This is a genomic window from Mesorhizobium carmichaelinearum, from assembly GCF_900199455.1.
In the GTDB taxonomy this organism is placed as follows: domain Bacteria; phylum Pseudomonadota; class Alphaproteobacteria; order Rhizobiales; family Rhizobiaceae; genus Mesorhizobium; species Mesorhizobium carmichaelinearum.
In genome coordinates, this window is record NZ_FZQR01000014.1 from 54,601 (window position 1) to 110,812 (window position 56,212).

Consider the following 56,212-nt stretch of genomic DNA (forward strand, 5'->3'; position numbering starts at 1 on the left):
GGCAAGGTGCCGCGTCGCGAACACGACCTGCTTAACCAATTCGCGCTCGGGCGCCTCGTCCGCCGCGACCTCGGCCTCGAACGTATCCGGCTCCGGCAGCGTGAGGGCGGCCTCGTCGCCTCCATCCGACCAGTTGTTGAAGTAACCAAGAGTCACAATCACAAGCGTCTGATATGTGAGCGGTAGGCCCGTGGCCTTGCTGGCCTCGAACAAAGAGACGCCGCGCCCGCGCCCGTATTCGATCAGTGCGTCGAAGCGGGCCAGCTGATCGCCGCCGATCTCGACGGCGGCGAGCGTCCTTATCAAGGCCAGAACAATGTTGACGTCGAAATGCATGGCCTGCCTGCAGTTTCTGCGTCTGTCGCCGTGGAACTCCCTTGCGGAGATTTAGCGCGCTCACGCGGCCAATTGCAAACGACCCCGCTCAAGCTACGGCCGCGTCCGTCCTGTCCGCTACCCGTATTCCGACGCTCTCGTACAGTCTCACATCGAGCACTAGCTTGTCGAATACGGCGTTCTCAAGCTCGTGCTGCTGATCGTTGCAACGTAGGTTATGGCAAGGTGGGTTGCGTCCGTGCCGAGCGGGATTGGCAACAATCGGGTTTCTTGCGGCGCGAGTTCCCGGGTTGCGTTGCCGATCGCGCACAGTGCAATTGCAGTGACACTGCATTTAGATCTTTCGTTTCGCCGTGGTAGCTGTGTCCTCCAATACGCGTCCCGCGTTCGCAGCGGCTCGCACGAGTAGTTCTGGCGCCGGGACTTAGGTCCCTAGTCGTGCGAACTCCGCCAGGAAAGCCAGGCTGTAAGTATCCATATAAAAATTAGGAAATAGAGTAAAAACAGCCGATAGACTGTCTTTGCAAACAGCCACCCGATCGTATCAGTTGTACGGTATGCTATCAACGCGCCACGACCGGTGGCGTGATCGTTGAAACCGTCGAAGAAAACAAAATAGATCGCCAAGAATATCGATCCGACGCCAAAAGCCAGTGCTTTTGACGGCGCCCGATACTTCATTGGTGGTGGGGGAAGGGCGGTGAGAGCCATGATGAGGATGGTCGCCCAGTAAAGCGAAGACAATGAATTGGCAGCAAAAAAGCACATTGCTCTTTTTCACTGAAATTTTCGACCATAAACTGACTGAAGAAAAAGAGGTCATGCGGCCAAAGCGCCCGCAGGATCCAAATATCTCGAAAATAGCAGGCGTCGTTGCTTGGCATCAAAGTCACAAAGAACCAGATCAAGGGCGTCACAACAATTAGGCTGCCGAAAGCAGTCTTTATAAAGCGGCGCCGAGAGGCAAGGTTCTCGACTGGATTTCGGCGAATTGCTCATACGGCTACTCGGTGGCTAGCATAGTCTGCGAAAGACGCGGACTCTGGGACACGTCGATCATCAATCAAGTTTCTTAGAAAAGCTAGAAAGGAAAACCTAGGCCGAAATTCGGTGAAGAGATGACGTTCGCCTTGTTGACGGGCCACCGCAACGTAGTGCGCCTGCGGCCAAGATCCTGCCGCCGAATGTCGACGTTTATCGGCGCGGCCAACTAGGACGGGTTATTGCTATCGAACTTTCAATTCGTCTAAAATGTTCCGGAACTATATCAGCGCTTGCTAACTGAAAAGCGGTTTTGCGAGTCAGTGCATGCGTCTGAAGTTCATCCCGCCCTTGATGCCGACCCTGGTGGAGAAACCGTCCGAAGGTGGAGACTGGATTCATGAGGTGAAGACAAATGCCGGGCGATTTCCTCGTTGTAGCCGACGACGGAAATGTCCTTCGCGATGTGCAGGCCGGCTTCCTTCAGCGCCTCGTAGCAGCCGATCGCGGTGCGGTCGTTCTGGCAGAAGATGGCGGTCTGGCGGTCCTACGGCGCCACCACCGCACCCCCTACGACGAAGGCACCCTCGGCTCCTCCACCAGGTAAAACCGATCCTTCGGCGAAAAATCCGTCACCAGGAACGAAAACGACGCACTCTCCAGCGGGTCGACCTTGCCTTTGCTGAACAGCAGCCGGTCATAGGGTTCGAAGTCGCGTTTGAAGTCGGCGAAGCTGTCGGACTTGATCATGTTGTCCACGCGCTGCGCCTGGTCGAAGGACAGCCCGTCGCCATAGTCGCTCGGCACGTTCAGGATCGACTGCAGCTCGAAGCCGAATTCGATCCAGGCGTCGCCGCTGTTGTTGCGGGCGACGATCTTCAGCGGCAAAAAGCCGGTCGCGTAGTTGCCCGACGATCCGAATGGCTGGATCGGCCTCGCCGCACGTATGGTCAGCGTCACCGGGTCGGCGGTGTCCAGTTCCTCGGTCACCACGATCGGGTCGGCGCGGGTCCCGGTGCCGGTGGCCGAAAGGATCCTGAAGCCGCCGCGTTCGTCGGAGAAGGAGTAGGCGCCGGCTTCGAAGATCCCGCCAGCTTCGGCGCGCGGGCAGCTCGCGGCCAGCAAGGCCGCGAACACCTGCACACAGCGCAAACCTGGACGCGTCATGGCTTGAGTATGAACGACAATTGCCCGGCCGCATACTGGCCGGAGACATAGTGGAATGACGATGACTTTGGCGGCCGGTGAAAGAATGCCACCGTTTCCGCGCAACAGATTGGCTCGGCCGCCTTGCCTCAGCCCGCACACTCCCCCGCTCCACCAATGCCCTATGAGCGAGAACTTGTCGCCCGGTTTTATTTGCGCAATCCATGCCGTTGGTGGATGAAAAATCGGACAGTGCTTTGCGGCATTCTTGTTGATCAATTCGTCGTTACGAAGACCACCTTCGCTCAAAGACGCCGAATAGATGAGTGACCAGCAATCTCTGGGTGATGTAGAGCGCTTGCGGCGCTCTTTAAGTTATAATAGCCTGCAATGGCAGCATAGTCTTTATGGAGGAGCAAATGGCATTCTCTAAGATTCTTTGGGTCGTCAACTACAACAACATCAACGACTTCGTGAAGGGTGCGGTTGACTGTGGCGCCACTGATGTCGCCATCCGGTCGGACAACGATGTTGAAACCGCGATCACCGAATTTACGAAGAAAGGTATCGGTGTTTACTCCTGGCGTTGGCCAAGTGCGAACAAAGACCCTGCCATGAAGGAGGCTAAAAAAATCGTCGGCCTGTTCGGTAAGGGTCTCAAAGGATATTATGTTGACCCTGAAGGAGATCACGGAAAGCCTTGGGATTGGGATCAGACCGGGCTCGCAACGCTGGCGAAAGACTTCTGCGCGGCAATCAAAAGCGCGCCAGGTGCCAAACTCGGAGTGACGTCGCACTATCGGGCGGACAAGGTATTTCCTCATTTGCCCTGGGAAGAATTTTTTGCGGCGGCCGATGTACTGCTGCCTCAATCATATTGGCGTGTGACTGGCGGCGTGGTTGGCCATGGCATTCCTGATGACAACTATAATCAGGGAATTGCATTCTGGAAGGCGGCTGGTGGCAATGTGAATCTCATTCACCCCATGGCTGGTGAAATCGACAAAGTTACAGCGGCCGAGATCAACAAGTATGCTGCCGCCGCCAAATCAAAGGGCATCGACGAGCTTCATTTTTACGCTTGGGTGCCGAGCGTAAAAGCGTCCGTGATGAATGCTATCAAGGCCTTGTAGCCGGCCTGTCCTGATTGGTTTGCATCCGTCCAGAACGTTGGCGCGTTTCGGACAGGCCCGTTCGTCAAGCTGATGGTTGGCGCATTGGCGCCGGCTCGCGAGCGGACGCTTTAACCCACTGAAGCTTCGCGAGTACTGGCGGACGAGCCCGCCACGGCGCGCACACTGTCCCGCTCCACCAGCGGGCATTCCAGTTTGGTGATGGGGTAGCGTCCCTGCCCAGGCGCCGCCGGCGCTTCGAGCTGTTCGATCGCCCATTGGCCCATCGCCATATGCGGCAGGATCGAGGTGGTCAGCGGCGGGAACAAATGCCGGGCGATTTCCTCGTCGTCATAGCCGACGACCGAAATGTCCTGCGGGATGTGCAGGCCGGCTTCCTTCAGCGCCTCGTAGCAGCCGATCGCGGTGCGGTCGTTCTGGCAGAAAATGGCGGTCGGGCGGTCTTTCAGCGCCAACAGCTTCACCGTCGCGGCATAGCCGGCACTGGCCGACCAGTCGCCCTCGACCACCAGCTCCGGGTCGAAGGGGATGTCGGCGGTGGCGAGCGCGCGCCGATAGCCTTTCAGCCGGTCCTGTGCGGCCTGCATCCACGGCTCGCCGGTGATGGTGGCGATGCGGCGGTGGCCGTGGCTGATCAGATGCCTTGTCGAGCTCTGGCCGCCGGCGATCTCGGAAGGCACCACGGCGGGGAAGGCGTAGTCGGCCGTGTAGCAATTGAGCAGGATCACCGGAATGTCGAGGCTGTAGAGGAAGTCGGGCGCCGTGATCTCGCGGGTGAAGATGGTCATGTAGATCAGCGCCGAAATGCCCCGCCGGGTCAGCGCCTGGATGGCGCGCGGCTCCATCACCGCGTCGCCCATGGTCTGCGCCACCAGCAGCACGTTGCCTGCATTCCACGAGGCCTGGCGCGCGCCTTCGATCGCCACCACCGCCTCCGGGCTGGTCGCCAGCTGGTCGACAGCAAAGCCGATCACTCCGTCCAGTCCGTCGAAGGCGGCAACAGGCTTGCGCAGCGCCGAGAAGGCGGGCGCGCTGTAGCCCAGCGCCCGCGCGGCCTCGATCACCCGCTCGCGGGTCTGCTGCGACAGCTTGATCCCTGGCGAATTGTTGAGCACGAAGGACACGGTCGCCTGCGAACAGCCGGCGGCCCGGGCGATATCGGTCATGGTGACCCGCCCCTTGGGCTTGGCCGGCGCCTTGCGGCGCCGCGCGGTCTCGCTGGCCGGATCCCTGGTCTCGCTCATGGCATTCGTGTCCCCAATCCCAGCCTGTCTAGCGGCAGCCTGCCTGCCCGACAAGATGGCGCAGCGGCGTCGATTTATAGAAACCGTCGTTACGTTTATACATATTAGTAGCTGCGAGGTCCATCGATCATCAGGCTCCGGATATCAAGGGAAAGCAGGCCCGCCAAGGCTTTGGCCGCCGTGCAGCCAAGGCATAGGCGCGTCGGCACATCGTCAGCGGAGTCGCCACGATGTGCTCGGATATCGGCTTAGAACTAATACTGTTTACTAATACAAAGATGCGCTGTAACCTCAATCCGTCGTGTCCGGCCCGTTGGGGGCCCGGGGCGGCGGGAGTGCTCGTGAATGGTCCGATGGTGAGCGGATATTGCCTCCGCGAGCCTTATAGCAGATATGTGATATGTCAGACAAATCGGACTATTTACGAACGAGGGATGAGTCTCTAAAGTCCGTGACCGTGGCTGGAACGACGCCAGTCTTCAGTGCCGGGAAACCCTGAGGAGGAGGGGGTATCCAAGCCGCAAACGGCAAATTCAGGTGAGCAGGCAATTTTAGTGAGCAAGACCGGTCAGCCCGACGGCTGAACCAAAAAGGGAGGTTGAACATGAAATCCTTGATACGTAGTGCATCCGTAGCCGCGACCGCGCTGCTGCTTGGCCTGTCGGCCACGGCAATCGCGCGCGCCGACGACAAGCCGACGCTGGCCTTCGTCGTCAATGGCGCTTCCGATTTCTGGAAAGCGGCCGAAGCCGGCGTCAAGAAGGCGCAGGGCGAACTGCCCGACTACACGCTTGAGCTCAAATATCCCGAGCAATCCTCGGTCGCCATCCAGCAGCGGCTGATGGACGATCTGGTGACGGCCGGCGTCAAGGGCATCATGGTGTCCGCCGTCGATCCGAAGACCTCGACCGATGGCCTGAACAAGATCGCCTCGGAAACCGCGCTGTTCACCACCGACAGCGACGCCCCGCAGACCAAGCGTGTCGCCTATATCGGCTCGTCCAATGTCGACGCCGGCAAGCAGGCGGCCGAAATCGCCAAGAAGGCGATGCCCAACGGCGGCAAGTGCCTCGGCTTCGTCGGCCTGCTCGGTGCCGACAATGCCAAGGAGCGCATCCAGGGCATGAAGGATGGCTTGGCCGGCACCAAGATCGAACTCGTCGACGTGCGCGGCGACGACATCGACCAGGCGCGCGCCAAGAAGAATGTCGAGGACGCGCTGGTCGCCAGCCCCGATGTCACCTGCATGGTCGGCTTCTATTCCTACAACACGCCGCGCATCTATGAAGCGCTGCGGGACGCCGGTAAGCTCGGCTCGATCACCGTCGTCGGTTTCGATGACGATCCGATCACGCTGGGCGGCGTCAAGGAAGGCACCATTGCCGCCACCGTCGTGCAGCAGCCCTTCGAATGGGCCTATCAGGGCATGAAGCTGATGGCGGCCTATCTCAAGGGCGACAAGTCGGGCATCCCGGCCGGCAACCTGATCATCATCCCGACCAAGATCATCGGCAAGGATGATGTCGACGCCTATGCCGCCAATCTGAAGGCGATGGCTGGAAAGTAAGACCACAGGCAGTTCAGCCGGCTCAACTCCGCTTGAGCCGGCTGCTCGCATTGACGAACCCTTCGAGGATCGTCAGTCTGCCGGAAGCCGTAAGCATGATCCCGAAAAGTGGGAACCGGTTTTCGGAAAAGATCATGCCTTGGGATTGGCCCGCTAACTGCTGTCAGGCATGATGAACTATTCCGACACATCCATCGCAGCAACGACACCGTTCCTCAGCCTCGAGAACGTGCGCAAGACCTATCCGGGTGTCGTCGCGCTGGATGGTTTTTCGATGGAGGTCAGGCCGGGCGAGGTCATCGGCCTCGTCGGCGAAAACGGCGCCGGCAAATCGACCTTGATGAAGATCCTCGGCGGCGTCACCACGCCGGATACCGGCACCATCACTGTCGACGGCACCGCCCACAACAGCTTGAGCGTCGAAGGCAGCCTGGGCTCGGGCATCGCCTTCGTCCACCAGGAACTCAACCTGTTCGAGAATCTCGATGTCGCCGCCAACATCTTTTTCGGCCGCGAACCGTTGCGCGCCGGGCCGCTGAAACTCGTCGACCGCACCAAGCTGCGGGAAATGGTGGCGCCGCTGTTGAAGCGCGTCGGCGCCAATTTCTCCGCCGACACGCAGGTCGCCGCCCTGTCGCTCGCCCAGCAGCAGATGGTCGAGATCGCCAAGGCGCTGTCGATCAAGGCCAGGCTGGTCATCCTCGACGAGCCGACATCGAGCCTGCCGATCGCCGAGACCGACAAATTGCTCGACGTCATCAAGGCGCTGAAGGCCGACGGCATCAGCGTCATCTTCATTTCGCACCGCCTGCACGAGGTCGAGCGTGTCGCCGACCGCGTCGTCGTGCTGCGCGACGGCATGCTGGCCGGCACGCTGGGCAAGCGCGACATCGGCCACGACCAGATGGTCAAGCTGATGATCGGCCGCATGCTGAAGGAACGCGAGAAGGCCTCCGAGGCCGCGCGGGCGCCTGGCGCCACGGCACTTGCGGCCAAGGCCATCCGCACCCCCACTTACCCCAGCCGGCCTGTCGATCTCGACGTCCGGCGCGGCGAAATCCTCGGCCTTGCCGGGCTGGTCGGTTCCGGCCGCACCGAACTGGCACGCGTCTTCTTCGGCATCGACGGCAGCCTTGGCGGCACGATCGAACTCGACGGCAAGACGCTTGTGCTGGGCTCGGCTGCCGATGCGGTCGCGCAGGGTATCTTTCTCGTCCCCGAGGACCGCAAGCTGACCGGCATCCTGCTCGACCTGTCGATCGCGCAGAACATTTCGCTGCCCAATCTGCCGGCGCATGCCAGGCGCTCGCTGGTCTCGGCGAGTGCTGAAACGGCAACCGCCGAGAAGCAGAAAAAAGATCTCGGCATCAAGGCGCCTTCGGTGCAGACGCGCACCGGCACGCTGTCGGGCGGCAACCAGCAGAAGGTGGTGCTCGGCAAGTGGCTGGCCATGAACCCCAAGGTGATGATCCTCGACGAGCCGACGCGCGGCATCGACATCGGCGCCAAGGCGGAAATCTATGGGCTGATGCGGGCGCTGGCCGATGCCGGCGTCGCCGTGCTGATGATTTCCAGCGACATGGAGGAGGTGATCGGCGTGTCCGACCGCATCGCCGTCATGCATGAGGGCCAAATCTCGGGCATTCTCGACAAGGACCGGTTCAGCCAGGAAAACGTGCTGCTGCTGGCGGTGGGCAAGCAGCCGAAATAGTTTTTGCGCCGAGGTCGCGAGACCGCGCAACCTGCTCAGGCAGGCATTGGGGAGAAGACAATGAGCAAGAAAGATCTTGGCCTGCTGATCCTGATCCTGGTGGTGGGCGCAATCGTCGCCATCATCAATCCGCGCTTCCTGCTGCCGATCAACCTTGCCAACACCTCGAACCTGATCGGCCTGTTCGGCATCCTGTCAATCGGCCAGGCCTTCGTCATCATCACCGGTGGCATCGAACTGTCGGTCGGCTCGGTGGTCGCGCTGCTGGGAACGCTGTTCATCGACTTCATCGCCGTGCGCGAGCTGGACTGGCCGCTGGCCTTCGTGCTGATCATCGCGCTCGGCGCCATCATCGGCCTGGTGCATGGCTGGCTGATCACCAGGCTGAAGCTGCAGCCCTTCGTGGTGACGTTGTGCGGCCTGCTGATCTACCGCGGCGTGGCGCGCTTCTACACCGCCGACGGCACCGCCGGCTTCGCCTTCGGCCAGAACTTTCCCGAGCTCGAATTCCTGACGGCCGGCCGGTCCTATGGCGTGCCGAACAGCTTCATTGCGCTGATCGTCATCGCCATCGTCATGTGGGTGGTGCTGCACCGCTCGGTGTTCGGCCGCTATCTCTACGCCATCGGCAAGAACGAGGAGGCGGCGAAATATTCCGGCATCCGCACCGGTCGTATCGTCATGGCCGCCTATGTCATCTGCGGCGTGCTGACGGCACTGTCGGCGATCTATTTCGCCATGTACACGCGCTCGATTTCACCTGCCAGCCACGGCCAGTTCTACGAGCTTTACGCCATCGCCGCGGCGGTGCTCGGCGGCTTCTCGCTGCGCGGCGGCGAGGGCTCGCTGATCGGCGTCATCCTCGGCACCGTGCTGCTGCAGGAGCTGCAGAACCTCGTCAATCTGCTCGGCATCCCGTCCTCCCTCAACTTCGCGGTGATGGGCGGCGTCATCCTCATCGGCGTGCTCGTCGACCAGCAATGGGGCGTGTTCCGCGCACGGCGGCTGATGATCGATGCGGCGCGCAAAAACGTTGCCGGCGCGCCGGCGGAATAACCGCGCGGGGCGACGCTGCCCTTGCCGGACTCCTATAGATATTATAATAGCATAACCCGGTATCGCTCGGGGGTGTACGGCACATGCGCTGCGATTTGCGAGGCAAGGTAGCGCTGGTCACCGGGGCCGCGGGCGCCATCGGCAGTTCCATCGCCAAACGCTTGTCCGACAATGGTGCCGCGGTCGTCGTCGCCGACATCAACGGCGAGGGCGCAAGCCAGGTGGCGGCTGGCTTCAGCAACGCCATGGCCTGCGCCACCGACATCCGTGATGCCGCCTCGGTCGACAGCGCCATCGCCGCGATCATGCAGCGCCACGGCCGCCTCGATATCCTCATCAACAATGCCGGCGTCAACACGCTGGCCCACCGCGTGACATTGGACGAATTCCCGGCCGAGGAATGGGACCGCATCACCGGCATCGATCTCGACGGCCTCTACATCATGAGCCGCGCGGCATTGAAGCCCATGCTTGCCGCCGGCAGAGGCGGGCGCATCGTCAACATCGCCTCGGTCGTCGGGCTCGCCGCCATGCGCCTGCAGAGCCCGTTCGTCGCTGCCAAGGCCGGCATCATCCATCTGACGCGGTCGATGGCGATCGAACTTGGCGCCCGGGGCATCCTGACCAATGCCGTCGCGCCGGGCTCGGTGATGACGGCGCTGACCGCCAAGCTGTTTTATGGCGACGACGGCAAGTTCGCCGGCCGCACGCAGGAATTCTTGGCCCATGTGCCGCTCGGCAGGCCTGCCGAGCCCCGGGAGATCGCCGAGGCGGTGCTGTTCCTGGCCTCGCCGGCCGCCAGCTATGTCAACGGCCAGGTGCTGGCCGTCGATGGCGGCTGGACGGCGGGATACATGATGTGAGCGACGCGATGGAAATCGATCTCAACGGCGCCACTGTGGCTCTCGATGGCGAGACCAACCCGATCGTCGACGCGGTTCTCGCCGCGCTGCGTGCCAATGGCGGCACGTTTGTCGAAGCAGCTGATACCGCCGATATCCTGCTGATGTCCAATCCGCTGCGGCCAGGAACGACGGCGCAGGATCCCCGCTGCCAGCATGCCGATGCGCGCAGGGCGGCCCTGGCCATGGCCGAGCGCGGCGGTGGACGCATCATCTTCCTGATCTCGGCCACCGCCGGCATGCCGATGCGCCGCCATCCGCGCTTTTCCATGGAAAATGCCGCGATCCTGGCCGGCATGCGCACGCTGGCCATGGAGTTCGGCCCGAAGGTGCTAGTCAATGCCGTCGGCTTTGGTGTGGTCGAGGATGGAACCTTGGTGTCGGGCGACAAGGCGATGCTCAGCCACACGCCGGTCGGCCGCGCCGGCTGCATCGAGGAAGCGGTTGCGGCCGTGCTGTTCTTCTGCGATCCGCTCAACACCTATACGACGGGCCAGATGCTGGGCGTCGACGGTGGATGGACGGCAGGCTATGGGCGCAATTTCTGAACCGTTGATGCCCGGCATCCCCGCCGGGTCCGTCGCTGGAAACCGTCCGCCACACCAGCTATGAATGGACGTTTACGGCGTGATCCGCGGGACATTGCCTTGCGGGATCGCGCTTTCTTGGAGCATGGTGATGACCGACAAGCCGCCGGCGGGCGAGAAGAAGCGGCAGCGCCTTGGCGTCCGCGAGATCGCCAAGCGTGTCGGCGTCGCGCCGATGACGGTGTCGCGCGCGCTCTCCAATCCCGACATGGTCTCGCCGGAGACCCGCGCCAAGGTGCTCGAGGCGATCGAACAAGCCGGCTTCGTACCCAACCGGCTGGCCTCCAGCATGCGCGGCAATGGCCGCATGATCGGCACGGTGGTGCCGCCGCTGATCAATTCGGGCATTGCCGAACAGGTGCAAGGTATGTCCGACGAATGCCACGAGAGCGGCTATTCGATGCTTCTGGTGCAAGGCGAGTTCACGCAGGAGGCCGAGGAGAAATCGATCCGCAACCTGCTTGGCTGGCGCCCGGTCGGCATGATCCTGCAAAGCTTCGTGCAAAGCGAGACGGCACGGGCGCTTCTGAAGAGCAGCGGCGCGCCGGTGGTCGAAATATCGGAAATCAAGGGCCGCAAGCCGATCGACATGGTGGTCGGCGTCTCCAATTTCGAGACCGCCTATGCCATGACCATGCATCTGGCCGCCAAGGGCTATAAGTACATCGGTTTCGTCTCGACGCCGATCCACGGCAATGACCGGCTGCAGCAGCGCCGCACCGGCTATCATGCGGCACTCACCGAACTCGGCATCAAGAACCATGCCGACATGGAGGTCGAGGTGCCGATCACCGCGCAGGGCGGCGCCGAGGCGCTGGTGACGCTGACCTCCCGGCATAGGGATATCGATGCCATCTTCTTCTCCAGCGACACGCTGGCCGTCGGTGCCGTGCAGGAGTGCCACCGCCGGCGCTGGGCGGTGCCGGGCAGGATCGCCATCGCCGGCTATGGCGACATGGATCTGGCAGCCCAACTCTATCCGCCGCTGACCACGGTCAAGGTCAACCGCTACGAGATGGGCCGCCGCGCCGTGCGGCAGTTGCTGGCAAGGCTCGGCGGCGACACCAAGGTGCCGACTATCACCAGCCTCGGCTTCGAGATCGTCGACCGCGAGAGTGCGTGATCAGGACGCGCTTGCAGGTTGCTCGCGTCGACCCAGCCGCTTTTCCCACCCCTCCGCGTGGACGTTGAGATAGGCGTTGGGATCATAGGGGTGATCCTTGATCACCTGGATGTTGAGATCGATGCCGAGCCCGGGCGCGTCCGGCAGCGACAGATGGCCATTGTCGGCATTGACGGTCGGATGCCAGGTCACCAGCTCGCGCGTCCACGGGTCGTTGAAGGCGTCGAAATGCTCCTGGATGAGGAAATTCGGCACCGCCGCAGCCAGTTGCAGGCAGACCGCCGTCGCCACCGGTCCGCCGCTCTGGTGCGGGGCGATATGGCTGCCATGCGCGAACGCCAGATTGGCCACCTGCATCGACGGCGCAATGCCGCCGAGCGACATTGGCTCGGGCTGGAAGATGTTGACGCCGCCGCCGGCTGCGAGCGTGTAGAATTGCCCGACCGTGTCGTACATCTCGCCGGTCGCCACCGGGATCGGCGAGCGATGCGCCACTTCGTGCACCGTCTCCTGCCGGTCCCGCGAGGTCGGCTCCTCCCACCAGTAGATATCAAGGTCAGCGAACTTCTGCGCCGCCTGCACGGCGGCGATCTCGGTGAAGCGGGCATGCACATCGATCAGGATCCGCGTGTCCTTGGGCAGGCGATCACGCAGCGTCCGGCAGATGGCGTAGGAAAGCTCCAGTTCCTCACGCGAGATAAAACCTTGCGCGGTGCCGAACGGATCGAGCTTGAACGCCCTAAAACCCTTGGCCAGAACCGCTTTGGCGGCTTCGAGAAAGGCCGCGGGCGTGCGCTCGGTGCGGTACCAGCCATTGGCGTAGCCGAGCACGCTGTCGCGCACCTGGCCGCCGAGAAGCTGATGGATCGGCACGCCCAGGCTCTTGCCCAGAATGTCCCAGCAGGCGACTTCGATCGCGGCGATCACCGTGCGGTGGATATGGCCGCCGTCGAGCGAAACACTGTCCAGCATGCGCTTGGCCAGCGCATTGATGCGGCGCGGATCCTGGCCGATGGCGAGGTGTTTGAGCTCGTGCACGCCGGCTTCGGTGGTCTTGATGAAGCCGTTCAGCGTGCCTTCGCCGATGCCGTGGATGCCCTTGTCGGTATGGACCTTGATGAAGAGCCAGTTCTTCCAGCCGGCACCGACGGCAAAGGTCTCGATTTCGGTGATCTTCATGCAATAGCCCTACTTCAGCGCGGCAATCGTTGCGATGACGGCCTCTGTCGTCAGGCCGTATTTCGCTTGCAAGGTCGGCACCGCGCCGCATTCGATATAGCGGTCGGGCAGGCCGACGCGGGTCACTTTCTTCGCAATGCCGGCGTCGAACAAGGTCTCGACGACAAGGCTCGCCAGTCCGCCGACGACAACATGGTTTTCCACCGTGACGACACGGCCGACGCTGGCTGCGAACTCGGCCACCGCTTCGGCATCGAACGGCTTTATGGTCGGAACATGCAACACGCCGACGGAGATGCCTTGTTTTCGCAAGGCGTCCGCCGCATCCAGCGCCCGTTCGGTCATGAAGCCGGTCGAAATGATGCCGACATCCGAGCCGCTGCGAAGGTGACGCGCCTTGCCGATCTCGAAGCGATAGCCAGGTTCGAACACGACAGGCACGCTGCCGCGCAGCAGCCGCATATAGACCGGTCCTCGATGCTCGGCGATCGCTTCGGTCGCTGCGTCGATCTCGGTGGCATCACAGGGATCGATGATGGTCAGTCCGGGGATCATGCGCATCAGCGCCAGATCCTCGATCGCCTGATGCGTGCCGCCATAGCCGGTCGTCAATCCAGGCAGACCGGCGACGATCTTGACGTCGAGGTTGGAATGGGCGAGCGCGATGGCGACGAAATCATAGGCGCGCCGCGTCGCGAACACGCCGTAGGTGGTGGCGAACGGCACCTTGCCGGTGCGCGCCAGCCCGGCGGCGACGGCGACCAGATTCTGCTCGGCCATGCCGACATTGAAGAAGCGGTCCGGGAAAGCGTCGCGGAACGGCAGGATGTCGGTGTATTTGCCGAGATCGGCGGTCAGCCCGACAATGTCGGGACGGCTCTGGCCGAGCCGCGCCAAAGCCTTGCCGAACGGTGCTTCCACGCTTTGCCGTCCGCCACCAATTGCTTCGTCCTGGCCCATGGCCAGCGTGCGCCCAGCCTCCATCGCCGCGCCGCTCATCGGGCTGCTCCCGCACTTTGTTCGAACTCGGCGATGATCCCGTCCCATTGGGCGATGTCGATGCGGAAGAAGTGTGATTTCTCAGAGGTTTCGATGCGCGGCACGCCCTTGCCGGGCAGTGTGCGCAGCACGATCGCTTTCGGCTTGCCGTTGCCTTCGCGCGCATCGGCCAGCGCACCGACCACCGCCTTCATGTCGTTGCCGTCGATCTCCGCTGTCTGCCAGCCGAAGGCGCGCCACTTGTCGGCCACCGGCTCCATGTCGAGCACCATGGGCCCATCGGCCTGGATGCCGTTGCAGTCGATCAGCGCCAACAGCCCGTCGAGCTTGAAATGGCTGGCCGACATCGCTGCCTCCCAGGTCGAGCCTTCCTGCATTTCGCCATCGGACAGCTCGACGAAAACGCGCGCGTCGGATTTGTCGATACGCAGGCCCAGCGCCTGGCCGACGCCTTGCCCCAGGCCATGGCCCAGCGAACCGCCGATGACCTCGACGCCGGGCGTGGTGTCGAGCGTCGACATTTCCAGCCGGCTGTTATCCGCGCCGTAGGTGGCAAGTTCCTCGACCGGGATGATGCCGGCTTCCGCCAGTGCTGACCAGAGCGCGATCGAATAGTGCCCGGTCGAGAGCAGCAAGCGGTCGCGGTCGGGCCAGGTGAGATTGTGCGGATCGTAACGCAGTTCGTGGAAGTAGAGCGCGGCCAGCGTATCGGCGATGCCGAGGCCCTGGCCAATATAGCCCTGGCCCTGGCCGCGCGCCATGGTCAGCATGTGCCGGCGCAATTGCGTTGCCTTGCGTTCGAGCGCGCCGATATCGGCTGTGCCGGGAGGGGAGTTTCGCAGCATGGGATCAGTCCTTGTCGAGCCCGCCCGACATGTTGAGCCGCTCGGCGGTCATGTATTTCGGTGCGTCGAGGCAGAGCCACACCACCGCTTCGGCGACTTCGGCGATCTCGGCGCGGCGGCCGAGCGGGATGCGGCGCGTGCGCTCGTCGAGGAAAGCCTGCAAATCGTTGCGGCCATTGGCGCGGGCAAGGTCGACCTCGGTCGAGCGTTGCATCTCGGTGTCCATCATGCCGGGCGCCAGGCTGTTGACCAGCACGCCATAGGGCGCCAGCGCGACCGCCGCCGCGCGGGTGATGGAATCGACGCCGGCCTTGCTCGCCGTGTAGGCGGTGTAGTCGGGAAGCGCCATGCGCGAACCCGGCGAGGTGATGTTGATGATGCGCCCCGAGCGCTGCTCGCGCATCACCCGGCCGGCCGCCTTGCAGGCCATGGCCAGCGCGGTGACATTGAGCGCCAGCGTGCGCGTCCAGGCCTTGTAGGTGGCGTAGAGGAACGGCTCGATCACGCCATAGCCGGCGTTGTTGACGAGGATGTCGATGCCGCCCCAGCGCGCGACCACTTTTTCCACCGCCGCCTCCGGCGCGCCTTCCCTGGTGAAATCGCTGACGATGCTCTCGCTCTCTGCGCCGGTCTCACCGATCTGCCTGACGGTCTCGGCCAGCCCCTCGCCATTGATGTCGGTGATCGCGACGACGCAGCCGCGCCGGGCCAACTGGATCGCCACCTCGCGGCCGAGGCCGCCTGCGGCACCGGTGACAAGGGCGCGCCGTGGTGTCTTGTTTTGATTTTCGGCTGGCAAGCGAACACCCTCCCGGTGGCCATCTTGACGAGATTGATACCGGTACCATAAATGGCTGTCAACGGCGATGTGCTATTGTCCTGTCGACCGCACGGTCCGCTGCAATGGGGAGAAAAAGATGAAAGTCGTCGCGCTCGAAACGCTGCAGCTGGCGGAATTTCCCTTCCTGTTCTGGCTGCGTGTCCACACCGATGCCGGCCTCATCGGCACCGGCGAAACGTTCTGGGCGCCGGGGCCGGTTGCCGCCTACATCCACGACAATGTCGCCGCCTATCTCCTGGGCAAGGATCCGCGCGACATCGAGCTGCACGACCGCACGCTGGGCAGCGTCTATGTCGGCGCGCGCGATTCCGGCGCCGAGATGCGTGGCAATTCCGCCGTCAACATCGCGCTGTGGGATATCTATGGCCAGGCGCTTGGCGAGCCGGTCTGGCGGCTGCTTGGCGGGCGCACCCACAGAAGCGTGCCGATCTACAACACTTGCGCCGGCTACAAACATGTCCGCGCCACCAAGAAGAACGCCCTGTTCGAGCGCACCGAGGACTGGTCGCTGAAGCAGGGTGACTCAAATGAAGGCCCCTACGAGGACCTGCTCGCCTGGCGCTACAATGCCGGCGATCTCGCCAAAAGCCTGAAGTCGGAAGGCATCGGCGCGATGAAGATCTGGCCCTTCGACATCGCCGCCGAGGCCTCGAACGGCACCCGCATTTCGCTCACCGATCTCGACAAGGCGCTGGGGCCCTTCCAGAAGATCCGCGAGGCCGTCGGCCGCGACATGGAGATCATGGTCGAGCTGCATGGGCTGTGGACCTTGCCGCCGGTGCTGCGCATCGCCGAGGCGTTGAAAGCCTACGACGTTGCCTGGCTGGAGGAGCCGATCCGCTACAACGAACTCGACGCCATGGCCGAGCTGGCCCGTCACACCTCCATCCCGATCGCCGCCAGCGAACGGCTAGCCTCGCGGCAGATGTTCAAGCAGCTGATCGACAAGCGCGCGGCTAGCGTCATCATGATCGACCTCGCCTGGTGTGGCGGACTCTCCGAGGCGCGTAAGATCGCCAACATGGCCGAGGCCAGCGAACTGCCTGTCACCTTGCACGATTGCACCGGGCCGATCGTCTATGCCGCCAGCTGCGCGCTGTCGACCACCTTGCCGAACGTCAACTACCAGGAAGCGGTGCGTGCCTATTTCACCGGCTGGTACACCGAAATCGTCGCCGACATTCCGCCGGTCAAGGATGGCCATGTCGCACCGCTCGAAGGGCCGGGGCTCGGCCTCAGCCTGCGGCCAGAGCTGTTTCAGCGGCCAGACGCCACGGTGCGCATCACCAAAATCTAGCTCCCCGCGCAGCGCTGCTCTGCGCCAGTAGACATTATGCTATTATAATCTATGATGCACCGAAGCGAGCGGCCAACAAGCTCGCCGCCGGCGCTTTGCCGCCCGGCGTCAGACGCATTCAGGGAGGCTTTGGTGGCAATGTCAGCGGCGCGCGCACGCGACGATTTCAAGGGCGCTCCAAACCTACCCGACAGGCAGGTTCTGCTCGACCTGTTCGAGCGCATGGTGCTGTTGCGCCGCTTCGAAAGCACTGCCCAGATCGCCTGCCGCAAGGGCGAAACACCAGGCTTCCTGCATCTCTACATCGGCGAGGAGGCGACGGGCGTCGGCGTCTGCGCGCATCTCAGTCCGACAGACTGGGTCACATCAACCCATCGCGGCCACGGCCACGCACTGGCCAAGGGCGCCCATCCCGGCCGGGTGATGGCCGAACTGTTCGGCAAAGTTGACGGCATTTGCGGCGGCCGTGGCGGCACCATGCATCTTTATGACCGCTCGGTCGGCCTATTCGGCACCAACGGCATCGTCGCTGCCGGCATCGGCCATGCCGTCGGCATCGGCATGAGCGCCCGCCAGCAGGGCCGTGACGATATCGGCGTCGCCTTCTTCGGCGATGGCGCCGCCAATCATGGCGGCTTCCACGAGGCGCTGAACTTCGCCGCCGTGCAGCGGGCGCCGGCGGTGTTCATCTGCGAGAACAACCTCTACGCCACCGCCACGCCGCTCAAGTCCATCACGCTCAATCCCGAGATCGCCACCAAGGCCGCGTCCTACGGCATGCCCGGGGTCGCGGTCGACGGCAATGACGTCTTCGCCGTCTGGCTGGCGATGAAGGAGGCCACCGAGCGCGCCCGCGCCGGCAAGGGACCGACGCTGATCGAGGCCAAGACGTACCGCACCGTCGGCCATCACGAAGGCGATCCGGTCATCGGCACCTACCGCACGCAGGAGGAACTCGACGCCTGGATCAAGCGCGATCCGATCGACATGTTCCGCAAGAAACTGATCGAAGAGTACGGCATCGCCGATGCCGAAGCGCTCGCGGCAATAGAGGCGCGGATCGAGAAGGTGGTCGAGGAGGCGCTGGCCTTCGCCCGCAATTCGCCCGAGCCCGACCCGGCGACGGTGCGCCTGCATGTCTTCGCCGATCCAATCAATCCGCCGGCGGCGTTACAGCCGCGCGCCATCGGCGAGACGCGCACGCAAGGCTGGCTCGAAGCGGTGCGCGACGGCATTGCCGAGGAGATGCGCGCCAATCCGGCGATCCTCTATTTCGGCGAGGGCACGGGCGAGCGCGGCGGCAGTTTCGCGCACACAAAAAATCTCTGGCAGGAATTCGGCGCCGAGCGCATGGTCGACACGCCGATCTCCGAACAGGGCTTTACCGCTGCCGCCGTTGGCGCCTCGGCCACCGGCGCCCGCACCGTCTCGGACCTGATGTTCGCCGACTTCGCTTTCGAAACCGCCGGGCAGATTTTCCTGCAGGCGGCCAAGCTGCGCTACATGACCAGTGGCCTGATGAGCGCGCCGATGGTTGTGCGCGTCGGCGCCGGCGCGCTGCGCAGCTCCGGGCCGCATCACAGTGGCATCTACCACCCGGTCTTTGCCCACATGCCGGGCCTCATCGTCTGCGTGCCTTCGACGCCGGCCGATGCCAAGGGCTTGATGAAGACGGCGCTGAGGGCCGGTGATCCCGTCATCATGCTCGAACCCAAGGCGCTGTTTGCCTCCAAGGGCGAGGTGCCGGTTGGCGAGCATTTCGTGCCGTTCGGCGTCGCACGCATTGCGCGGTCCGGCACCGACATCACCATCGTCGCCGCCGGCCAGATGGTGCAGCGCGCGCTCGAGGCTGCCGAGGCGCTGGCCACCGAAGGCGTCGAAGCCGAGGTGATCGATCCACGCACCATCATGCCGCTCGACATCGACACCATTGTCGCCAGCGTCAGGAAAACCCACCGCCTGCTCATCGTCGACGAAGCCTGGGCGATGTGTGGTCTGGGTGGCGAGATCGCGCAGGCTATCAACGAACTCGCCTTCGACGAACTCGACGCGCCGCCGGGAAGGCTGCACACCGCGCCGACCTCGCATCCCTTCGCGCCGGTGCTGGAGCGCGCCATGCTGGTGGATACGGCCCGGATCGCCCAGGGCGTGCGCGACGTCATATCGGGCAAGCCGCCGGTGCCGGATCACTGGTACACGGTCGGCCTGAAGAGTGCTGCGCCGGCTAAGTCGGTACCTGCTCCGGTGAGGCTGCAGCCCGCCGCGCCGGCAAGTGCGGCACACGCTACTGCCGGCGACGAGCCGATAACGATGCCGTTCGGCGACCTCACCGTTAGCGAAGGCACTGTCATCAAATGGTTGAAGGCCGTCGGCGATGCGGTGAAGGAAGGCGAGCTGATCGCCGAGATCGAGACCGATAAGGCCGTGGTCGAAATTGAGGCGCCGATCAGCGGCACGCTAAGCGCCATCGATCAGCCGGTCGGTGCCGTGGTGCCGATGGGCGGCCGCATCGGCGGCATCAAGAAATAACCACCATACTCACGGAATTCGAAGGGCCAGCATGAAGATCCTGTGCGCCAACTGGCAAGCCGCCAACGAGGCCGAACTCGAGCGCGAGCATTATCCCGACATCGAGTTCATCCTCGCCCGCTCGACCAACGACAAGGCCGCGACGCTGGATCCGGCAATCTGTGAATCGGTCGACGCCGTCATCAATTATTCGCCGACCCACAATGTCGCCGCCGCTCCGACCGCGTTCCCCAAGGCGCGGATCGCGGTGCGCTCCGGCGTCGGCTTCGACAACATCGACACATCAGGCTGGGGCGCGCGCAAGATACCGGCCTGCAATGTGCCGGACTACGGCACCACCGAAGTCGCCGACCATGCCATCGGCCTGATGCTGGCGCTGACGCGCGGCACCTCGGCCTATGGCGCCGAGCTTTCGGGCCATGGCGCCGAAGGCTGGCATTTTTCGAAAGCGCCGTTGGTGCGCAGGCACAAGGGCGCCACCTTCGGCATTATCGGGCTCGGCCGCATTGGGCTTGCCACCGCGCGTCGCGCCGCTGCCTTCGACATGAAGGTGGTGTTTTGTGACCCGCATCTTCTCTCCGGTGTCGACCTGTCGACCGGCTACGAACGCGTTCATTCGCTGGGTGAATTGATGGGGCGGGCGGATGTCGTCAGCGTCCACGTGCCGCTCAGCGAGGAGACCCGCAAGCTGCTCGGCGCCGCCGCCTTCGCCGCCGCGAAGCCTGGCCTTGTCCTGATCAACACCGCGCGCGGTCCGATCGTTGACCTCGACGCGCTGGAAGCCTCGATGCGCAAGGGCACAGTCGCCGGCGCCGGATTGGACGTGCTGCCGAACGAACCCGGCGATCTCGATCATCCGCTGCTGGCGGCATGGCGCGCCCGAGAACCTTGGATCGCCAATCGGCTGATCGTCACACCGCATGCGGCCTTCTACAGTCCGGCATCGATGCGCGACCTCAGGCTGAAATCAATCGAGGTGGTGCATGCCTATCTCGTCGAAGGACGGCTGACCAACTGCGTGAATTCCGAGTTCCTGAAATGAATGCAGTCGTTGCACAGACAAGGCGTCTTGCGGTTTCGCCCTATGCGCGTCGCCTGGCGCGAGAACGCGCGCTGCCGCTTGAAGCGCTTCGTGGTAGCGGTCCGGGTGGCCGCATCCTGGCCGCCGATGTGCGGGCCTTCGTTCCGGTTGCCGCGCCGGTCGTTTCGCCCGATGCCGTCGCCCCCGCTGCCCCGCTTTCCCTGGCCGCGTCCCGGATCGCCGCCTTTGCGACGTCCGTTGCTCTCGGTGCGCTGCAAGACCTGCTGGCGGCGCTTCAGAGTACGGGAAATGTGTACGCTATCGACGACGTGCTGCTGCGCGCTGCCGGTCGAGCACTTGCCGAGATACCGGAGGCCGCCAAGGTAGGCGCCGCTTCCGTGGCGCTGGAGCTGGCGGGCCGGCAAACCGTGTTCGCCATGATTCCCGAAATGTCCCTGACATCCCTGCGCGCCATGCGGCTTGCGGCATTGGTCGACAGTCGTGATGAAACCGAAACCCCGACGGACCTGTCGCTGCGGCTGCTGCCGGCGAGCGACGTCAGGCCGATGATGATGCCGCTCCTTGCCGGTCGCGCCATGCGCCTCACCGTCTCGCTCAACACGGCGGGCGATCATGCCGAATGCCTGCTCGTTGCGGATACGGCAAGCGTTGATGAAGCCACTGCTGCCGCGTGGCTGGCGACGCTGAAATCGGCGATCGAACAGCCGCTTCGGCTCTTTGTCTGAGACGGTTGATCGCCAACAGCCTTGCCTAGCCTCGGGCGAAGGAAGCTATTATAAAAGCTTCGACACAGGCACGACGAGGCACATGGACCACCCGACCATCGACAGTCTTCCCAGGCGCACGCTCGGCCGCGCCAACGGGCCGCTCTATCGCCAGCTGGCCGACATTCTGCGCGAACCGATCGGCAACGGCACCTTCCCCGTCGGCGGCGAACTGCCGAAGGAAGCGACCATTGCCGAGCATTTCGGCGTCAGCCTGATCACCGTGCGCCAGGCGCTGCGCGATCTCGAGGCAGACGGACTGATCAAGAAACGCTCGGCCAAGCCCGCCGTGGTCGCGGCGCGCAGCCCGTCGGTCAATCTGAGCTGGAAGTTCAAGAATTTCGCCGACATGGCGGCCTTCACCAAGGATGCCGAGCTGACGGTGAAATCCTACCGCAAGGAAGTTTCGCCCGTGCTCCAGCGCCATTTCGGCATGGGCAAGGACGAGGCGGGCTATTGCCTGCGCGGTATCCTGTCGGTGGGCGAGCAGAAGAAGGCTCAGATCACAAGCTACTTCCCTCCTTCTGTCGGAGCCAAGCTGAAGCGAGACGACTTTTCCGACGTGCTGATCTTTCGTTCGGTGCAACGGCATCTCGGCCTGCGGCTCGACGTGGCGCATATCACGGTGCGTGCCGAGATCGCCGACGAGGCTATCGCCGAAGACCTCGGCATCGCGCTTGGCAGTGCGATCCTGAGTGTGGAGATGCTCTATCAGTCGGCCGACCAGCAGAGCATCGAGTTCACCATCGCGCGTCATCCGGCCGACCTCTTCAGCATCACCTACGACGCGCCCAACGACCTGTCCTGAACCCGGTCGGCGGCATTGGCGTCCGCCGATTTCCCGGTCTCGGCCATGGACAACCTTATAAAATTATAATAGCATCATAGCTAGGATGAAGGCTGCGCGGAGGACCACGATCCAACGTGGATGCGAAGCATTTGCCTGGTGCACGTCACCCAGGATGCGCTGCGGTTCCGGGGCATGCACAGAAACAAAGTCTGTCGATAGGGGGTGTGCCTGGAAGGCACATGAAGGCGGCGGCGTTCGCGCGGCCGACACCAAACACGGGAGGAGGAAATCATGAGAGCAGGCGTATTATTCGCCGGGCTTGCGGCGGTCGCGGCGGCTTGGCTGTCGATCGATGCCGTGCCGGCCAACGCACAGGACAAGAAGCCCTACACCATCTATCTCTCAAACAATTTCGTCGGCAACGACTGGCGCCAGCAGATGCTGCGCAGCGCCGACATCGCGGTCAAGAAGCCGCCGCTTGCCGGTCGTGTCGACCTTAAGGTCGAGGTGGTCGAGACCACGGTCCAGGCGCAGATCAATTCCCTCAACAACATCATTCGCAACAAGCCCGACGCCATCGTCATCGACGCGGGCTCCGGCGAAGCCCTCAACCCGACGATCCAGAAGGCTTGCGATGCCGGCATCCTGATCATTGCCTTCGATCAGATCGTCAGCGCGCCCTGCGCCTACACGATGGAGTCTGACTGGGGCCGGGCGCCGCGTGTCGAGGCCGAGTGGCTGGTCAAGAAGCTCGGCGGCAAGGGCAAGATCCTCGTTGACCGCGGGCTTGCCGGCGCGCCGATCTCCGCCCAGTTGCAAGGTGGTTTCGAGGACGTCATCAAGAAATATCCTGGCATTGAAGTGGTTGGCTATTTCAACGGCGACTATGCGCTGGGGCCGGAACAGGCCGGCGTCGCCAGCCTGCTGGCGGCGCACCCGCAAGTCGACGCCATCTTCGTCCAGGGCTACGGCGCCGGAGCGATCAAGGCGCTGCAGGATGCCGGGCGTCCGATCGTTCCCATCACCGGCAGTCCTTTCAACCTGACGACGACGAGCTGTGTTCAGACCCAGGGCGCCCAGTGCATCCTTGCACCCAACCCTGCCTATCTGTCGGCCGAAGCCTTGAAACTCGCGGTGGAGATCCTCGACGGCAAGAAGCCAGCGGAGAAGAAGATATTGCTGCGCAATGCCTTCCTCACCACCGATCCGGTTCCGTCGGAATTGTATCCCGATGCGACCATGCAGAAGATCGAGGTCGGCAAGAATGCTTTTCCGGAGATGGCACCGGGCCTGTTTCTTCCGGTTAGCCCGGATTGGGTCGAAATCACCCCGGCCGAGGCGGCCGGCTCGAAATGACGATGCCTGCCGGCGGCGACGAAAGGGTCGCTCCAGGCCTTTCCAATGCGCCTTGGCCCAAATTGACAAGGCGCATTGGTACCGGTATCATTCATATGCAGCGCCCACCAAGATGGCGAAGTCCGTCACCGGCTGATGCAGGAAACACCAAGGAGGAGAGACCATGAAACTGAAGACAGTTTGCGCCGGATTGGCAGCGCTTGCCATCTCCGCAATCGCCGTCGGCACAGCGCCGAGCCGCGCCGAGGACAAGAAGCCCTACACCATCTATCTCTCGAACAATTTCGTCGGCAATGACTGGCGCCAGCAGATGGAGCGTGTCGCCACCGTGTCAGTCAACAAAGGGCCGCTGAAGGGCCGCGTCGACCTCAAGATCGAGAATGTCGAGAACACCGTCCAGGCGCAGATCAACTCGCTGAACAACATCATCCGCCAGAAGCCGGATGCCATCCTCGTCGATGCCGGCTCGGATTCGGCGCTCAACCCGACCATCAAGAAGGCCTGCGACGCCGGCATCGTCGTCATCAGCTTCGACCAGGTGGTGACCGAGCCCTGCGCCTATGCCGTCGCTTCCGACTGGGACCGCATCCCTTCCGTCATGGCCGAGTGGATGGCCACGCAGCTTGGCGGCAAGGGCAACATCATCCTCGACCGCGGCCTCGCCGGTGCGCCGATCTCGGCGCAGCTGCAAGGGGGCTATGAGAAGGTTCTGGCCAAATATCCCGACATCAAGGTCGTCGGCTACTACAACGGCAACTATGCGCTCGGGCCGGAGCAGTCCGGCGTGGCGGCACTGTTGGCGGCCAATCCAAAGATCGACGGTATAATGACGCAAGGCTATGGCTCCGGCGCCATCCAGGCGCTGAAGGATGCCGGCCGGCCGATCGTCCCGGTTGTCGGTTTCTCCTACAATGTCGCCGCCGTGACCTGCGCGCAGACGCAAGGCGCCAAGTGCATCCTGGGCTCCAACCCGGCCTATCTTTCCTCGGAAGCGATCAAGCTGGCGGTCGACATTCTCGACACCGGCAAGAAACCGGCCGAACGTTCCGTCTCGGTCAAGGGGGATTTCGTCACCACCGACCCCTTCGAGTCCAAGCTTTATCCGGGCACCAAGATGATCAAGATCGCGATTGGCGAAAATGCCTTCCCCGATCAGGCGCCCGGCCTGACGCTGCCGATCACGCCCGACTGGGTCGAGATCACCGCTGCGGAAGCCGCCGGTACCAAGTAACATCCGGTACCACGACCCTGTCTCCCGGCATCGCGAGATGTCGGGAGAGCTTTTCGAAGGCGGAAGCATGGACCTCGTCACCGTCAAAGGCCTGTCCAAACGCTATGGCGGCATCGTCGCGCTGAGCGAGGCGACATTCAGCGCCCGTGCCGGCGAGGTGCATGCGCTGCTTGGCGAGAACGGTGCGGGCAAGAGCACCTTCATCCAGATACTGTCGGGCGCCGTGCAGCACGATGGCGGCTCGATCATGGTCGATGGCCAGGAGTATCGCCCGGCCAATCCGGATGCGGCGCAGGCGCGCGGCATCGCCGCCGTCTTCCAGGAACTGTCGCTGATCCCCGACCTCAGTGTCGAACAGAACATCTGGTTCCGTCACGAACCAAGGACGTTGCTGCGCACCGTCAATCGCGGCGAGATGCGCCGCAAGACGCTGGCGCTGCTGGAAAAGTACAATTTCCCGGCGCTGCGCCCCGACCAGGAACTGCGGCGGCTGACACTGGCCGAACGGCAGATCGTCGAGATCGCCAAGGGCCTGGCCAAGGACCCGCGCATCCTGATCCTCGACGAGGCGACGTCGGCGTTGCCCGCGCGGGAAGCGGAGTGGTTGCTCAAGCTCACCCGGCAACTGGCCGCTGAAGGCAGGCTGGTCATCTTCATCTCGCACCGCATGGCCGAGGTCCGTGCCATCGCCGACCGGCTGACTATTTTCCGCAATGGCAGTACCGTCGCCGCGCATGAGGCCGATGCCGTCTCCGACAATGAGATCGTCACCCAGATGATCGGCCGGCGTCTCGACCGGCTCTACCCCGAGCGCGTGCCGACAGCGACCGACCGCATCGCTCTAGGGGTAAAAGGGTTTTCGAGCGGCAGCCGGCTCTCCGGAGTCGATTTTGCCTTGCGCGAAGGCGAAGTGCTCGGCGTCGGCGGCTTGCAGGGTCATGGCCAGCGCGAACTGTTCCAATCACTGTTCGGCGCCACCAGGGCGAGCGGCACGATCGAACTGTGGGGCAATCAGGTCTCGATCAGCAATCCGCGCCAGGCGCTGACCGGCAAGGACGGCATCGCGCTGGTGCCAGAGGACCGGCGCGGACAGGGCTTGCTGTTGACCAAGAGCGTGCGCGAGAATTTGACGCTGTCGGTCATCAAGCGCTTCACCGAAAACGGCTTGCTGAGCCGGCAAAAGGAGGCCGCTCTGGTCAAGGAGATGGTCGACTTCCTGCGCATCAAGGCCGGCACGCCCGAACAGCTTGCCGGCACTTTGTCCGGCGGCAACCAGCAGAAGGTCATCTTCGGCAAGATGCTGCTCACGCAGGCGCGCGTGCTGTTGCTCTACGATCCGACGCGCGGCGTCGATGTCGGCACCAAGCGTGAGATTTTCCAGCTGATGCGCGACCTCGCCGCCAAGGGCTATGCGATCCTGTTCCATTCCAGCGACATGCCCGAACTCGTCCATGTCGCCGATCGCGTGCTGGTCATGCGCAACGGCCGCATTGCCGCGACGCTGGAAGGAGATCACATTTCGGAGGAGGAAATCCTGCGCGCGGCCATGCTTGAAACCAAGGCGGCCTGAGGCATGGTGATGTCCGCGGAGCACCCTATGGAGATGGCGCAAAGGCCGGCCGAAACGAAGCTCACCAAGCCGGCCATCGACTGGCGCGGCCGCTTGCTCGACCGTGCGCCGTTCCTGGTCGCCTGCCTGATGCTGGCCCTGATCATCGGCATCTATGGCGGTCTGCAATCCGGCGTCTTCTCGCTGGACGAGCTCAACCTCGACACGGCGGCGGCGATGACGCTGATGCTGGCGGCGACCGGTCAGACCATCGTTCTGGTGCGCGGCGGCATCGACCTGTCGATCGGCGGCATGATCAGCCTCGGGACGGTGATCGCCGCAACGCGCTTCACCGACAATCCGTCGACCACGGCGCTTTGGGCGCTGGTCATCCTGGCGCTCGGCTTCCTCATCGGCGCGCTCAACGGCCTGCTGATCTCGCTGCTGAAGCTGCAGCCCTTCCTGGTCACGCTCGCCACCTGGTCGATCCTCAACGGCGTCGCCATGATCATCCTGCCAACCGATGGCGGCAGCGTTCCCGGCTGGTGGGTCGGCTTTGCCTCCGCCCAACTCATCGGCTTGACCAGCCCGGTCTGGATGTTGCTGGCGCTGCTGTTGTTCTGGTGGTGGTTCCGTGCGACGCGCGTCGGTATCGCCATCCAGGCGACCGGCTCCAACGAAAAGTCGGCCTTCCTGTCCGGTGTCTCGATCGCCAGAGTCAACCTCGTCACCTATGGTCTCTCCGGCCTGTTCGCGGCGGGTGCGGCGCTGTTCCTGGTGACGCAGACCGGCACCGGCTCGCCGACCATCGGCAAGGATTACATCCTGCCCTCGGTGGCGGCGGCGGTCATCGGCGGCGTCAGCCTGTTCGGCGGCCGCGGCCATCTCGCCGGCACGCTGATCGGCGCCTTCGTGCTGACCCTGATCGGCAATCTGGTCTTCGTCCTGCACGTGTCGAGCTACTGGCAGCCGGTCGCGTCCGGCGTCATCCTGCTGCTCTCGGTGCTGGCCAGTTCCGTTGCCGAGAAAGCTGCAAGGAACCGCGTCCAATGAGCGCCTTCCTCGCCCGCAATCGCCTCATCGTGCTTGCCTATGCCGGCATGGTGGTACTGCTCCTGGTCACGGCACTGTTCTCGCCGGGCTTCCTTTCGGTTTCCAACATGCGCTCGACCGTCGTGCTCGCCGCCTTCGTCGGCATCGTCGCGCTCGGCCAGACCTTCGTCATCATCGGCGGCGGCATCGATCTGTCGGTGCCCTGGGTGCTGAATTCGGCGGCCATCATCATGGCGCTGCTGTGCGGCGGCCAGGATCTGCCGCTGGTCTGGGTGATGCCGCTGCTGCTCGCCGGCGGTGCCTTCATCGGGCTGATCAACGGCGTCGGCGTCGCCCAGTTCGGCGTGCCGCCGATCATCATGACGCTGGCCACCAACGTCATCCTGCAGGGACTGATCCTGGTGCTGACCGGCGGCTCGCCGACCCCATCGGCGCCAGCCCTGATCCAGTTCCTGTCGGTCGGACGCATCGGCGGTTTTCCGGTGATTGCGCTGATCTGGCTGGCGCTGACCCTGGTGGCAACGCTGCTGCTCTCCAAGGCGGCGTTCGGCCGCCATCTCTATGCGCTCGGCACCAGCGCCACGGTCGCCGAATTCTCCGGCGTGCCGACGGCGCGCACCACCATCCTGACCTATGTCATCTCAGGCCTCACCGCCGCCTTCGCCGGCATGCTTTTGACCGGCTATTCCGGCCAGGCCTATCTCGGCATGGGCGACGCCTATCTGTTCACCTCGATCGCTGCGGTGGCGATCGGCGGCGCCTCGATCCTCGGCGGCAGCGGCCATTATCTCGGCACCGTCGCCGGTGCCATGGTGCTCACCATCCTCACCGGTCTTTTGCCGGCGCTGAATCTGTCGAGCGGTGCGCTGCTCGTCGTCTATGGCGCGGTGATCCTGATCACCGTGTCGATCGGCAGTGAGACCTTCGCGAGTCTCGGTGGCAGGCTGCGCAGGAAGGAGAGCTGACCATGGTCGAAATCACGTGCGTCGTCGATGCCAGGGCCGAACTCGGCGAAGGCACGCTCTGGGACCCGAAGGCCGGCGTGCTGTGGTGGATCGACATCTGGAAGAAGCTGATCCACCGCTACGACCCCGCGACCGGCAAGGACGAAACCTTCGAGACACCGGAATATCTCGGCTGCCTCGGCCTGCGCGAGAAGGGCGGTCTGGTGCTGACCATGACCAACGGCTTCCATTTCTTCGATCCGGCGACCGGCAGGTTCGAGGCGATCGTCGACCCGGAAGCGCATATGCCGAAAACCCGCTTCAACGACGGCAAGCCCGACCGCCAGGGCCGCTTCTGGTCGGGCTCGATGTTCGAGGTGCCGGGCGAGCCGATCGAATTCATCGGCGCGCTCTACCGGCTCGATTCCGATCTTTCCGTGCACAAGATGATCGACGGCATCGGCTGCTCCAATGGTTTGGCCTGGAGCCCGGATTCGAAGACCATGTATTTCTCCGACAGCCATTCCGGCGCGGTGTGGGCCTATGATTTCGATCCCGTCACCGGCGACATCGAGAACCGCCGCACCTTTATCGACATGACGGCGACCGGCGGCGTCGCCGACGGCGCCACCGTCGATGCCGAGGGCTGCTACTGGGTCACCATCCCGGTGACCAGCAAGGTCTGTCGCTATGATCCCGATGGCGAATTGATGCAGACCGTGGTTCTGCCGACTGACTTGCCGACCTGCTGCGAATTCGGCGGCAAGGACCTCGACATCCTCTATGTCACCTCGGCCGTGCTCAAGCGCCCGGCCAGCCACTTCGTCCGCCAGAAGAATCCAGGCGGATTGTTCGCGCTCGATGTCGGCGTCAAGGGCCTGACCCTGCCTGCGTTCAAGGGATAAGCCTGCGTTGCCCCGCTTACGTCACTCACGGGCGGAGCAAGCAGCGAGCATCGTTCCGGTACCGAAACGACACCGAGTATGTGGGCTGCCTTTAACGTTTGACCGCGCGTGCCGCGCGGCGAACGCTCAGCAGCAGGATGGCGAGGCAGCCGACCAGCAGCAGCGCCCCGCCGAGCAGCGGCGGTAGCGCCAGCAGCTTCACCGCCGCCGCGACGGCGGCCACCAGCACCAGCGCCAGCAGCGCCAGATTGCCGTCATCGACGAACATGCCGAAGAATTCCCTGGCAACAAGACGAATGGCGTTCATCGGGCGAGCCCTCCAACGGACACAGGGTAGGTGCTGCGCAACCAGCGAACCATGGCAAAGGACGCCAGCGCGACGATGGCGAAGATGGCGAGCAGAGCGAGATCGGCGCCCGGCCAGTCGGCGCCGATTCCTTCGCCGGTCCAGAAGATGCCGAAGCTGGTCAGCATCAGCCCGACCACGAATTTCAGCGCATTCTCCGGCACGCGCGCCAGCGGCCGGTGCACTGCCAGGCCGATAAGCATCACCAGGATGAACGCCGCCAGCGCGCCCAGGCTGGCGTAGAGCGTCTGCCCATGCGCGGCGCCGACGGCAATGACGATGAACACCACCTCGACACCTTCGAGCAGCACCGCCTTGAACGACGCCAGGCCGGCGAGGTAGTCGGCGCGGCGGTCATTGGCCTGCTGGTTGAGGGCGGCGGTCTCCTTTGAAAAGGCCGCCTCCTCGTCATGCAGGGCGATGACGCCGACACTGCGCAGGATGGCCTTTCGCAGCCAGCGCATGCCGAACAGGATCAGCAGCACGCCGACGACGAATTGCAGCGTGGTGATCGGCACCAGCGCCAGCAGCGGCCCGAACGCCAGCACCAGCGCCGCCAGCAACGCAAGCGCCAAGGCGGCGCCCGTCAGCGCCGGGCGCCAGCTGCGCGTCACGCCGACCGCTAGCACGATGGTGAAGGCTTCGACGACCTCGACGAAAGAGGCGAGAAAGGCCGCCGTGATCGTCGAGAGGATGGGCGTCAGCGTCTGCATCAAGGCTTCCTGTCTTGCTTCGTTCGCCCCGGATCTTCCGGACGGCTTTCCCGGTGGTCCGGAATCACATGTGTGTGGTCAGCACCACATAGCGCTCCGGAGGTAGCGGGAAAGCAAGCACCAACCGGGCGGTGCTTGGGCCGATTGAGTTGCGCACGCCGCGGCTGCGGGACGCACGCCTGGATCAGATCAGGCCCGACATGTCGGAGAAGGCCATCGCCTTGCGCAGCAGCTCGGCAAAGCGTTCGCCGGCCGCTTCGCGCGGGCCGCTATTGTCGATCGTGGTAACGCCGGGGCCGGACAGCGTGACGTTGGCGCTGCGCGCCAGGCGCGCCAGCACTTCGCCGCGCGACTCGCGACCGCGCATCGCCAGCCGCTCGGCCAGCACGTCATGCGAGGCGGTGATCTCGACAATGGCCAGATTGGCATAGCGCTCGCGCAAGGTGGGAATGATCGCCCGCGACACATTGGCGACGGCGACGTGGCCATTGGCGACCGACCAGTCGACGTCGGCAGGCAGGCCGTAGTGCAGGCCATGCGCTTCCCACGAAATGGCGAAGGCGCCGTCGGCCTCGGCCTCGACGAAGGCGGCGTCGGCCAGCGTGTCGTGGTCCTCGCTCGCCGCATCGCTCGGCCTGGTGATGACGCGGCGGACGAACTCCAGCCGCGTCTCATCGGCGAAGAGCGTACGGGCGTAGCCGATCACCGTGTCCTTGCCGGCACCGCTGGGCCCCACGACGGCGACAAAGACGCCATGGCGGATCGGAAACGTTTCAGCCGACAGTTCACGCTCGATCAAGGCCGACACCATCATGCGACCCGGCGTCCCTGTCGCCAGACGGTGCGCACCACCGGAACATGGTCGTCGACGCGCACGCGCACCAGATCGGCGCGGCGGCCCTGCTCGATGATGCCGCGGTCGTCGAGGCCTACGGCCTCGGCCGGGTTCTTCGAAACCATGGCGACCGCCTGCGGCAGCGAAATCCCTTCGACCATGTCGCCGAGGAAGAAGGCCGACTGGATCAGGCTGAACGGAATGTAGTCTGAAGACAGGATGTCGAGCAGGCCGTCGCTGGCCAGCGTGCGCGCCGAGACATTGCCTGAATGCGAGGCACCACGCATGACGTTGGGCGCCCCCATCAGCACGCCGAGGCCGGCGGCCTTCGAAGCGCGTGCCGCTTCTTCGGTGGTCGGGAACTCGGCGACCCGCACACCTTGCTCGATCGCCTCGTCGACATGGCCCGATGTGGCGTCGTCATGGCTGGCCAGCACGATGCCGCGCTGATGGCAGGCGGCGGCGATCACCGCGCGGTTTGGTGCCGAATTGCGTGCCGATTCCGCCATCCGCTTCTCGCAGAACAATTTGAAGTCGCGATCGGTCAGCTTCAGCTTGCGCTGGTAGTAGTAGGCATAGGTTTCGAGATTGACGAACTGGCGCTGTCCGGGGGCATGATCCATCAGCGAGGCCAGCTTGACCCGGTCGTCCTCGTCGAAATTGGCGAAGGCCTGCAGGCAGTCCGGCGCCGAAACCTCGCAGCGCAGATGCAGGAAGTGATCGGCGCGCAGCCGATCCTGCGCGACGCTGTCCTCGATCGCGTCGGCCAGCTTGCGGATATCGGCGGAGGTGAGATCGGCGTCCTCGTCCATGCCGACGCGCAGCGCGTCGAGCACGGTGGTGATGCCGGCGGTCGCCACCTGCGCGTCATGGGCAAGCACGGCGGCGATCGGGTTCCAGCGCACCTTCGGCCGCGGCGCGTAATGGCCTTCGAGATGGTCGGTGTGCAGTTCGACCAGCCCGGGAATGACATAGTCGCCACCCATGTCCTCGCCGGCCCGGCCAGAACCTGCATCGATGCCGGCGATAAAGCCGTCACGCAGCACCAGCGACCCCTCGACGATCTCGTCGGCAAGCACGATGCGGGCGTTGGAAAGAACGGTCTCGGCGGTCATTTCAGGCAGTCCTTGTCTGGGTAGTGCTTGTTCAGGCGATTTTTCTGGCCGGGCGGCGTCCTAGCGCGTGTTGCGACAGCACCATGAACGGCGCGCCGGGTTCGGGTTCGACAAACAGCGTCAGCGCGTCCACCAGCACCGGCTGCCGCAGCACATCGGCGAACAGGCTGTCGATTGCTGCGCGCAAACGTGGGCTTTCCTGTGGCCCGGCCCGGCCCGACAGCGTCATGTGGAAGCGGAAGGTCTCGAAGACATAGGGGTAGCCCCACTGGCAGAGATTGCGGAACTCGGCCGGCTTCAGCGAATCCGGGCTGCGCCGCTCGATCTCGGCCTCGGTTAGCGGCGCGCGAAACCGGTCGAAATCGCGCACCACGTCGTCGGCGAAACGGTTGAGCGGCGGCAGCGAACCTTCCGGCACCAGCGCGAAGAAGCTGTCGATCTGGCTGACGACGAGGCGCGGGATCGTCACAACAGGCGTCGCTTCGGCAAAATGGTCGAGCCCAGCGCGCAGCGAGGTCTCGGTCTCGTTGGCAGCCAGCCGGAAGGGGGCTTTCAGCGTGGCGTGAAAGCCGTAGCGGCGCGCCGAAGCGGTGTGGAAGGCAACTTCCGCCGCCGAGAGGTCGGCCACGGCCTCAACCGGCCTTGTCGCGGCGCCGAACGGGTCGCGGCCCAGCCAGTTGGCGGCGATCCGCGCCAGCGGTTCGTCCTGCCGGGGGGTGAAATAGATGGCGTAACGCATGGGAAGTCCTCGTTAAAGCGCGCCGCGACGCGCTTTAAGTCTTCATTTGGTGCATGTCGTCGTCCCAAAACCGCTGCACACTTTTGGGCGACATGCACTGGCCTCGCTGCCATAGGTGATTTCCATGACGGATTGACGAAGCTTTGACGGGTTTTCGATGGCAAATCGACCTGAGAAGTCCTTAGCCGACGATTTTTCCCAGCTGGACCAATGGCTTCACCCGAAAGGCATCGGCGCTCAGGCCTTCATCAACCATTCGTGCTCGGGCGCATTGTGGAATTTCCACGTCCGCTTCGGCCCGGCCATGACATTGAGATAATAGAGGTCGTAGCCATGGCAGGCGGCGCAGGGGTGATAACCCCTAGGCACCAGCACGACGTCGCCATCCTCGATCGCCATGGCTTCGTCGAGCGCGCGATGGCCATCCTTGTCGGCGTCGGTATAGACGCGCTGGAAGGCAAAGCCCTGCGGCGGGTTGAGGCGGTGGTAATAGGTCTCCTCAAGGTAGGATTCGGCGGGCAGATTGTCCTGGTCGTGCTTGTGCGGCGGATAGCTCGACGTGTGGCCGCCGGGCGTGATGACCTCGACCACCAGCAGCGAGTCCGCGGGCTTGCCTTCCGGCAGGATGTTGGTGACGTAGCGTGTGTTGGTGCCCTTGCCGCGCACCTCCTGACCGAGATCGTCCGGACCGATCACCCGAACCGGCAGCCCGCCGCCAAGGCCGGGCGCCGAGCAGACCGCGAGCTCCAGATCCGTGCCAGCCGTCACCGACCACTCCGATCCCTCGGGTACATAGATCGACCACGGCTTGCCCTCGAAGGGCGACATGCGCTGGCCGAGCAGGCCGAGATCCTTGCCGCCTGCCTTCGCCGTGCCCTTGCCGGTGACGAACACCAGGCAGACTTCGCGATCTTCCGTCTTCCCCGAGGCGCTTTCGCCGGGCTTCAGCCGATGCAGGTCGAAACCGACATAGGTCCAGCCGGCGCTTTTCGGCGTCACATGGGCAACGCGGCCATGGCCCTTACCGGCCTTCACCAGCAGCTTGGACATCGGGTTACTCCTTCGGTTCGGCCTCGGCCGTTGCCTTGTTCTCGTCCGCCGGCTTGTACAGATAGAAAAACTGCCAGACGGCATAACCGGCAAAACCGAGCGCGATGACGCCCCAGAACGGCGTACCGGTGGCGAACTCGATGATCGACCAGATGACGCAGACCGCGACCACGGCGACACGGCGCCAAAGCGGGCGGAAGAAGGGGTGCTCGGAATCTTTCATCGGGCCAATCTACAGCAACCTGCCTCGCCGTGAACCCGTCGCGTCAGGCATTCGGAAAACCCTGCGTTTCGACCGTGTAGCCGGCGGCTGTCATCACCCGCATCAGCTCCTTGTGGCCGACCTGCGCCATCTTGAGCGGTGGGTTCTTCTTTGGGTCCTGCTCGGCCTCGACCACGAACCAGCCCTCATAGCCATGATCGGCGAAGCGTTGCACGATGGCGCCGAAATCCAGCGAGCCGTCGCCCGGCACGGTGAAGGCGCCGAGCGCTACGGCGTCGAGGAAGGACTGCTTCGTGCGGTCGAGCTTGTCGATCACGCCCATGCGCACATCCTTCACATGCACATGGCTGATGCGTTTGTGGTGGTTGTCGATGGCGCGCAGCACATCGCCGCCGGCGAAGGCCAGGTGGCCGGCATCGAGCAGCAGCGGAATGCCTTCGCCGGAATGGCGCATGAAGGCATCGAGCTCCGGCTCGGTCTCGACCACGGCCGCCATGTGATGGTGGTAGGAGAGCGGCATGCCTTGTTCGGCGCACCATTCGCCAAACTCGGTCAGGCGCCTTGCATAGGCCTTCATTTCGTCACTGGACAGCTTCGGCTTGGTGGCGAGCGGCTTGGAGCGGTCGCCCTGGATCGAGCGCCCGACTTCGCCATAGACGATGCAAGGCGCGTTGACCGCCTTGAACAGGTCGATCATAGGCTGGATACGATCCTTGTTCTTGCCCATGTCCTCGTCGACCAGCGTGCCGGAGAACCAGCCGCCGCACAGCGTCACGTCGGCTTTCTTCAGGATCGGCAGCATGACGGCGGGGTCGTTGGGAAAACGCCGGCCCATCTCCATGCCGGTGAAGCCGGCCGAACGCGACTGGCGCAGGCATTCTTCCAGCGAGACGTCGTCGCTGAGTTCGGCAAGATCGTCGTTCCACCACGCTATGGGGGACATGCCCAGTTTGGCTTTCAAGTAGTCACTCCAGATTAGAACAATTCATTCTTGGCCGCTGGCGCTGCCCCTCATCCGCCTGCCGGCACCTTCTCCCCGTATAGGGGCGGGGAGAAGGGAGCTAGCATCAATCGCCGATGGTCTGCATCTGCCGCTTCTCGTCATAGGCCTTGCGCGCCGCGTTGACCTGCGGCCGTGCGGACACTTCCGGTACCGCCACATCCCACCAGTGGCCGCCGGCATCGGTGGAGACCAGCGGATCGGTGTCGATGACCAGCACGGTAGTACGGTCGTTCGTCTTGGCCTTCTGCAGGGCGTTTTCCAGCCCGGCGATCGACGGCACTTTCTCGGCGATCGCGCCCATGCTCGCCGCATGGGCGGCGAAGTCGACATCGGGCAGGATCTCGTGGCGCGAGTCCTTCAACAGATTGTTGAAGTTGGCGCCGCCGGTCGCCATCTGCAGCCGGTTGATGCAGCCATAGCCGCGATTGTCGAGCAGCACGATGGTCAGCTTCAAGCCGAGCATCACCGAAGTGGCGATCTCGGAATTCAGCATCAGGTAGGAGCCGTCACCGATCATGACGACGATCTCTTCGCCGGGCTTGGCCATCTTGGCGCCGAGCCCGCCGGCAATCTCGTAGCCCATGGTCGAGAAGCCGTATTCGGCATGGTAGGAGCCGGGCGCGCCGGCTTGCCAAAGCTTGTGCAGCTCGCCCGGCAGGCCGCCGGCGGCGTGCAGCAATGTCACGCCGGAGCCCATCGCCCGCTGCACGGCGCCGATCACCTGCGCGTCGGATGGGAAAGCGGCATTCGTTGAGGCCGTCACCTTGGCCGCATCGGCTTGCCAGGTCTTCTTGCCCTTGGCCGCATTGTCCGTCCAGGCGGCAGGCGCCTTCCAATCGCTCAGCGCGGCGCCGAGTTCGGCCAGCCCTTCCGCCGCATCGGCGACCAGCGGCAGCGCGCGGTGCTTGCCGGCGTCGAAAGGCTGGACGTTGAGCCCGATGATGGTCTTGCCGGAGTTCTTGAACAGCGCCCACGAACCGGTGGTGAAATCCTGCAGGCGCGTGCCGATGGCGAGCACCACGTCGGCTTCTTCCGCAAGCCGGTTGGCCGCCGAAGTGCCGGTGACGCCGACCGCCGCCATGTTGAGCGGATGATCGTCTGGCAGCGAGGATTTGCCGCCTTGCGTCTCGCAGACCGGAATGCCGGCGCTCTCGACGAATTTCGCCAGCGCATCGGAGGCCTGCGAATACAGCACGCCGCCGCCGGCGATCACCAGCGGCTTCTTGGCGCCCTTGAGCGCCGCGACCGCCGCTGCCAGTTCGCCACGGTCAGGGCGTGGCCGGCGCTGATGCCAGACCCTTTCGGCGAAAAAGCTCTCGGGATAGTCATAGGCCTCGGCCTGCACATCCTGGCAGAGCGACAGCGTCACCGGGCCGCACTCGGCCGGATCGGTCAGCACAGCCATCGCACGGCTCAGTGCCGGGATGATCTGCTCGGGCCGGGTGATGCGGTCGAAATAGCGCGACACCGGACGGAAGCAGTCATTGACCGTCGCCGTGCCATCGGAAAAATCCTCGGCCTGCTGCAGCACCGGATCGGGGATGCGGTTGGCGAAGACATCGCCGGGCAGAAACAGCACGGGCAACCGGTTTACATGCGCCAGCGCCGCCGCCGTCACCATGTTGAGCGCGCCGGGGCCGATCGACGAGGTCGCAGCCATGAAGCGGCGGCGGAAATTGGCCTTGGCATAGGCGATCGCCGCATGCGCCATCGCCTGTTCGTTATGGGCACGGAAGGTCGGCAATTCGTCGCGCACCTGGTAGAGCGCCTCGCCGATGCCGGCGACATTGCCATGGCCGAAGATCGCCCAGACACCGCCGAAAATCGGCACCTTTTTGCCGTCGATCTCGGTCATCTGGCGGCTGAGGAAGCGGGTCAGCGCCTGCGCCATCGTCAGGCGGATTGTCTTGCTCATGGTGGTTTCCTCCGCAGTCCTGTGCCGCGCCTTTATGCTGCTTTACGGCCGCGCGCGGCAAGCCACGCTTCGGTCAACTGTTCGAAGCGTGTCGCCATGTCGGCGACAGCCTCGTCATCCGACATCCGGCCGGCCAGCCACTCTTCGGCCGCATGCACGAAGATGGTGCGGCCGACGGCAAAGCCCTTGACGATCGGCGCCTTGGCGGTGGCAGCGAACGCCGCTTCCAGCTCGTCCTGCGGCGCTTCCAGTCCGAGCAGCACGATGCCACGGCACCACGGATCATGCTTCAGGATGACAGCTTCGATCTTGGTCCAGGCACCCGCAGACGCTTGTGGCTCGAGCTTCCACCAGTCAGGCTTGATGCCGAGCGCATAAAGCTCTTCCAGCGCGCGCGGAATGGTCGTGTCGTCGAGCTTGCCGTGCTTGCCGGCGATGATCTCGATGAGAAGCTCCCGGCCGACTTTGCGCGCGGCCTCGAACAGTGCGCGCAGTTTCTGCTGCTGTTCTTCCTTCAAGGCCGCTGGATCGTCGGGGTGATAGAAGCACAGGCATTTGATGCAGTGATCGACCGGCCATTCCACCAGCTGCGAGCCGATGTCCTGCGAGAATTCGAAGCGCAGCGGCCGCGAGCCCGGCAGTTCCACCGGCCGTCCGAGCCAGGCGAAGGAATGCCTGGCGAATTCGAACATCGCCTCGCGGCCATGTTTCTCGTCGATCAGCATGCCATAGCCGTCACGGCCGGCGGCAACCTTGGCCGCTGCCTTGACCGCCAGCACCTTGAAATCGCGGATGCGCGCCGGATCGGCGCCGGCTTTCACCGCCACGTCCTCGAGCTGCACACGGTGGTCGCAGGCGAGCGCCATCAGCGAAGGGATGTCGCGCCGGCGGGTGGTCGCCCAATGGATGTGGTTGATCGCCTCGTCCTTGCGCAGCGCCCTGTATTTGCTGCCGTTCTTGAGGAAAAACTGCAGCTCTTCGAAGGTCGGATATTCCGGCGCGCAGAGCAGCCGCGACACGGCGAAGGCGCCGCAGGCATTGGCCCAGGTCGCCGCCGTCGCATGGTCTTCGCCGCCCAGCCAGCCGCGCAGGAAGCCGGACATGAAGGCGTCGCCGGCGCCTAGCACATTGTAGATCTCGATCGGAAAACCCTTGCCGACGACACCGTCCTCGAGATCGTCGCTGATCGGTCCGTCATAGACGATGCAGCCCATGGCGCCGCGCTTCAAGACGATGGTGGCCGCTGACAGCGCGCGGATCGTCTTCAGCGCGCTCAGGCAATCATCGGCGCCCGAGGCGATCATGATCTCTTCCTCGGTGCCGACGATGAGATCGCAATCGGGCAGGACCGTCTTCAGCTGGGCCGAGACCCGGTCCGATTTGACATAACGCTCGAAGCCTTCGGCATGGCCGGCGAGGCCCCACAGATTGGGCCGGTAGTCGATGTCGAAGACGACCTTGCCGCCCTTGGCTTTCATGATGCGGATCGCCTTGCGCTGGGCGGCGTCGCTGTTGGGCCGGGAAAAATGCGTGCCGGTGACGACGATCGAGCGGGCCGAAGCGATAAACGCCTCGTCGATGTCTTCCGGCGCCAGCGCCATGTCGGCGCAGTCTGAGCGGTAGAAGATCATCGGCGAAACGCCTTCGCTCTCGACCGACAGCAGCACCAGCGCCGTCAGCCGTTCCTTGTCGGTCTTCAGCCCGTCGGTGTTGACGCCTTCGCGCCTCAGCTGCTCACGGATGAAACGGCCCATCTGCTCGTCGCCGACGCGCGTCAGCAGCGCCGAACGCAGGCCGAGTCTCGCCGTGCCGACCGAAATGTTGGCCGGGCAGCCGCCGACCGACTTGGCGAAGGAGGTGATGTCCTCCAGCCGCGAGCCGATCTGCTGGCCATAGAGGTCGACGGAAGCGCGACCGATGGTGATGACGTCGAGCGGCGCCTGTTTGGCGTCCACGGCTTCGCTCATTGGAACCTCCCGTCAGTCTTGTTGTCAGGAACAACATTGTTTGGGTAACACGCGCGAGCGGCAGCGTGGTGCCGGGAATATGAAATAATAATTCCAATCCATAGTCAATATGGAATGAGCATTCCCGAGCCGATTTTGCTTTTTGCGGGCGCTTGCTCAGGCCTTACGTTTGCGGCCTGCGTCGCGCCGTTTCTCACCGACGCCGACGGTCAATGCCATGGCCAGCGCCATCGTCGCCGACAGCGAACGGAAGCCGGCGAAATCCGCCTCGGCAACCTCGAACCAGACCCTGGCGAACTGGGCAAGCGGCGAGAACGAGCTGTCGGTGATGGCGACGATCGGCACGCCCTGCTCGGAGATGTTGCGGGCCTCCTCGATGGTGGCCGGTGCATAGGGCGAGAAGGAGATGGCGATGACGGCGTCCGCCGGTGTGGCGAAGGCGATCATCTCGGCGTTCAGGCCGGCGGCCGATTCGATCAGCTGGTTGCGGATCTTCAGCTTGCCCAGCGCATAGGCGATATAGCTCGCCACCGGGTAGGAGCGTCGCTTGGCTAAGACATAGATGGTCTGCGCCTTCGCCAGCAGCGAAATCGCATCTTCCAGATGCGCATCGTCCAGCGTGCGAGAAATGTCGTTGAGCGAGGTGCTGGCGGCGGCGACGAAGCCGTCGAAGATGGCGCGGTGGCCGGCGCCGCCCTCGGCTTTGACGCGCAGCGCCTGCAGCCGCTCGTCATAGGACGAGTTGCGCTCGCGCAGCCGCTCGCGAAACACCTGCTGCAGGCTGGTGAAGCCGTCGAAACCGAGCTGCTGGGCAAAGCGGATCAAGGTGGAGGGCTGCACGCCGGCCGAAGCGGCGATGCTGGCGGCGGTGCCGAAGGCGATGTCGTCGGGATTGTCCAGCGCGTAGGCGGCGATCTGGGCGATGCGCTTCGGCAGGCTTTCGCGCCGGTCCAGGATGGTGGCGCGCAGCGTCTCGAAGTCGCGAGGTACCCGTTCGTCCATCGTCGGCCCGTCCAAGCTCATCCGTGAAACGCCCTCTCTGCCCCATCATAGCGAGCCTGCGCAAGAACGCCATAAAAAATGAGGCAGACATTCCATTTCAGGAAGAAATGGACTAATTCATCCACGCAGCGCTTCATGTGGTGGAGAAACGGAAAATGGTCGGCGTCGGTCTTATCGGCACGGGTTTCATGGGCAAATGTCACGCCATCGCGTGGAGTGCCGTCGGCGCCGTCTTTCCCGATGTCGCCAAGCCAAGGCTTGTCCATCTCGGCGAGGTCAATGAGGAGCTTGCCCGGCGCAAGGCGAGCGAGTTCGGCTTCGCCAAGGCGTCCGGCGACTGGCGCGCCGTGGTCAATGATCCCGAGGTCGACATCGTCTCGCTGACCACGCCCAACCAGTTCCATCCGGAAATGGCCATCGCGGTTCTCGAGGCCGGCAAACATCTGTGGTGCGAAAAGCCGATGGCGCCGAGCTTCGCCGAGGCCGAGGCCATGGCGGAAGCGGCCAAGAAATCGGGCAAGATCGCGGCGCTGGGCTACAACTACATCCAGAGCCCGGCCATCCGTCACATCGGCGCGCTGCTTGACGAGAAGATCATCGGCGAGGTCAACCATCTGCGCATCGAGATGGACGAGGATTTCATGGCCGATCCCGAGGCGCTGTTCTTCTGGAAGCACGAGGCCGCTTCCGGCTACGGCGCGCTCGACGATTTTGCCGTGCATCCGCTGTCGCTGGTCTCGGCGCTGTTCGGCCGTGTCGCCAGCGTCATCTGCGACATGGCCAAGCCCTATGCCGACCGTAAGCTGGCAACAGGCGGACGCCGCGCGGTCGAGACCTATGATATCGCCAGCGTCTTGATGCATCTGGAAAACGGCATTGCTGGCACGCTTCAGGTCAACCGCTCGGCCTGGGGCCGCAAGGGCCGCATCGCCATCCAGATCTTCGGCTCGAAAGGGTCGATCCTGTTCGACCAGGAGCGGATGAACGAGTTGCAGCTTTATCTCACGTCAGATCGCCCGACCGAACAGGGCTACCGCACCATCCTGATCGCGCCGCATCACAAGCCTTACGACGCCTTCCTGCCGGCGCCCGGCCACAATCTCGGCTTCAACGACCTCAAGATCATCGAGTGCCACGAATTGCTGACGCGGCTCGCCGGCAGATCGGCACGGCTGATCGAATTCGCGCAAGGTCTAGAGATCGAGCGCACCGTGCACGCAATGGCACGCTCCTTCCAGGAAAAGCGCTGGGTCGATGTGCGGTAATATCCCTCAGCCACCGACGGCCGGGGTCTCCCAGCCGTCGACCCAGATTTGCCGCAAACGGTCGCCTTCGCCCTTGAACCGTAGTCCCGTCGGCTGGCAATCCTCTATGCGGTCGCTGCGGAAATTGCGGATCGCCTGGCGCAGCTCGCACCAGGCGACGATGTTGGCGGTTTCGGCATAGTAGATGAGCGCGATCGGGCGGATGAGCCGCTCGGAGGCGCGGCCCATTTCGTCGCGATAGGAAAGATCGAGCTTCTCCTCGTCGCGGATGGCGCGGCGCACCAGCGCCAGGTCGATCGTGCCGGCCGAGGGTGCGGCGAAGCCCCAGGCATGCAGCGCATTGGCTTCGAATGTCTGGCGCAGCGGCGGCGGCACGGCGCCGGCGATCTTGCTGCTGACGCGCTTGGCCGCCTGCTTGAGCTCGTCGTCCCCCGTGCGCTCCAGCAGCGCCAGCGACAGCACAATCGCCTCCATCTCCTCGATCGAAAACATCAGTGGCGGCAGGTCGAAACCGGGGCGCAGGATGTAGCCGATGCCGCGCCCGCCCTCTATCGGCACGCGCATCGCCTGCAGCGCTGCGATGTCGCGATAGATCGAGCGGATTGTCACCTCCAGCTGCTCGGCAATCATGGCCGCCGTCACCGGCTGCCGCGCCAGCCGCAGGATCTGGATGATCTCGAACAGGCGTGACGCCTTGCGCATTTCCTCACCCGGCTCTCATCGCAACTGACACATCATTGTCAGTTGGGTCGACCTATAGGACTGCCTATCGAATTGAAAATCAACAGGTTCCGCTGTGGCTTGGTGGAACGAGGCGATGGGCAACTGACATGGGTTATGCGGAAAATCTCTGGCTTTTCTTTATCCTGCTGTTCGGCATCATCGCCGTTCCGGGTATGGACATGCTGTTCGTGCTGGCCAATGCGCTGACCGGCGGCCGCGACAGGGGCCTGGCCGCGACCGGTGGCATCATGGTCGGCGGCATGGTGCACACGCTGAACGGCGCCATCGGCGTCGGCCTGCTCATGCATTTCGTGCCGATCCTGTTCACGCCGCTGCTGCTGGCCGGCGCCGCCTACATGGCCTTCATCGGCATCACGCTGATGCGCAGCTCCATCACCGTCGGTCATGACGGGCCTGTCGGCAGCCGTTCCGCCTGGAAGGCGTTTCGCCAGGGGCTGGTGACCTGCCTGATCAATCCGAAGGCTTATCTGTTCGTGCTCGCCGTCTATCCGCAGTTCCTGAAACCGGACTACGGCCCGATCTGGATGCAAGCGACCGTCATGGGCCTAATGACTGTCATCACGCAGGCCGCGATCTATGGCGGGTTGGCGATATCAGCCGGCCGCAGCCGCAACCTTCTGATCGCCAATCCGCGGGCGACCGTTCTTGCCGGCCGGGCGGCCGGGCTGCTGCTCTTTGCGGTTTCGGTGTTCACCGCCTGGGAAGGGCTGAGGGCGGCGTAATCGTCGTTAGATCAGGATGACGTTTGGTTGAATCGTCGTCCTGATCTAACTCTTTGTTGGAGTATGATCTCTGGACAAACGAAAACCGTTTGTCCGAGAAAACCGGTTTCCACTTTTCGGGATCATGCTCTGGCGCCGCCCCTCCCACATCGCCATCCAATCAGGCAGCGCCCTGCCGGTTTTCAAGCATGGCGCGGCGTGCCGAACGGCGCCATTCGACAGCACCGGCAAGGCCGTGCAGCACGGTCTCGGTGGTCGCCCAGTCGATGCAGCCATCGGTGATGCTCTGGCCGTAGACGAGCGGCTTGCCGGGCACCACGTCCTGCCGGCCGGCGACGAGATTGCTTTCGATCATCAGGCCGATGATGCGCTCGTCGCCCGCCGCCACCTGGCCCGCCACGTCGGCCGCGACCTTGGGTTGGTTCTCGGGCTTCTTGCTCGAGTTGGCGTGGCTGACATCGATCATCAGCCGGGGCGCGACACCGATGCGGGCGAGTTCGACCGAGGCCGCCTCGACGCTTGCCGCGTCGTAGTTCGGCTGGACGCCGCCGCGCAGGATGACATGGCAGTCCTCATTGCCGGTGGTCGTCGCGATGCCGCTGCGTCCGCCCTTGGTCACCGCCATGAAATGATGCGGCTGGGCGGCGGATTTCACCGCCTCGCCGGCGATCCTGAGATTGCCGTCGGTGCCGTTCTTGAAGCCGACCGGGCAGGACAGGCCCGAGGCCAGCTCGCGGTGGATCTGGCTCTCGGTCGTGCGCGCGCCGATCGCGCCCCAGGCGACGAGGTCGGCAATGTATTGCGGGGTGGTCATGTCGAGGAATTCGGTCGCCGCCGGCAGGCCGAGATTGTTGACGGCCGACAGCACATTGCGCGCCATCCTGAGCCCCTTGTCGATGTTGAAGCTGCCGTCGAGGTCCGGATCGTTGATCAGGCCCTTCCAGCCGACCGTGGTGCGCGGCTTCTCGAAATACACGCGCATCACGATCTCGAGCCGGTCGGACAGGGTCTCGCGCAGCGCCGCCAGACGGCTGGCATAGTCAACGGCCGCGACCGGATCGTGGATCGAACAGGGGCCGACGACGACAAGCAACCGGTCGTCGGTGCCGTTCAAGATGGCATGGATGGCATTGCGTGACGCGCTGACGGTGCGCGTTGCCGTCAGCGTGCGCGGGATCTCCCGCATCACCTGGTCCGGCGTGCTCAGTTCTCGGATTTCCTTGACCCGAAGGTCGTCTGTGGTGGTCAACACGGCTTTCTGCTCCTGATTTTAGGAGACCTGCCGGCTGAAACAAAAAAGCCGCCAGGTCTGGCGGCTGTTCGGATGTTGTTGCTGCAATCTTCAGATCGAGCGCAATCCTCCCGCCGCCAGCGAGCTGCTAAAGTACCAATAGGTGGCGGACAGGTGGATCATGCGGCTCATATAGTCGAAGCGGAGGCGTTTGTCACGTGCCTGATGATAGGAGATCGGCGCCGCGCAGCGGGGAGTCCAGAAGGAACTCCGCAAGGGTACCCTTTCGCGCCGTTTTCCGGTGCCATTCTTCGGCCGAGACGACAACCACAATTGGTTTGCCGTTTCTGGTTATCGTCTGCGGCAAGGACTGCGCCTGGTTAACAACCTCTGAGAACCGGGCTTTTGCCCTCGTGACAGTCCAATTGGTATCTTTGGCCCCAGACAGCATTCCACCCTCATAAGTGTTCTGACTACGTGAATATGCGGGAATGGCGATATTGCGGCAACAGGGGCTTTTTGAAACCCGCATGCGTTGCCTGGTGCGGACAGGTCACGTCTGCACTAGTATTTTCAGGTCGTCTCAGCCGACGAATGGCAGAACCCTACTCGCCAATCACTCCGGCAATGTTCTGGTCGTAGTCGACCAGCGACCCGGTCATGACGCCGGCCTGCGGGCTGATCATGTAGGTGATCAGCCGGGCGAGCTGTGCCGGCTTCACCAGCTGGCCCATCGGTTGCGCGGCCTCGGCCTTTTCCAGCCAGTCATCCGGCGCATCGTGCCATTTCTTCTGCACGATCGCCTCGCCCTCCGTGTCCATCCAGCCGGGCAGCACGGCATTGCAGCGGATGCGGTTCTTTCGATAGGAGCTGGCGACATTCTTGGTCAACGTCATCAGCGCGCCCTTGCTGGTGGAATAGGGCGTGAGGAAGGACTGGCCGGCATGTGCCGACATCGACAGCACGTTGACGATCGAGCCCGGTGCCTTGCGCTCGAGGAGATGGGCGACCAGCCCCTGCATCAGGAAGAACGGGCCGCGCACATTGGTGTCGAAGATCTGGTCGAAAAGCTCTTCCGAGGTTTCGACCAGCGAGCCGCGTGCCGAGGTAGCGGCGGCATTGACCAGCGCATTGAGCGTGCCGAAATGCGCAAGCGCGGTCGACACCGCGCGCTTGCAATCGGCCACCTTGGCGACGTCGGCGCCGATGAAGATCGCGTCGACGCCTGACTTCTTGAAGTGGGCGACCGCCTTGTCGCCCTTCTCCTGCGAGCGTCCGAAGAGCGCCAGCGCCCGGCAGCCCTCGTCGGCCAGCGCCTCGGCGACCGCGAAGCCGATGCCTTGCGCGCCGCCGGTGACGATGGCGCGTGTCTGTGAGTTACGATTGGCGGATGCGCTCATCGCTTTGCTCCTGGGCGTGGGTCCGGATTCCGGTTCTTACTTGTCGAGACGAACGGTCTTGCCCGTCGTCGCCGACTTCAGCGCCGCATCGGCCAGCTTCAGCGCCACGAGGCCGTCGGCGCCGCTCGGAGCCGCCTTCTTTCCGGACGTCGCGGCGGCGATGAACGAGGCGATCTCATTGGCATAGGCGTCGAGATAGCGGGTCATGAAGAAGTCGTGCAGCGGCGGGCGCGTGTAGCCCTTGTCGTTTGCCACTTCGATCGACACCGGCCGCTGATTCTCGGCCGCGACCATGCCTTTCGAGCCGTGCACCTCGATGCGCTGGTCGTAGCCATAGGTGGCGCGGCGCGAATTGGAGATGACGGCCTGCTTGCCCGAAGCGGTCTCCAGGATGACGCTGACCGAGTCGAAATCGCCGGCCTCGCCAATCTTCTTGTCGACCAGCACCGAAGCGTGCGCGCTGACTGCCACCGGCTCCTCGCCGAGCAGGAAGCGCGCCATGTCGAAATCATGGATGGTCATGTCGCGGAAAATGCCGCCCGAGCGCTTGATGTAGTCGAGCGGCGGCGCGCCGGGATCGCGCGAGGTGATGGTGACCATCTCGACCGTGCCGATAGCGCCATCGTCGATCGCCTTGCGCACCGCGGCGAAGTGCGGGTCGAAGCGTCTGTTGAAGCCGACCATCAGCGTCGCCTTAGCCTTCTCGACCACGGCCAGGCACTTTTCCACCCGCTTGACGTTCAGGTCGATCGGCTTCTCGCAGAAGATCGCCTTGCCGGCCTTGGCGAAACGCTCGATCAGATCGGCATGGGTGTCGGTCGGCGTGCAGATGACGACGGCGTCGATGTCTTTGGATTTTTCGATGGCGTCGATGGTGCGCACCTCGGCGTCGTAGGCGCTTGCCAGCTCTTTTGCCGCCTTCTCGAAGGCGTCGGCTACGGCAACCAGTTTGGCCTGCGGATTGGAGCCGACGGCGCGGGCGTGGACCTTGCCGATGCGGCCGGCGCCGAGGAGGGCGAAACGAACAGTCATGGATATTTCCTCTAGGGATGGGTTCGAGAGCGTTGTGTCCGCACCTTCCTGTCAGGGAAAGGTGGCTGGGTATTTTCTGGGCGCGGCAGATCGTCCCGGAACCGGGCAACCACGCGCCTCAAGCCGCGAGTTCCGCCTCTCCGGTCTTGGCGCCGGTGATGTAGGAGACGATGTCCTGGCCGTCGGTGTTCTCCTTGCGCAGATTGGCGACGATGCGGCCGCGCCGGAAGACGACGATACGGTCGCACAGGTCGAACACCTGGCGCATATTGTGGCTGATCAGGATCAGCGGCTCGCCATTGTCCTTCAGCGTGCGGATGATGTTTTCGACCTGCGCCGTCTCCTGCACGCCGAGCGCGGCGGTCGGCTCGTCCATGATGATCAGCTTGGAAGCGAAGGTCGCCGTCCTGGCAATCGCCACGCACTGGCGCTGGCCGCCCGACATGTGACGGATGGTGTTCGACAGATTGGGGATTTTCACCGCGGTGCGCACGAGCGCCGCTTCGGTCGCCTTGCGCATATATTTGCGGTCGAGGATCGAGAAGGGGCCCAGATTGAACAGCACCTTTTCGCGGCCAAGGAACAGGTTCGACGGCACGTCGAGATCATCGGCCAACGCCAGGTTCTGGAACACCGTCTCGATGCCCGCCGTGCGGGCCTCGATCGGGCCGGTGAAATTCACTTCCTTGCCGTCGAACCAGACCTTGCCGCTGGTGCGTTGCTCTACAGCCGTGATCTGGCGCACGAAGGTCGACTTGCCGGCGCCATTGTCGCCCATGATGGCGACATGCTCGCCCTTGCGCAGCTCGAAATTGGCGCCTTCCAGCGCATGCACGCCGCCATAGCGCTTGGTCAGGTTTTCAGTCTTCAGGACGATGTCTGACATGGTCAAGCCCTCAATGCCCGCAGGCGCTGGCGCCACTGGTCGAGAACGACGGCACCGACAATGATCACGCCCTTGACCATCTCCTGGTAGTAGGCGTCGAGGCGCAGGAAGGTGAAGCCGGAGATGATGACACCGAAGATCAGCGAGCCGATCACCGTGCCGACGATCGAGCCCCGGCCGCCCGACAGCGAGACGCCGCCGATGACCGCCATGGCGATCGCGTCGAGTTCGTACATCACGCCCATGCCGGACTGAGCGGTGAGGTTCTTGGAGGAAAGCACCACCGCGGCGAGCGAGGCGAGAATGCCGGCGATGACGTAAACCAGGATCTTGTGGTTGGCGATCTTGATGCCGGACATGCGCGCGGCGTCTTCGTTGGAGCCGATCGCGTAACAATGCTTGCCGTATCTTGTGTAGGTCATGATCAGCTGGAACAGGATAGCCAGCGACAGGAAGATGATGACAGGCATCAGGCCCTTGCCGATCGCGGCGAAACCGTCGGTGGGAAACGAGATCGGCTGGCCCTTGGACCACCATTTGGCAATGCCGCGCGCGGTGACCATCATGCCGAGCGTGGCGATGAACGGCGGAATGCGCGTGTAGGCGATCAGTGAGCCATTGACCAGGCCGGCGAGCAGGCCGCAGCCGATCGCCACCAGCACCGGCACGATGACCGGCAGGTCGGTCCAGCCTTGCGCCAGGAACATCGCCTTCGGGTTGGGATTGCCGTTGACGGTCGCCACCTGGGCGAAACTCATGGCGATCATGGCGGTCGCGCCGACGATCGAGCCGGAAGACAGGTCGATGCCGCCGCAAATGATGACTTGCGTCACGCCGATGGCGATGATGCCGACGATCGACACCTGCAGGATAATGATCTGCAGGCGCGCCTCGTTGAAGATGCCCGAGACGTCGCTGCGGGTGTTGAACAGGAAACTGTCGCCGAGAAAGATGCGGCCGATCGCTTCGAAGATGACAACGAGGATGACGAGCGCCAGGAAGACGTTGAATTCGGCCGGCCATGCGCGCTTCTTCGCATCGTAGGTGAGCCCTCCGACGCCATGAGATGTCTGTGCCAATCTTCTATCCTCCGTCAGCCGCGGTCGTTCCTCGCGCGTTCAGGCGCTGAGGGAAAGGGGAGCGGCGCTGTCTTTTGCGCGCCGCTCCGTATGTCCGTGGCTCAGTTCTTCTTCATGAACTTGTCAATGTTCGCCGGCGTGACAAGCTGGAACGGGATATAGACCTTGTGTTCGACCTTCTCGCCCTTGGCCAGCTTCAGCGCCGCGTCCAGGGCGCCTGCGCCCTGGCCAGCCGCATCCTGGAACACGGTCGCATCAAGGTCGCCCGCCTTCATCGCCACAAGCGCGTCCTGGGTGGCGTCCACACCACCGACGACAACGGTCTTCATGTCGATGTTGGCGGCCTTCATCGCCTGGATGGCGCCGATGGCGCTTTCGTCGTTGTTGGCGATCACGCCATCGAACTTCTTGCCGGTCGACAGCCAGTTTGTCATCAGGTTCTGGGCTTCGTCGCGGTTCCAGTTCGACGTCTGCTTGTCGATGATCTTGATGAAGCTGCAATCCGGCGTGGCGATCACGTTGTCGATGTCCTTGGTTCGCTGCACGGCGGCCTGGTTGGAGAGCTCGCCCATGATCACATAGACATTGGCTTCCTTCTTGCCGGCTTCCTTGAACAGGCGGCAGACTTCCTTGGTCTCGAGCGTGCCGGAATCGGCCTCGTTCGAGGCGACGAAGGCTTGGTTGTCGGGCAGCGTGTTCACATTGACCGGCTCGCGGTTGACATAGACGAGCGGGATTTTCGCCGCGGCGGCGGCATCGGACATCGCCTGCGTCGCCGAGGTGTCGACCGGGTTGACGATGATCGCGTCGACGCCCGAGGCCGCGAAGTTCTTGATCTGGTCGAGTTGCTTGGCGACGTCGTTCTGCGCGTCCTCGACTTGCAGCTCGACGCCGCTCATGCCCTTGGCCTGTGCGATCATCCCGTTGCGCAGCACGGTGAGGAAGTTGTCGTCGAACTTGGCCATCGATACGCCGATCTTGGCGGCCATGGCCGATGAACTCATCAGCGCCGCGAAGGCGACGCCCAAAAGCAGTTTCTTCATTGTATCTCTCCTCCACTTTTGGTGTCCGGTTGCACCGATCTATCCGGAATCCCCGATCTCCCCGGGGAATCTCTCCCTGATATCGTTTCGTCCCGCGCGGCATTCCCTGCCTGTGCTGGAACGCCAAACCCTCTGTTTGAAACAGACGTTCCGGAACGAAAGAACCAAAATGTACAGTTGGTGAAATATTTATTCCATTCCGGCGGAACGTCAAGGGCGATTCCGCAGCCTGCCGCCGGATTTTCGGATCGTTCTGATGGATTCTATCATTTCCGGCCGCTGCTCTCGCGCGGGAAAGGCTAGATATTTTCCGGCAGGTAGATGTCGAAGGGCAGGAAGGTCTGGCCAGGCGCGTTGGCCGCGCCGGCTTCGATGGCATGCACCATCCGGTCGACCAGTTCGCGGCAGAGCGCGGCCAGCGGCGTGGAGATCACCATGGTGAGGATGTTGTCGGCGAGTGCGGCGCGCGACTCGGCGTTGATCTCGTTGCAGACGACCACCGGCATATTCACGGGCTTTGCCGCCCGCAGCGCCGAGACCGCGCCTTCCATGCCGCCGCCCGCGACGTAGCAGCCGGCAAGATCCGGATAGCGCGCCAGAAGATCGATCATCGCATCATGGGTTACCTGGTTTGCCTCCAGATTGACCAGCGTTTCCAGCACGCTGAAGTCGGGTGCATGCTCGCGAAAAAAGGAGCGGAAGCCGATCTCGCGCAACTCGTGGCCATGGAAGCGATGGCTGCCGACGAAGAGGGCGACTTTGCCGGGCCGCCGCGCCGCCCTGGCGATCATCCAGGCCGCGGTACGACCGACCTTGCGGTTGTCGAGGCCGACATAGCCCTCGCGGATACCGGCGGCGAAGTCGGACAGCAGCGAGAAGACCGGTTGCCCCTTCGCCTTCAACGCCTCGACCGCCGCCGTCAGGGTCGGATGGTCCGGGCCGACAACGGCGATGGCACGCGATTTTGCCGCCAGCCTGCGCATCTGGGCGGCGATCTCGTCTGGGACAAGGGAACTGGCGAAGTCGATGGTTGCGGCGCCGCGGAACCGCTGCGATTGCGAGACCGCCAGTTCGAGCTCCGCTGCGAAATCGCCGTAGAAGACATCGTTGCCTCGCAAAAGCAGGAAGCCGAGCCGGTACTCCGGCAGTTCATGGCGCATCCGCTGCTTGATCAGGCCGGCCGCGTGATAGCCGATCTCGGTCGCGGTCTCGTAGACGCGCCGCGCGGTGTCCTCGCGCACGGGCAGGCGATTGTTGAGCACGCGGTCCACCGTCGCAACGCTGACGCCGGAGATACGCGCCAGATCGGATATGGTCGGCCGTTTCGCCATGATCGCCCTCGTTCGATTGCTGAACACAGGATACATCATTCTGATAGGAAATGATAGAAACTATCTTTATGATGTTGAGTCTATCATGAGCAAGCAGTACTTTCAGGCTGGGTAACCGGCATTCGCTTGGGCGAATGCCTTACCGAGGGAGGCAACCATGACCGCTGCGCCGTCCCGGCGTGACTACAGCCTGATCGGCCGCGACGCCAAGCTCGCCGTGGAAAACGGCCTGTCGGCGGCTGAGTGGTATCACACCGACATACCGCGCAAGCAGATGAAGGAGCTGATGCAGCGCTCCGACGGCCCGGCGATCCGCGACACCGCGATCTGGCTCGCCGCCCTGATCGCTAGCGGCGCCGGTGGCGCCTGGTTCTGGGGAACCTGGTGGTGCGTGCCGTTCTTCTTCGCCTATGGCGTCCTCTACGGTTCATCCACCGACTCACGCTGGCACGAATGCGGCCATGGCACGGCGTTCCGGACGCAGTGGATGAATGATGTGGTCTATCAGATCGCCTGCTTCATGATCATGCGCAATCCGGTGACCTGGCGCTGGAGCCACACGCGCCATCACACCGACACCATCATCGTCGGCCGCGACCCGGAAATCTCGGTCATGCGGCCGCCGGACCTGGCGCGCGCGCTGCTCGGCTTCGTTGGCGTGCTCGATGCCTGGCATGCGATGTCGGACATGTTGCGCAACGCCGCCGGCAACATCAGCGCCGCCGAGAAGACCTTCATTCCCGAGCAGGAACAGGGCAAGGCGATCCGCATTGCCCGCATCTGGACCGCGATCTACGCCGCCACCATCGCGCTGGCGCTCTACACCGGCTCGTTCCTGCCCTTGATGCTGGTCGGTCTGCCCAGGCTCTATGGCGCCTGGCATCACGTCATGGTCGGCTTGCTGCAGCATGGCGGTCTGGCCGACAATGTCATCGACCATCGGCTGAACAGCCGCACCGTCTACATGAACCCGATCAGCCGCTTCATCTACTGGAACATGAACTATCATGTCGAGCATCACATGTTCCCGATGGTGCCCTACCATGCGCTGCCGAAACTGCATGCGCTGATCAAGCACGATTTGCCGGCGCCGACGCCGTCGATCCTGGCCGGCTACCGCGAGATGATCCCGGTTTTCCTGCGTCAGCTGCGCAACGAGGACTATTTCCTCAAGCGCGAACTGCCGCCAACCGCCAGGCCGTACCGCGAGGAATTCCACAGCGATGCCGTCGCCGCCGCAGCGGAATGATCGCGGCGAATCCATTTTAGGCTCTTTATTTTAATTTTAACGCAATTCCGGACGGAAAACCGCTGCGCACTTTTCCTGAAATTGCTTTTGGGAGGACCGAATGAGCGACTGGGTCGAGGCCTGTGCTGCCGATGACATCGATGAAGAGGATGTGATGCGCTTCGATCATGGCGGGCGCACCTTCGCCATCTATCGCAGCCCCGACGACGAATATTTCGCCACCGATGGGCTTTGCTCGCATGAGAAGGTGCATCTCGCCGACGGGTTGGTGATGGACGACATCATCGAATGCCCCAAGCACAACGGCCGTTTCAACTACAAGACGGGTGCGGCCCGGGGCGCGCCGGTCTGCGTCAACCTGAAAACCTATCCGGTCAAGGTCGACGCCGGCAAAGTCCTCGTTCAGATCAGGTGATGGATATGGCGCGCGGAATGGTCATCATCGGTGCCGGCGAATGCGGCGGGCGGGCAGCACTTGCGCTACGCGATCTCGGCTACGACAGCCCGGTGACGCTGGTCGGCGACGAGCCGCATCTGCCCTACGAACGGCCGCCTCTGTCCAAGGAGGCGATGGCCAGCGACGCGCCGGAAATCAAGGCGATCGCCAGCGATGCGCTCCTGGCCGAGAAATCGATCCGGCATATCCATTCCGTCCAGGCCGTGGCGATCGATCGGGCGGCGCATACGGTGCGCCTGTCGGACGGTTCGGTCCTGTCTTACGACAAGCTCCTGCTGGCCACCGGCTCGACCCCGCGCAAGCTGCCGATGCCTGGCCTCGGCGCGCGCTGTGTCTATCTCAGGACCTTTGCCGATGCGCTGGCCATTCGCGGCCATCTCAGCGCCGGCAGCCGCATTGCCATCATCGGCGGCGGCTTCATCGGCCTCGAACTCGCTGCCACTTCCCGCAAGCTCGGCGCTTCGGTCACCGTCATCGAGGCACAGCCGCGCATCCTGATGCGCGGCGTGCCGGCCGAGATCGCCGAAATCATCCATCAGGCGCATGTCGCCGAAGGCGTCGACATACTGTGCGGCGACGGGATTGCGTCCGTCGCCGACGACGGCAACGAGGTGCGCGTAAAGCTTGCCGGCGGGCGGGAAATATCAGCCGACCTCGCCATCATCGGCATCGGCGCCGTGCCGGTGACCGGGCTCGCGGCGGAAGCCGGCCTGATGATCGACAACGGCATTGCGGTTGATGCCGAGCTGCGCAGCAGCGATCCCGACATCTTTGCCGCTGGCGACTGCTGTTCGTTCCCGCTTGCTGTCTATGGCGGCCGCCGCGTGCGGCTCGAGGCCTGGCGCAACGCACAGGAACAGGGCGCTCTGGCCGCGAAAAACATGCTCGGTGCCGGCGAGGCGCATGCGGCGGTGCCCTGGTTCTGGTCGGATCAGTATGGCCTGTCGCTGCAGATCGCAGGCCTTTCGGATGAAGGCAAAAGCACCGTGCGCCGCGACCTCGGCGACGGCGCCTTCATCCTCTTCCATCTGGCTGGGGATGGCAGGCTGGTCGCCGCCAGCGGCATCGGTCCCGGCAATGCGGTCGCCCGCGACATCAGGCTGGCCGAAATGCTGATCGGCAAGCATGCCAGGCCGGCGCCGGAAGCGCTGGGATCGCAGGCCGTCAAGCTGAAGTCGTTGCTGGCGGCTTGAAGCGCCCTAAAACAGCGCCTTCAGCTCTGACAATTTGTCGTTGACCAGCCAGCCGTAGTAATTCTCCTCCGGCAGTTTTTCCGGCTCGCCGGCGGCGCGGCGCTTGTCGTTCTCCGCCTTCAGCGCATAGGCGCGCTGCTCCGGATTGCCGACATTGTAGAGCGTGGCGGTCAGTCCCGGATTGCCGGAAATGTCGAAGCCGGCGATGCTCTTATAGGCATCGATCGATTTCCTGATCGTCGCCGCGACATAAGGCAAGGTCAGATCCGGATCCATGATGGTCTTGTAGACCGAATTGGGGTCGCCGACGTCGAGCTTAGGCAGGCCCGACACCTTGTGCACGAGATCGCTCATCTGCAGTGCCGTCAAAGGGTTGAGCTGGCCGAGCCCAAAAGTCTGGCCGGCATAATAGGGCTGGAAGAAGGTGGCGCCGAAGCGGTCGTCGGGAAAGTCCTCGCCGCCAATGGTCTTGCCACGAAACGCATGGTTCCACACCTGCTCGCGGCATTCCCACAAATCATAGCTGTCGGACATCCCTGCGCATTGCTTGAATTCCGGCCGCTGCACGAAATCCGTGATGTCCTCGCCCTCATAGGCGAAGGAGAGCTTGCTGGAGAGATAGGAGATCGCCTTGACGTAATAGGTCTGCAACCGGTCATAGGCGTCGACATTGTAGGTGTGCTCGCCGACAATGGCGCCGACGATGTGCATCGGATCGATGCCATAGGCCGAAGCGGCCTTCTTGATCTTGCCGCGCAGATCAGGGTCGCTCTGCAGCAAGGCATAGACCTTGCGGTATTTTGCCTGGAAGGTGGTGTTGGTCGCCTGCGTGCGCCGGCTCGAGGCGCCGGGGATGTCGGGCTGCTCGGCATTGCGGTTTCCCGGCGGCACGAGTGTCGCCGCCTCAGCCGCAAACAGCGTCGCCGCCAGCGTCAAGCCGAGAAAGACCAGGATAAGTTTTTTCATGCGCCGCCGCCTGCAAATCTTGCGGGCAAACTAGGGTAGTGCTCTGGGTCGAGTCGAGAGCGCCCCTTCACCCGGCAAGACGAAAGGTGGCCAGATGGTACCATCTGGCCACACATGGTTCTGTTCGCCGGAATATTGCCTGAGCCGGCGCCGGACTGCTCCGGTGCCGCCTTCTAAAGGATAAATCGCGACAAATCTGTGTTTCGCGAGAGGTCGCCGACATGCTTTTCCACATAGGCGGCGTCGATGGTGACGCTCGTTCCATTGCGGTCAGGCGCGTCATAGGAAATCTCGTCCAGCACCCGCTCCATCACCGTCTGCAGCCGCCTGGCGCCGATATTCTCGACGCTGTCATTGAGGTCGACGGCAATGCCGGCCAGCGAATCGATCGCGTCGTCGGTGAAGGTCAGCTCGACGCCTTCGGTCTTCATCAGCGCGATGTACTGCTTGATGAGGCTGGCTTCCGTCTCGGTCAGGATGCGGACGAAATCGTCCTTTTCCAGCGCGCGCAGCTCCACCCGGATCGGCAGGCGGCCCTGCAATTCGGGCAAAAGGTCGGACGGCTTCGACACGTGGAACGCGCCCGACGCGATGAACAGGATGTGGTCCGTTTTCAGCGGCCCGTATTTGGTCGCCACCGTCGTGCCTTCGACCAGCGGCAGCAGGTCGCGCTGCACGCCTTCGCGCGAAGGCCCGCCGGAAATGTCCGATCTGGCGGCGATCTTGTCGATCTCGTCGAGGAAGACGATGCCGTCATTTTCCGTCGCGTCGAGCGCCCGGCGCACCACCTCGTCCTGGTCGAGCAGCTTGTCGGACTCGTCGCTGACCAGCAGATCGTAGGACTCTTTCACGGTCGTCTTGCGCGACTTGGTTTTCTTGCCGCCCATCGCCTTCGACAGCATGTCGTTGATGTTGAGCACGCCGATATTGGCGCCCGGCATGCCGGGAATCTCGAAACCGGGCATGCCGCCATTGCCGGTGTCGGCCACTTCGATCTCGATCTCCTTGTCGTCGAGCTCGCCGTCGCGCAGCTTCTTGCGGAAGCTGTCGCGGGTGGCCGGGCTGGCGGTCTTGCCGACCAGCGCTTCCAGCACGCGTTCCTCGGCGTTGATGTGGGCGCGCGCCTTGACGTCCTCGCGCATCTTCTCGCGCACCAGGCCGATGGCGATCTCGACGAGGTCGCGGATGATCTGCTCGACATCGCGGCCGACATAGCCGACCTCGGTGAACTTGGTTGCCTCGACCTTGACGAAAGGCGCACCGGCGAGCCGCGCCAGGCGGCGCGAGATCTCGGTCTTGCCGACGCCGGTCGGGCCGATCATCAGGATGTTCTTCGGCATCACCTCTTCGCGCATCTGGCCTACCAGCTGCTGGCGGCGCCAGCGGTTGCGCAAGGCGATGGCCACGGCGCGCTTGGCGTCCTTCTGGCCGATGATGAAGCGGTCGAGTTCCGAAACGATTTCGCGGGGAGAAAAAGTCGTCATAGCTAAATTCCACTTTGCCACTGCTTGATGGCCTCGAACGGATGCAGCAGCATGATCACGTTGAGTGTCAGATTGTCCCGGATGAGATAGCCGGTACCCAGTTCGAAAAGGA

The 56,212-nt window shown here is 63.6% G+C and carries 54 protein-coding genes and 1 pseudogene (2 of these 55 running past the window's edge); 23 read left to right on the forward strand and 32 right to left on the reverse strand.

What is annotated here, in order from left to right; all coding sequences use genetic code 11:
• The 4 genes and pseudogenes from CKW40_RS27945 to CKW40_RS27960 form a co-directional block, all read right to left on the reverse strand.
• Positions 1–336, reverse strand: the 5' portion of a protein-coding gene (locus tag CKW40_RS27945; protein ID WP_095203060.1) for a hypothetical protein. 807 nt of this gene lie to the left of the window's left edge; only the first 336 of its 1,143 coding nucleotides appear in the window; its start codon is at positions 334–336; the stop codon falls past the left edge of the window.
• 432 nt (positions 337–768) lie between these two features.
• On the reverse strand, positions 769–1,104 hold the full coding sequence (locus tag CKW40_RS27950) for a hypothetical protein (RefSeq protein ID WP_095203061.1): 336 nt from the start codon (positions 1,102–1,104) through the stop codon (positions 769–771).
• A 601-nt stretch (positions 1,105–1,705) separates the two neighbouring features.
• Positions 1,706–1,864: pseudogene (locus CKW40_RS27955) on the reverse strand (substrate-binding domain-containing protein); the annotation flags it as partial.
• A 23-nt stretch (positions 1,865–1,887) separates the two neighbouring features.
• Positions 1,888–2,484 carry a hypothetical protein gene (locus CKW40_RS27960; RefSeq protein ID WP_095203062.1) on the reverse strand — a complete coding sequence of 199 codons (597 nt, stop codon included), beginning with the start codon at positions 2,482–2,484 and terminating at the stop codon, positions 1,888–1,890.
• Between the two features lie 398 nt (positions 2,485–2,882).
• On the opposite strand from CKW40_RS27960, the gene CKW40_RS27965 reads away from it, so the two are divergent.
• Positions 2,883–3,596: a hypothetical protein gene (locus tag CKW40_RS27965; protein WP_143748379.1), complete on the forward strand. Its 714-nt coding sequence runs from the start codon at positions 2,883–2,885 to the stop codon at positions 3,594–3,596.
• 110 nt (positions 3,597–3,706) lie between these two features.
• Here the strand turns inward: CKW40_RS27965 and CKW40_RS27970 are convergent, their stop codons facing one another.
• Entirely contained in the window at positions 3,707–4,840 is a 1,134-nt protein-coding gene (locus CKW40_RS27970; protein ID WP_179298136.1) for a LacI family DNA-binding transcriptional regulator, read from the reverse strand.
• A gap of 604 nt (positions 4,841–5,444) precedes the next feature.
• Here CKW40_RS27970 and CKW40_RS27975 point away from each other — a divergent pair.
• The 6 genes from CKW40_RS27975 (at position 5,445) to CKW40_RS28000 (ending at position 11,786) form a co-directional block, all read left to right on the forward strand.
• The gene (locus CKW40_RS27975) at positions 5,445–6,407 is read left to right on the forward strand and encodes a sugar-binding protein (protein WP_095203064.1); all 963 of its coding nucleotides are present in this window, start codon (positions 5,445–5,447) and stop codon (positions 6,405–6,407) included.
• 172 nt (positions 6,408–6,579) lie between these two features.
• Positions 6,580–8,118: a sugar ABC transporter ATP-binding protein gene (locus CKW40_RS27980; RefSeq protein ID WP_095203153.1), complete on the forward strand. Its 1,539-nt coding sequence runs from the start codon at positions 6,580–6,582 to the stop codon at positions 8,116–8,118.
• Positions 8,119–8,178: 60 nt separating this feature from the next.
• Entirely contained in the window at positions 8,179–9,174 is a 996-nt protein-coding gene (locus tag CKW40_RS27985; RefSeq protein ID WP_095203065.1) for an ABC transporter permease, read from the forward strand.
• Positions 9,175–9,257: 83 nt separating this feature from the next.
• The gene (locus CKW40_RS27990; protein ID WP_095203066.1) at positions 9,258–10,037 is read left to right on the forward strand and encodes an SDR family NAD(P)-dependent oxidoreductase; all 780 of its coding nucleotides are present in this window, start codon (positions 9,258–9,260) and stop codon (positions 10,035–10,037) included.
• Entirely contained in the window at positions 10,034–10,624 is a 591-nt protein-coding gene (locus CKW40_RS27995; RefSeq protein ID WP_244571311.1) for an SDR family oxidoreductase, read from the forward strand. Before CKW40_RS27990 ends, CKW40_RS27995 begins: the two co-directional genes overlap by 4 nt.
• Positions 10,625–10,754: 130 nt before the next feature.
• Positions 10,755–11,786: a substrate-binding domain-containing protein gene (locus CKW40_RS28000; protein ID WP_244571312.1), complete on the forward strand. Its 1,032-nt coding sequence runs from the start codon at positions 10,755–10,757 to the stop codon at positions 11,784–11,786.
• Here the strand turns inward: CKW40_RS28000 and CKW40_RS28005 are convergent, their stop codons facing one another.
• The 4 genes from CKW40_RS28005 to CKW40_RS28020 are packed head-to-tail and all read right to left on the reverse strand — an operon-like array spanning position 11,787 to position 15,608.
• A complete protein-coding gene (locus CKW40_RS28005) occupies positions 11,787–12,965 on the reverse strand; it encodes a mandelate racemase/muconate lactonizing enzyme family protein (protein ID WP_095203069.1) in 1,179 nt (392 codons plus the stop codon). It lies immediately after the preceding gene.
• Positions 12,966–12,974: 9 nt separating this feature from the next.
• Positions 12,975–13,964, reverse strand: a complete 990-nt coding sequence (locus tag CKW40_RS28010) for a transketolase family protein (protein WP_095203070.1) — start codon at positions 13,962–13,964, stop codon at positions 12,975–12,977.
• A complete protein-coding gene (locus CKW40_RS28015; RefSeq protein ID WP_095203071.1) occupies positions 13,961–14,809 on the reverse strand; it encodes a transketolase in 849 nt (282 codons plus the stop codon). The genes CKW40_RS28010 and CKW40_RS28015 overlap by 4 nt, the downstream gene beginning before the upstream one ends.
• Positions 14,810–14,813: 4 nt before the next feature.
• The gene (locus CKW40_RS28020; protein WP_095203072.1) at positions 14,814–15,608 is read right to left on the reverse strand and encodes an SDR family NAD(P)-dependent oxidoreductase; all 795 of its coding nucleotides are present in this window, start codon (positions 15,606–15,608) and stop codon (positions 14,814–14,816) included.
• Positions 15,609–15,726: 118 nt separating this feature from the next.
• Here CKW40_RS28020 and CKW40_RS28025 point away from each other — a divergent pair, with 118 nt between their 5' ends.
• The 11 genes from CKW40_RS28025 (at position 15,727) to CKW40_RS28075 (ending at position 29,110) form a co-directional block, all read left to right on the forward strand.
• On the forward strand, positions 15,727–16,947 hold the full coding sequence (locus CKW40_RS28025) for a mandelate racemase/muconate lactonizing enzyme family protein (RefSeq protein WP_095203154.1): 1,221 nt from the start codon (positions 15,727–15,729) through the stop codon (positions 16,945–16,947).
• A 138-nt stretch (positions 16,948–17,085) separates the two neighbouring features.
• Positions 17,086–19,476, forward strand: coding sequence for a thiamine pyrophosphate-dependent enzyme (locus CKW40_RS28030; protein ID WP_244571317.1), 2,391 nt, complete (start codon positions 17,086–17,088; stop codon positions 19,474–19,476).
• Between the two features lie 31 nt (positions 19,477–19,507).
• Entirely contained in the window at positions 19,508–20,518 is a 1,011-nt protein-coding gene (locus CKW40_RS28035) for a C-terminal binding protein (protein ID WP_095203073.1), read from the forward strand.
• The gene (locus CKW40_RS28040; RefSeq protein ID WP_095203074.1) at positions 20,515–21,243 is read left to right on the forward strand and encodes an E3 binding domain-containing protein; all 729 of its coding nucleotides are present in this window, start codon (positions 20,515–20,517) and stop codon (positions 21,241–21,243) included. The genes CKW40_RS28035 and CKW40_RS28040 overlap by 4 nt, the downstream gene beginning before the upstream one ends.
• A gap of 82 nt (positions 21,244–21,325) precedes the next feature.
• Positions 21,326–22,090 carry a GntR family transcriptional regulator gene (locus CKW40_RS28045; protein ID WP_095203075.1) on the forward strand — a complete coding sequence of 255 codons (765 nt, stop codon included), beginning with the start codon at positions 21,326–21,328 and terminating at the stop codon, positions 22,088–22,090.
• A gap of 273 nt (positions 22,091–22,363) precedes the next feature.
• Positions 22,364–23,428 carry a sugar ABC transporter substrate-binding protein gene (locus tag CKW40_RS28050; RefSeq protein WP_095203076.1) on the forward strand — a complete coding sequence of 355 codons (1,065 nt, stop codon included), beginning with the start codon at positions 22,364–22,366 and terminating at the stop codon, positions 23,426–23,428.
• Positions 23,429–23,591: 163 nt separating this feature from the next.
• Positions 23,592–24,659 (forward strand): substrate-binding domain-containing protein, encoded by a 1,068-nt coding sequence (locus tag CKW40_RS28055; RefSeq protein WP_095203077.1) that lies wholly within the window; start codon positions 23,592–23,594, stop codon positions 24,657–24,659.
• A gap of 67 nt (positions 24,660–24,726) precedes the next feature.
• Entirely contained in the window at positions 24,727–26,229 is a 1,503-nt protein-coding gene (locus CKW40_RS28060) for a sugar ABC transporter ATP-binding protein (protein ID WP_244571313.1), read from the forward strand.
• Between the two features lie 27 nt (positions 26,230–26,256).
• Positions 26,257–27,261 carry an ABC transporter permease gene (locus tag CKW40_RS28065; protein WP_244571314.1) on the forward strand — a complete coding sequence of 335 codons (1,005 nt, stop codon included), beginning with the start codon at positions 26,257–26,259 and terminating at the stop codon, positions 27,259–27,261.
• Positions 27,258–28,226 carry an ABC transporter permease gene (locus CKW40_RS28070; protein ID WP_095203080.1) on the forward strand — a complete coding sequence of 323 codons (969 nt, stop codon included), beginning with the start codon at positions 27,258–27,260 and terminating at the stop codon, positions 28,224–28,226. The genes CKW40_RS28065 and CKW40_RS28070 overlap by 4 nt, the downstream gene beginning before the upstream one ends.
• A 2-nt stretch (positions 28,227–28,228) precedes the next feature.
• The gene (locus CKW40_RS28075; protein WP_095203081.1) at positions 28,229–29,110 is read left to right on the forward strand and encodes an SMP-30/gluconolactonase/LRE family protein; all 882 of its coding nucleotides are present in this window, start codon (positions 28,229–28,231) and stop codon (positions 29,108–29,110) included.
• A gap of 91 nt (positions 29,111–29,201) precedes the next feature.
• Here the strand turns inward: CKW40_RS28075 and CKW40_RS28080 are convergent, their stop codons facing one another.
• From CKW40_RS28080 to CKW40_RS28130, 11 genes are all read right to left on the reverse strand, one after another.
• Positions 29,202–29,417, reverse strand: coding sequence for a hypothetical protein (locus CKW40_RS28080; protein WP_095203082.1), 216 nt, complete (start codon positions 29,415–29,417; stop codon positions 29,202–29,204).
• Positions 29,414–30,169: a COG4280 domain-containing protein gene (locus CKW40_RS28085; RefSeq protein WP_095203083.1), complete on the reverse strand. Its 756-nt coding sequence runs from the start codon at positions 30,167–30,169 to the stop codon at positions 29,414–29,416. Before CKW40_RS28085 ends, CKW40_RS28080 begins: the two co-directional genes overlap by 4 nt.
• Before the next feature lie 184 nt (positions 30,170–30,353).
• Complete coding sequence (gene phnN, locus CKW40_RS28090) at positions 30,354–30,983, reverse strand: phosphonate metabolism protein/1,5-bisphosphokinase (PRPP-forming) PhnN (RefSeq protein WP_179298137.1); 630 nt, start codon at positions 30,981–30,983, stop codon at positions 30,354–30,356.
• The gene (locus CKW40_RS28095; protein WP_095203084.1) at positions 30,980–32,119 is read right to left on the reverse strand and encodes an alpha-D-ribose 1-methylphosphonate 5-triphosphate diphosphatase; all 1,140 of its coding nucleotides are present in this window, start codon (positions 32,117–32,119) and stop codon (positions 30,980–30,982) included. Before CKW40_RS28095 ends, phnN begins: the two co-directional genes overlap by 4 nt.
• 31 nt (positions 32,120–32,150) lie before the next feature.
• Positions 32,151–32,858 (reverse strand): DUF1045 domain-containing protein, encoded by a 708-nt coding sequence (locus tag CKW40_RS28100; protein WP_095203085.1) that lies wholly within the window; start codon positions 32,856–32,858, stop codon positions 32,151–32,153.
• Between the two features lie 237 nt (positions 32,859–33,095).
• On the reverse strand, positions 33,096–33,908 hold the full coding sequence (iolB, locus tag CKW40_RS28105) for a 5-deoxy-glucuronate isomerase (RefSeq protein ID WP_095203086.1): 813 nt from the start codon (positions 33,906–33,908) through the stop codon (positions 33,096–33,098).
• Between the two features lie 4 nt (positions 33,909–33,912).
• Positions 33,913–34,131, reverse strand: coding sequence for a hypothetical protein (locus CKW40_RS28110; protein ID WP_095203087.1), 219 nt, complete (start codon positions 34,129–34,131; stop codon positions 33,913–33,915).
• Between the two features lie 43 nt (positions 34,132–34,174).
• Positions 34,175–35,092, reverse strand: coding sequence for a myo-inosose-2 dehydratase (gene iolE / locus CKW40_RS28115; RefSeq protein ID WP_095203088.1), 918 nt, complete (start codon positions 35,090–35,092; stop codon positions 34,175–34,177).
• 106 nt (positions 35,093–35,198) lie between these two features.
• A complete protein-coding gene (gene iolD / locus CKW40_RS28120) occupies positions 35,199–37,049 on the reverse strand; it encodes a 3D-(3,5/4)-trihydroxycyclohexane-1,2-dione acylhydrolase (decyclizing) (RefSeq protein WP_095203089.1) in 1,851 nt (616 codons plus the stop codon).
• Positions 37,050–37,081: 32 nt separating this feature from the next.
• Positions 37,082–39,016: a bifunctional 5-dehydro-2-deoxygluconokinase/5-dehydro-2-deoxyphosphogluconate aldolase gene (locus CKW40_RS28125; RefSeq protein ID WP_095203090.1), complete on the reverse strand. Its 1,935-nt coding sequence runs from the start codon at positions 39,014–39,016 to the stop codon at positions 37,082–37,084.
• Positions 39,017–39,172: 156 nt separating this feature from the next.
• Positions 39,173–40,018, reverse strand: coding sequence for a MurR/RpiR family transcriptional regulator (locus CKW40_RS28130; protein ID WP_179298138.1), 846 nt, complete (start codon positions 40,016–40,018; stop codon positions 39,173–39,175).
• Between the two features lie 155 nt (positions 40,019–40,173).
• On the opposite strand from CKW40_RS28130, the gene CKW40_RS28135 reads away from it, so the two are divergent.
• Positions 40,174–41,283 carry a Gfo/Idh/MocA family protein gene (locus CKW40_RS28135; protein WP_095203092.1) on the forward strand — a complete coding sequence of 370 codons (1,110 nt, stop codon included), beginning with the start codon at positions 40,174–40,176 and terminating at the stop codon, positions 41,281–41,283.
• 6 nt (positions 41,284–41,289) lie between these two features.
• On the opposite strand, the gene CKW40_RS28140 is transcribed toward CKW40_RS28135, so the two are convergent.
• Entirely contained in the window at positions 41,290–41,985 is a 696-nt protein-coding gene (locus CKW40_RS28140; RefSeq protein ID WP_095203093.1) for a helix-turn-helix transcriptional regulator, read from the reverse strand.
• 128 nt (positions 41,986–42,113) lie between these two features.
• Here CKW40_RS28140 and CKW40_RS28145 point away from each other — a divergent pair, with 128 nt between their 5' ends.
• The gene (locus CKW40_RS28145) at positions 42,114–42,749 is read left to right on the forward strand and encodes a LysE family translocator (RefSeq protein WP_095203094.1); all 636 of its coding nucleotides are present in this window, start codon (positions 42,114–42,116) and stop codon (positions 42,747–42,749) included.
• A 160-nt stretch (positions 42,750–42,909) separates the two neighbouring features.
• Here CKW40_RS28145 and CKW40_RS28150 read toward each other — a convergent pair whose 3' ends face one another.
• From CKW40_RS28150 to CKW40_RS28185, 8 genes are all read right to left on the reverse strand, one after another.
• Positions 42,910–44,001: a 3-deoxy-7-phosphoheptulonate synthase gene (locus CKW40_RS28150; protein ID WP_095203095.1), complete on the reverse strand. Its 1,092-nt coding sequence runs from the start codon at positions 43,999–44,001 to the stop codon at positions 42,910–42,912.
• Positions 44,002–44,194: 193 nt separating this feature from the next.
• The gene (locus CKW40_RS28155; protein ID WP_095203096.1) at positions 44,195–44,431 is read right to left on the reverse strand and encodes a type II toxin-antitoxin system Phd/YefM family antitoxin; all 237 of its coding nucleotides are present in this window, start codon (positions 44,429–44,431) and stop codon (positions 44,195–44,197) included.
• A gap of 154 nt (positions 44,432–44,585) precedes the next feature.
• Positions 44,586–45,380: an SDR family oxidoreductase gene (locus CKW40_RS28160; RefSeq protein ID WP_095203097.1), complete on the reverse strand. Its 795-nt coding sequence runs from the start codon at positions 45,378–45,380 to the stop codon at positions 44,586–44,588.
• Positions 45,381–45,416: 36 nt separating this feature from the next.
• Complete coding sequence (iolG, locus tag CKW40_RS28165; protein WP_095203098.1) at positions 45,417–46,412, reverse strand: inositol 2-dehydrogenase; 996 nt, start codon at positions 46,410–46,412, stop codon at positions 45,417–45,419.
• Between the two features lie 118 nt (positions 46,413–46,530).
• Positions 46,531–47,298, reverse strand: coding sequence for an ATP-binding cassette domain-containing protein (locus tag CKW40_RS28170; protein ID WP_095203099.1), 768 nt, complete (start codon positions 47,296–47,298; stop codon positions 46,531–46,533).
• A 2-nt stretch (positions 47,299–47,300) separates the two neighbouring features.
• Entirely contained in the window at positions 47,301–48,377 is a 1,077-nt protein-coding gene (locus CKW40_RS28175) for an ABC transporter permease (protein WP_095203100.1), read from the reverse strand.
• A 101-nt stretch (positions 48,378–48,478) separates the two neighbouring features.
• Positions 48,479–49,420, reverse strand: coding sequence for a sugar ABC transporter substrate-binding protein (locus CKW40_RS28180; RefSeq protein ID WP_095203101.1), 942 nt, complete (start codon positions 49,418–49,420; stop codon positions 48,479–48,481).
• Positions 49,421–49,719: 299 nt separating this feature from the next.
• Complete coding sequence (locus CKW40_RS28185) at positions 49,720–50,751, reverse strand: LacI family DNA-binding transcriptional regulator (RefSeq protein ID WP_095203157.1); 1,032 nt, start codon at positions 50,749–50,751, stop codon at positions 49,720–49,722.
• Between the two features lie 157 nt (positions 50,752–50,908).
• Between CKW40_RS28185 and CKW40_RS28190 the strand changes: the two genes are divergently transcribed.
• From CKW40_RS28190 to CKW40_RS28200, 3 genes are all read left to right on the forward strand, one after another.
• Complete coding sequence (locus CKW40_RS28190; protein ID WP_095203102.1) at positions 50,909–52,000, forward strand: fatty acid desaturase family protein; 1,092 nt, start codon at positions 50,909–50,911, stop codon at positions 51,998–52,000.
• 100 nt (positions 52,001–52,100) lie between these two features.
• Entirely contained in the window at positions 52,101–52,415 is a 315-nt protein-coding gene (locus tag CKW40_RS28195; protein ID WP_095203103.1) for a Rieske (2Fe-2S) protein, read from the forward strand.
• Positions 52,415–53,650, forward strand: a complete 1,236-nt coding sequence (locus CKW40_RS28200; protein ID WP_179298139.1) for an NAD(P)/FAD-dependent oxidoreductase — start codon at positions 52,415–52,417, stop codon at positions 53,648–53,650. The genes CKW40_RS28195 and CKW40_RS28200 overlap by 1 nt, the downstream gene beginning before the upstream one ends.
• 6 nt (positions 53,651–53,656) lie before the next feature.
• Here the strand turns inward: CKW40_RS28200 and CKW40_RS28205 are convergent, their stop codons facing one another.
• The 3 genes from CKW40_RS28205 to CKW40_RS28215 all read right to left on the reverse strand — a co-directional run.
• Positions 53,657–54,616 carry a DUF1402 family protein gene (locus CKW40_RS28205; protein ID WP_095203104.1) on the reverse strand — a complete coding sequence of 320 codons (960 nt, stop codon included), beginning with the start codon at positions 54,614–54,616 and terminating at the stop codon, positions 53,657–53,659.
• A gap of 173 nt (positions 54,617–54,789) precedes the next feature.
• A complete protein-coding gene (gene hslU / locus CKW40_RS28210) occupies positions 54,790–56,100 on the reverse strand; it encodes an ATP-dependent protease ATPase subunit HslU (protein WP_095203105.1) in 1,311 nt (436 codons plus the stop codon).
• Between the two features lie 2 nt (positions 56,101–56,102).
• Positions 56,103–56,212, reverse strand: the end of a protein-coding gene (locus tag CKW40_RS28215; RefSeq protein WP_095203106.1) for a DUF2585 domain-containing protein. It continues 490 nt past the right edge of the window; 110 of the gene's 600 nt are visible here — the last part of the coding sequence; its start codon lies off the right edge, out of view; it ends in the stop codon at positions 56,103–56,105.

Coding starts and splice junctions, on each gene's coding strand:
- iolG (WP_095203098.1), bottom strand. CDS start 46,412: ATGACTGTTCGTTTCGCCCTCCTCGGCGCCGGCCGCATCGGCAAGGTC.
- CKW40_RS28140 (WP_095203093.1), bottom strand. CDS start 41,985: ATGCGCAAGGCGTCACGCCTGTTCGAGATCATCCAGATCCTGCGGCTG.
- CKW40_RS28085 (WP_095203083.1), bottom strand. CDS start 30,169: ATGCAGACGCTGACGCCCATCCTCTCGACGATCACGGCGGCCTTTCTC.
- CKW40_RS28190 (WP_095203102.1), top strand. CDS start 50,909: ATGACCGCTGCGCCGTCCCGGCGTGACTACAGCCTGATCGGCCGCGAC.
- CKW40_RS28010 (WP_095203070.1), bottom strand. CDS start 13,964: ATGAGCGGCGCGGCGATGGAGGCTGGGCGCACGCTGGCCATGGGCCAG.
- CKW40_RS28195 (WP_095203103.1), top strand. CDS start 52,101: ATGAGCGACTGGGTCGAGGCCTGTGCTGCCGATGACATCGATGAAGAG.
- CKW40_RS28130 (WP_179298138.1), bottom strand. CDS start 40,018: ATGGACGAACGGGTACCTCGCGACTTCGAGACGCTGCGCGCCACCATC.
- hslU (WP_095203105.1), bottom strand. CDS start 56,100: ATGACGACTTTTTCTCCCCGCGAAATCGTTTCGGAACTCGACCGCTTC.
- CKW40_RS28080 (WP_095203082.1), bottom strand. CDS start 29,417: ATGAACGCCATTCGTCTTGTTGCCAGGGAATTCTTCGGCATGTTCGTC.
- CKW40_RS28030 (WP_244571317.1), top strand. CDS start 17,086: ATGTCAGCGGCGCGCGCACGCGACGATTTCAAGGGCGCTCCAAACCTA.
- CKW40_RS28135 (WP_095203092.1), top strand. CDS start 40,174: ATGGTCGGCGTCGGTCTTATCGGCACGGGTTTCATGGGCAAATGTCAC.
- CKW40_RS28035 (WP_095203073.1), top strand. CDS start 19,508: ATGAAGATCCTGTGCGCCAACTGGCAAGCCGCCAACGAGGCCGAACTC.
- CKW40_RS27960 (WP_095203062.1), bottom strand. CDS start 2,484: ATGACGCGTCCAGGTTTGCGCTGTGTGCAGGTGTTCGCGGCCTTGCTG.
- CKW40_RS28050 (WP_095203076.1), top strand. CDS start 22,364: ATGAGAGCAGGCGTATTATTCGCCGGGCTTGCGGCGGTCGCGGCGGCT.
- CKW40_RS28110 (WP_095203087.1), bottom strand. CDS start 34,131: ATGAAAGATTCCGAGCACCCCTTCTTCCGCCCGCTTTGGCGCCGTGTC.
- CKW40_RS27965 (WP_143748379.1), top strand. CDS start 2,883: ATGGCATTCTCTAAGATTCTTTGGGTCGTCAACTACAACAACATCAAC.
- CKW40_RS28070 (WP_095203080.1), top strand. CDS start 27,258: ATGAGCGCCTTCCTCGCCCGCAATCGCCTCATCGTGCTTGCCTATGCC.
- CKW40_RS27970 (WP_179298136.1), bottom strand. CDS start 4,840: ATGAGCGAGACCAGGGATCCGGCCAGCGAGACCGCGCGGCGCCGCAAG.
- CKW40_RS28160 (WP_095203097.1), bottom strand. CDS start 45,380: ATGAGCGCATCCGCCAATCGTAACTCACAGACACGCGCCATCGTCACC.
- CKW40_RS28200 (WP_179298139.1), top strand. CDS start 52,415: ATGGATATGGCGCGCGGAATGGTCATCATCGGTGCCGGCGAATGCGGC.
- CKW40_RS28045 (WP_095203075.1), top strand. CDS start 21,326: ATGGACCACCCGACCATCGACAGTCTTCCCAGGCGCACGCTCGGCCGC.
- CKW40_RS28015 (WP_095203071.1), bottom strand. CDS start 14,809: ATGCTGCGAAACTCCCCTCCCGGCACAGCCGATATCGGCGCGCTCGAA.
- CKW40_RS28055 (WP_095203077.1), top strand. CDS start 23,592: ATGAAACTGAAGACAGTTTGCGCCGGATTGGCAGCGCTTGCCATCTCC.
- CKW40_RS28065 (WP_244571314.1), top strand. CDS start 26,257: ATGGAGATGGCGCAAAGGCCGGCCGAAACGAAGCTCACCAAGCCGGCC.
- iolD (WP_095203089.1), bottom strand. CDS start 37,049: ATGAGCAAGACAATCCGCCTGACGATGGCGCAGGCGCTGACCCGCTTC.
- CKW40_RS28170 (WP_095203099.1), bottom strand. CDS start 47,298: ATGTCAGACATCGTCCTGAAGACTGAAAACCTGACCAAGCGCTATGGC.
- CKW40_RS28100 (WP_095203085.1), bottom strand. CDS start 32,858: ATGCGTTACGCCATCTATTTCACCCCCCGGCAGGACGAACCGCTGGCG.
- phnN (WP_179298137.1), bottom strand. CDS start 30,983: ATGATGGTGTCGGCCTTGATCGAGCGTGAACTGTCGGCTGAAACGTTT.
- CKW40_RS27990 (WP_095203066.1), top strand. CDS start 9,258: ATGCGCTGCGATTTGCGAGGCAAGGTAGCGCTGGTCACCGGGGCCGCG.
- CKW40_RS27975 (WP_095203064.1), top strand. CDS start 5,445: ATGAAATCCTTGATACGTAGTGCATCCGTAGCCGCGACCGCGCTGCTG.
- CKW40_RS27950 (WP_095203061.1), bottom strand. CDS start 1,104: ATGTGCTTTTTTGCTGCCAATTCATTGTCTTCGCTTTACTGGGCGACC.
- CKW40_RS28180 (WP_095203101.1), bottom strand. CDS start 49,420: ATGAAGAAACTGCTTTTGGGCGTCGCCTTCGCGGCGCTGATGAGTTCA.
- iolB (WP_095203086.1), bottom strand. CDS start 33,908: ATGTCCAAGCTGCTGGTGAAGGCCGGTAAGGGCCATGGCCGCGTTGCC.
- CKW40_RS28060 (WP_244571313.1), top strand. CDS start 24,727: ATGGACCTCGTCACCGTCAAAGGCCTGTCCAAACGCTATGGCGGCATC.
- CKW40_RS28025 (WP_095203154.1), top strand. CDS start 15,727: ATGAAAGTCGTCGCGCTCGAAACGCTGCAGCTGGCGGAATTTCCCTTC.
- CKW40_RS28000 (WP_244571312.1), top strand. CDS start 10,755: ATGACCGACAAGCCGCCGGCGGGCGAGAAGAAGCGGCAGCGCCTTGGC.
- CKW40_RS28005 (WP_095203069.1), bottom strand. CDS start 12,965: ATGAAGATCACCGAAATCGAGACCTTTGCCGTCGGTGCCGGCTGGAAG.
- CKW40_RS28075 (WP_095203081.1), top strand. CDS start 28,229: ATGGTCGAAATCACGTGCGTCGTCGATGCCAGGGCCGAACTCGGCGAA.
- CKW40_RS28125 (WP_095203090.1), bottom strand. CDS start 39,016: ATGAGCGAAGCCGTGGACGCCAAACAGGCGCCGCTCGACGTCATCACC.
- CKW40_RS28095 (WP_095203084.1), bottom strand. CDS start 32,119: ATGACCGCCGAGACCGTTCTTTCCAACGCCCGCATCGTGCTTGCCGAC.
- CKW40_RS28205 (WP_095203104.1), bottom strand. CDS start 54,616: ATGAAAAAACTTATCCTGGTCTTTCTCGGCTTGACGCTGGCGGCGACG.
- CKW40_RS28040 (WP_095203074.1), top strand. CDS start 20,515: ATGAATGCAGTCGTTGCACAGACAAGGCGTCTTGCGGTTTCGCCCTAT.
- CKW40_RS28155 (WP_095203096.1), bottom strand. CDS start 44,431: ATGCTGTCTGGGGCCAAAGATACCAATTGGACTGTCACGAGGGCAAAA.
- CKW40_RS28185 (WP_095203157.1), bottom strand. CDS start 50,751: ATGGCGAAACGGCCGACCATATCCGATCTGGCGCGTATCTCCGGCGTC.
- CKW40_RS28145 (WP_095203094.1), top strand. CDS start 42,114: ATGGGTTATGCGGAAAATCTCTGGCTTTTCTTTATCCTGCTGTTCGGC.
- CKW40_RS27980 (WP_095203153.1), top strand. CDS start 6,580: ATGAACTATTCCGACACATCCATCGCAGCAACGACACCGTTCCTCAGC.
- CKW40_RS27985 (WP_095203065.1), top strand. CDS start 8,179: ATGAGCAAGAAAGATCTTGGCCTGCTGATCCTGATCCTGGTGGTGGGC.